Source organism: Enterococcus camelliae (genome assembly GCF_042685105.1).
Taxonomy (GTDB): Bacteria; Bacillota; Bacilli; order Lactobacillales; family Enterococcaceae; genus Enterococcus_G; species Enterococcus_G camelliae.
Window position 1 is genome coordinate 1 of sequence record NZ_JBHUMO010000027.1, and the last position, 41,250, is coordinate 41,250.

Genomic DNA, 41,250 nt, shown 5'->3' on the forward strand with positions numbered 1-41,250 from the left:
TGCACGATTTATGCCAGTAACCTGAAAAAACTCATGCACCTATTATATCAAAAGTGAGAGGAAAATGTTGTTATATCAAGGAAACATTACTGTTCAGGAGACATTATATAAAGATTAGGATGAAATAAAAAAGAATCGTTTATGGAAGGTTTTTTATGAAAGAGTTTGTTCACTTATATTTGAATACTCACCAAGACATTATTCAAAATTGTCTATTTTTGATGGATTATCGCAAGAGCGCTCATCACTTTTCACAGTGCAGGCTAGTTATGGCATTTCTTATCAGCTATGGGCAATCTATTTACTGCTAATGCTATTTATTGATGCTTTCTTCTTGAAGTTTTCTTGCCAACTAGTCATTGAGCTAATACATATGACAAATCGAAAAATAGTGCGTAAGAAGTTGACAAAGGTTCCTTCTGGTGAACTATTATTAAATCCTAAAGAGATTTTAAACCTTTCAACTAAACAGAAAAATGACACATGGAATAGGCTTAATCAACCAGGAGTCTATCTTTTGTTCAATACTCAGAATAAAACGTATTACATTGGACAAGCAACTCGTATGTTAGATAGAGTTTGTCAACATTTTTTAGGAAAAGGAAATCAAGACGTGTATGCTGATTACCGTTATGGGAAGCCTTTTGATATTCAGTTTATTCCCCTTCTAAACAGCGGCTACTTAACGTTAAATGAACTAGAAAGAGAAGCAATTAAGGCTTATCAAGGGTATTCTAGAGGGTACAACCGAAATAGGGGAATGAAAGGTTGAACGATGAAACGCTTTTTGGGTAAGTGATGTTCATCTCTTTCATTTCATGATACAATTTGGTTGGAATTGCAACCGCTTTTTTACACTTGCAACCGAAAAATTGAGAAAAAAGGTGACTAATGGATGAGTAAAATAGAATTACTAGCTTCCGTACCACTTAATGAAAGAGCTATTCCTTTTAAGGAAGCGAAACCTTGGTTTAAAGTATCTGATCAACAAATGCAACTAGAAGGATTGTGTTTTGATAACCAAAATCATTTGTTTTTTGTGGATGTGTTTGGTGGTGGAGTATATGCACTTGAGTTGACGGCAATGAAACTAGAGAAGATTGCATCGTTTGAAAATGAAAATCCTGCGACGGTCAAAAGAAATCACGATGGACGCTTATTTGTGTGTTGTCTAGGGGACATGAGAGGGACTGGTAGTGTTGTTTCAATGAATCCAGATGGAAGTGATCAACAGGTTGTTGTTGATTCATCACTAGGTTATGTGATTGATGATTTATCCTTCGATCAGGATGGCGGCTTTTATTTTACAGACTTTAAAGGGTATTCGTGCGAACCAACGGGTGGTGTTTACTATGTATCACCTGATTACAAAACAATCACCAAAGTATTAGCAAATATGGCTGTTCCAAATGGCGTTGTTTTAAATACAACCGGCAATGGTCTTTGGATTACTGAGATGAGTCAAAACCGGTTACACTATTTGAGTATGACTGAAGATCCGACCATTATCGCTAACTATGGCAGTTCCGTTCCGTATCATTTTACTGGATTGGAAGGACCGGATTCTATTTGTATTGATGCAGATGATAATCTCTACGTGGCGATGTATATGCAAGGTCGAGCAATGGTTTTTGACAAATATGGATTACCTATTGAACAAATCCTATTGCCAGAACGAAAAAAACACAAAATGTTGCGCTCGACTTCGGTAGCCATTCACCCAAATAAAAAACAACTTGTCCTTTGTTCAAATGATGGCGAGGGTGATGGAGGAGCATGGTTGTATACTTGCAAGAGTTTGAGTAAAGGAATTTTACTATAGGATGAAAAAAAGACGCTTTCCTTTAACAGGAGAGCGTCTTTTTGATTAAGCTTCAATTTCTGAGACAATACCCGAACCAACTGTTCGACCACCTTCACGTATTGAGAAAGTTGTTCCTTTTTCAACTGCGATTGGATGGATTAATTCAACTTCGATTGTGACGTTATCACCAGGCATGACCATTTCTGTTCCTTCAGGTAGGGTAACATTACCTGTAACGTCCGTTGTTCTAAAGTAGAATTGTGGGCGATAGTTATTAAAGAATGGGGTGTGACGTCCACCTTCTTCTTTGGTTAACACATAAACTTCACCTTTGAATTTTGTATGTGGTGTAATTGAACCTGGTTTTGCCAATACTTGACCACGTTCCACTTCACTACGATCAACACCGCGGAGCAATACACCTACATTATCTCCAGCTTCGCCTAAATCCAATGTTTTACGGAACATTTCAATCCCAGTTACAATAGCTTTACGTGTTTCTGGTTTTATGCCAACGATTTCAACTTCGTCACCGACTTTTACTGTACCACGATCGATACGACCAGAGGCAACAGTACCGCGACCAGTAATCGTGAAGACATCTTCAATTGGTAATAATAAAGGTTTATCCGTATCACGGTCAGGAGTAGGGATATATTCATCTACTGTATCCATTAATTCCATGATAGCAGCTTCAGCTTCTGGATCTCCTTCGAGTGCTTTTAAAGCAGAACCCTTGATAACTGGAATATCATCACCAGGGAAATCGTATTCGTTTAAAAGCTCACGGACTTCCATTTCAACCAAATCAATCAATTCTTCATCGTCAACTAAATCGGTTTTATTAAGGAAAACAATTAAATGCTTTACACCAACTTGACGTGAGAGCAAAATGTGTTCACGTGTTTGAGGCATTGGACCATCTGTTGCTGAAACAACCAAGATAGCGCCATCCATTTGAGCGGCACCGGTAATCATGTTTTTAACATAGTCCGCATGTCCAGGTGCATCGATATGCGCATAATGCCGTTTTTCAGTTTCATATTCAACGTGAGCTGTATTAATTGTAATCCCACGTTCTCTTTCTTCGGGTGCTGCATCAATACTTGCATAGTCTTGAGGGCTTGCTAGTCCTTTTTTGGCTAATACAGAAGTAATTGCTGCGGTCAAAGTTGTTTTCCCATGATCGACGTGTCCAATAGTCCCAATATTTACATGTGGTTTTGTCCGACTGTAATGTTCTTTTGCCATTTTAAAAATCCCTCCGTTTAATAAATGATATCTTACAATAAGTAAGCCTTATCGTTGATAACTTTATTATAGGTCAACTAAAGTCAAAGTCAATTATTTGCACTTATTATTGCTTTTTTGGCCTTCTTCTTTTAGGATGTAAGAATCAAAGGTACTTAATTTTTTGTTTCAAGTTGTAAAGCAAGTTAGTGTAATTTTTAGAAGCGATGGAGGAATAGATGATGAAGGCAATCATTCTTCAACATGTAGCATTTGAAACACCGGGATATATTAATAATTGGATGGCTGAAAGAGAGGTAGCCAGTCAACTTATCCGTGTTGATTTAGGAGAAGAAATTCCTTATGATGCGGATATTGATTTATTGGTCGTTTTAGGCGGACCCATGAGCGCGAATGATAATGACCCTTTTTTAAAGCAGGAACGACAGTTAATTCAGCAGCAATTGAAGAAAAATAGAGCTGTTTTTGGTATTTGTCTAGGTGCCCAACAACTGGCAGTTTGTTTAGGGGAAACCATTCAGTCCACGCCCAAAGAAGTTGGTTGGGGAAACGTGGTTGATTATCGCACGAATCAAGCGTATACCGTTTTGCACTGGCATGGTGAAGGCTTTTCATTTCCTACTGGCAGCACCCGTCTTTTTTATTCGGATGATTGGGCCAATCAAGGATTCCAATATAAGCGTGCAATTGGACTACAATTTCACTTGGAGACAACGCCTACATCAATTCGAGCGATTGTCGAGAACGATGAAGCATTTTTGAAGCAATCTATTTTGAAACAAACTGCTACAGAAGTGATGAATCATCCCATTGCGACTGAAAATAAGGAACTACTCTATCATTTATTAGATCAATTGATGGGTGATTGAGAACGAAGGGGGGGAAGGGATAGTGAAAAAAGCGCCACGGATTAACAAAGAGGATAAAGTTGCTATCATCAGCCTGTCAAGTGGGATTTTAGGAGATGAAAGTTGTCAATACAATATTGAAATTGGGACCAAACGTTTGCGGGAAATGGGATTGGAACCTGTTTTTACGAAACATGCGTTGGCTGGCAGCGAGTATATCAGAAAACATCCGGAGAAAAGGGCAGCGGATCTAAAAGCTGCCTTTTTAGACCCGGAAATAAAAGGAATTATCTGTGCCATTGGTGGCGATGACACATTTCGAACATTGCCATTCTTAATGGAAGACCCGGAATTCATAGAAGCTGTAAAAACCAATCCGAAAATTTTTACTGGCTACTCTGATACAACGGTCAATCATTTGATGTTCTATCAACTAGGATTAGAGACTTTTTATGGGCCATCATTTTTAACTGATTTTGCGGATATTGGACCAGAAATGCTTCCCTATACAATGAATGCAGTCGGACAATTTTTAGCGGATCAGCCTGAACAAGGAACTATTTTGCCAAGTGCAACTTGGTATGAGGAACGAAAAGACTTTTCGGCAAAGGCGATTGGAGAATCGCGGGTGGCTCATTTGGATAAAAAAGGCTTTGAACTGCTACAAGGAAATCCTGTTTTTTCGGGTCATCTGTTAGGCGGTTGTTTCGAAAGTTTGACAGATATTTTGTCTGGGGAACGTTACGCAGATGAAAAAAAGGTGGCTGGAACGTATCATTTATTCCCCGAGCTATCAAAATGGCAAGGTGCAATTTTATTTATCGAAACCTGTGAAGAAAAAATAGTACCGAAAGAATTTGAACGAAAACTCTTGATGTTAAAGGAAACCGGTCTTTTTTCTCAAATCGCTGGTATGATTGTAGGGAAACCACAAGATGAATGCTTCTATCATGAGTATCAATCGATTCTCATTGATACGGTAGCAGATCATACCTTACCCATCGCATACAATTTTCCATTCGGGCATGCCTATCCACGAACAGTCTTACCGTATGGTGTTCGTGTAACCGTGGACACTATCTCACAAGTTCTTCGATTTGATGAAAGAATATTTTCATAAGCGGTTGACGGAAAAAGCGGTCTTGTGCTATAGTTCATCTAACGTATTGATGTCATTGCTCAATGAAGTAGATTCAACATTCCCTCTATCAGAAAGTCGATGGTTGCTGCAAATCGATGAAAGTGTTGTATTGAATTACGTCGAGCTGGAAAAAAAGTGAATAAGTTGTCAAGTGGAAGATTGTTTCTTCAATTAAGGTGGTACCGCGGATTACTATTCGTCCTTAGCATGCATGTGCTAAGGACTTTTTGTTACGTTTTTTGGAAAAACAATTTTTCTGTTAAAGCTAAAAAGGGTGATTAGAAAGGGAGAGTCCAATGAGTTTTGAAAAATTAAGTAAAAAAATAAATTTAGAGTTGGTAAAAAATACTTCTTTGTTAACTGAGGAACAAACAAGTTATAAACAGCATCGAGATGAAGAGCTCAGAAGAATTATCACTGGTGAAGATCAACGCTTTTTGTTGGTGATTGGTCCATGCTCGGCTGATAATGAAGTAGCTGTTTTTGACTATGCACAACGGCTTGCAGAACTACAAGAAAAAGTAAAAGATAAACTCTTTATCGTGCAACGAGTGTATACAAACAAGCCTCGAACGAATGGCGATGGGTACAAAGGGATGCTGTATCAGCAATCACCAGATGAAGAGGTAAATTTAATCCGCGGAATGGTTGCGGTTCGCAAAATTCATCGTCGAGTTCTGACAGAGACTGGCTTAACGACTGCCGATGAAATGTTGTATCCAGAAAATTTTGAATTGGTCTCTGATTTAGTTAGTTACCATGCAGTTGGGGCACGTTCCGTAGAAGACCAACAACATCGCTTTGTAGCAAGCGGAATTGATGCACCAGTAGGCTTAAAGAATCCAACCAGTGGCAATTTAGCAGTGGCATTTAATGCACTGCATGCCGCCCAACGCTCGCAATCATTTATCTATAATGGGGTGGAGGTTTCGACCAGTTCAAATCCATTGGCGCATTTAATTTTGCGTGGGGGATTAAATGAATATGGAAAAATCATTCCAAATTATCATTATGAAGATTTGGTATCTGCAGCGTCATTGTATGACAAAGAGACTTTTAAGAATCCTTTTGTTTTGATCGATACCAACCATGATAATTCTGGTAAAAATTATTTGGATCAAATTCGAATTACCAAAGAAGTCCTTGCTAGCCGCGAGTGGAATCCACAGGTGAAACAGCTTGTTCGTGGTTTGATGGTTGAAAGCTACTTAGCTGATGGTCGAGGGGAAGTAGGCAAACAAGCCTATGGACAATCGATTACCGATCCTTGTTTAGGATGGGAAAAGACAGTCGAGTTAATTCAACATGTTTACCAGAATGTGTAGGTAATCAGTAAATGTGGGGAACATTGTTTAATACGATCACGATTATTGTTGGTTCAGCTTTGGGTGGATTTTTGAAAGAAAAATTTCCAGTTCGGTTTCAAACAATTCTTCTTCAGGCAATGGGGTTAGTTGCTGTGATGATTGGGATAAACACAGTTATTGTCAATTTGGGGGAAAGTCAGTATCCAATCGTGTTTATTATCAGCTTAGCCATTGGCGCTGTAATTGGTGAAGGACTTCAATTACAGCAGAAAGTTAATCGTAAATTATCGCAACAAGGAGATTCAAATTTAGCGAATGGGTTAACAACAGCCATCTTACTTTTTTGCATTGGGAGTTTGTCAATATTGGGTCCAGTCCAAGCGGCAATCAATCAGGATTATACTTTCATGATAACGAATGGGGTTCTAGACGGAATTACATCGCTCGTTTTGTCAGCAACGTTTGGCTACGGTATTATGTGGGCGGCACCTGTCTTATTTATCTGGCAAGGAAGTATCTATGCGTTCGCTTATTTGTTTCAGCAGTCCCTTCAAACAGAATTGCTTGTAGAGCCGATGATTATAGGTGGCATCCTTATTTTTGCATCAGGCCTATCCATTTTGAAATTAAAAGAAATTGCAATCTTAAACCTTTTGCCTGCCATATTTGTTCCACTCATCGGTTATGCTTTCTATCATCTAGTTTTTTGACTAGGTGATTTTTTTGCATTTTAATAATTGTTAATCATTAATATTCTATAGGTGAAATCGATTTATTTTTACTTTTTTAAGTAGAAAAGCGAAATTTTATTAATATAAGCATTTTACACTGAATAGATATAGGAAAAGCCGGAACAATGATGTATGATTTGAAAAATCAGAAAATTCAGATTTTTAAGTTTGAAGGAGGAAAGGCCATGAAAAGTTTTTTTAATTGGGAACTAGTGTATCAATACTTTCCTAAAATACTCAGTGCTTTGCCGGTTACATTAATGATCGTAACCATCGCTACACTAGTAGGTCTTGTATTGGGGAGTCTCATTGCCTTTGTACGTGTTGAGAAAATACCAATTTTATCACAGATTAGTGCAGTCTTTGTTTCATTTATTCGTGGGACACCGATTCTTGTGCAATTGTATGTGGTTTATTATGGTATACCAACATTATTAGAAGGGGTAAATATTGATGTCTCTTCTTGGAACAAAATTTTCTTTATTTATATCACGTATGGGTTAAATACCGCGGCCTTTCAATCTGAAACAATTCGTGCAGCTATTTTAAGTGTACCAGCCACCCAAAAGGAAGCTGCTATCGCCTGTGGGTTGACGCGATTTCAAATGTATCGCAGTGTCATCTTGCCACAGATGGTACGAGTTGCTTTACCATCTTTTGGTACCACAACCGTGGCATTGCTACAAGATACCTCTCTTGCATTTACGATTGGGGTCATCGATGTTGTAGGGAAAGCCAAAGCCATTGGTGCTGTAACCTTCCATACATTGGAAGGTTACGTTGGAGCAGCAATTATATTCATTGTTTTAAGTTTTGTACTTGAACGAATATTTGCTTGGTTAGAAGAGCAAATGAAATTTGAGCAAGTATCAACTAAAAAAATGCGGTTGCCTTCTCTCCTTTTTTTCCAAAAAAAAGAGAAGGTGAAGACAACTTCATTATAAAAAAATAGGTCTTAGGGGGAAAATGTATGAAAAAATCAAGAATTGTTACGGGATTAAGTGTTGCTGCCTTTTCATTGTTATTAGCTGCTTGTGGGAGTAGCGGTGGTTCTGACTCCGATTCATCAGAAGACAGCGGAAAAGTTACAAAAATCACGGTTGCGACTGGGAATGATGCATTGCCCTATGCCTATTTAGACGAAAATGGGAAGTATGATGGCTATGATGTTGCCGTTGTAAAAGCAATTGATAAGAAATTAAAGGACTATAGCTTCACATTTGAAGGATCGGATTTTCCAACGACCCTCTCCAATCTTGAAAGTAACAAAGCACAAATGGCTGCTTATGAATATGAAGTCAATGATGAACGAAAAGAAAAATTTGTTTATGGTGATGTAGGTTATGTTGTTTGGGATACGTACATCTCTTATGATCCTGATAAAGGGGAAACCTACAACACTTTTGATGATTTAAAAGGAAAGAAAGTATATGTTACGACTTCGACCAACCAGGCAGCTATGGCTGAAAATTATTTAAAGGATCATCCCGATGCATTTACGCTAGTTTACGGTGAATACAGTAATGAACAAATTGTTCAAGCATTAACTTCTGGTGCCGTTGATGCAACATTAGCACCTAAGTACCAAATTGATAATTATAATAAAACCTTTGACGTTCATTTGAAAATAGGCGATAAACCTGTTCATAATTCTGATGCATACCTCCTATTTAATAAGAAGACGGATACAAAATTAATTGAAGAAGTTAATAAAGCGTTAAAAGAATTGAAGGAAGACGGAACAATCAAAAAACTATCTGAAAAATATTTGGATGGAGATTATGTTCCCAAAGATTAAGAGAGGTGAGCCAATATGAGTTTTGATTTTTCGACAATGATAAATTCTTTAAAGATTGCTAGCCACTATATAGGAACCACGCTTTTCATGGCGGGTTCCTCCTTGGTAATCGGTATTTTCTTTGGATTACTGATTGCCTTGGCAAGGCAGTATAAAATAAGAATAATTGCCCCTTTTTTCCAAATTCTTATCACATTACTGAAGGGCGTTCCAATTGTTTTGATTATATTGGCAAGTTACCTCATTGCTTCAAAAAAATTTGACACCATCGCGGAAGGAATGCATTGGTCCATTCGTTTTAAAGATTTTAATATGATCTGGATTGCTATCTTTGCTTTAAGTATTTTATCAATCATTAATAGTAGTGAAATTTTCCGGGGAGCATTTTCATCCATTAAAAAAGGACAGTTTGATGCAGCCAAGTCGCTAGGAATGACCAATTTTCAAACGATTCACAGAGTTCTTTTGCCACAGGCGTTTCCAGTGTCAGTTCCGATGTTCAGTAATTTGTTAATCACGTTGGTTAAAGCTTCAGCACTTGCATCAATGGTCAGTGTGGTAGATGTTTTCGCAGCAGCTAAAATTTCTGCTCAACAAAATTATCGCTTTTTAGAAGCCTATATTGCTGTAGCGATTATTTACTGGATCATTAGTTTAATTATTGAAAAAGGTGCACAATTATTTGAACAACGGATGAATCGAAAGTTAAGGAGGGCTTCTTTATGACCATGTTGGAAGTAAGAAATTTACACAAAAAATTTGGTAAAAAAGAGGTGCTGAAAGGTATTGATATAGATGTAAACCAAGGCGAAGTAGTCGTATTATTGGGGCCAAGTGGCTCTGGTAAAACGACTTTCCTTCGTTGTTTGAATTTTTTGGAACGTGCAGATCAAGGACAAATGACGTTGGATGAACAAGTGATTCATGTTGAAAAAGCCAAAGAAAAAGAAATTTTGGCGCATCAACGAAAAACGGCGATGGTCTTTCAGAATTATGCCTTGTTTCAAAATAAGACAGCAATAGAAAACATCGCGATGCCAGTGATGATGGCTCAAAAAAAATCAAAAGAAGAAGCGTTCAGTCTAGCTACTCAACTTTTGGAGCAAGTGGGGTTGTCTGATCGGGCCAATTTTTATCCGAGTCAGATGTCAGGAGGTCAACAACAGCGGATTGGTATTGCACGAGCCTTAGCCTTAAATCCAAAGGTGATTTTGTTTGATGAACCAACATCTGCACTGGATCCAGAATTAGTCGGACAGGTCTTAGCATTGCTTCGTGATATAGCTGAGACAGGTGCTACGATGGTCTTAGTGACACATGAGATGAAATTTGCTTATGAAGTTGCTGATAAGGTTGTCTTTATGGAAAATGGCTATGTTGTTGAACAAGGAGCGCCTCAAGAAGTATTTGAACAGACTAAAGAAGAACGAACCAAAGCATTTCTGGCTCGTTTTACCAATCAATTTGCCGTATAGGAGGAAGATAGATGCACTATCAATTTGCCAATCGCATGAATCATTTAGAAGGTTCAGCTTTAAGAGAAAATGCAAAGAAAAATATGGAAGCCAAAGATGTCATTTCATTTGCTTATGGTTATCCTTCCATCGATGCTTTTCCAATGGACACACTTAGAACCATTTCTGAACGAATGTACACCGAGTTTGATCCAGAAACTTTTCTTCAATATGGACCAAGTGAAGGCTTGCCCGAATTAAGAAAACTAGTTAAAAAACGAATTGAAGAACAAGCAGCAATTGATAGTGATGATGAAGTGATGATTGTATCAGGATCAACGCAAGCCATGGATTTGGTTATTAAAGTCCTGTGTAATGAAGGGGATATCGTTCTTTGTGAAGAACAGACCTTTTCTGGTGCAGTCAATGCTATCAAAAGCTATGGCGCAATACCAGTTGCTGTCCCTATGAATGTTTCCGAGGAATGCCTTGATTTGGGAGCGCTAGAGGAAATTCTCGCTAATGATAGCCAACATCGAATTAAATTACTCTATCTAATCCCAACGTTTCAAAATCCGTTGGGTACTTCTATTCCCTTAGAAAAGCGAAAAGAAATTTATGCCCTTGCCAAAAAATATGGCATTCTTATCTTTGAAGATGATCCATATGGGGACTTGCTTTATTTTGGTGATCCGATACCAAAAATGAAGTCTTTTGATACCGATGAGCTGGTTATCTATGCAGGATCTTTTTCAAAGATATTGGCTCCGAGCACTCGTTTAGGGTTTGTTATGGCGCCACAACCTATTTTTGAAAAATTGGTTTTAGCAAAGCAAGTTTCCGATTCTCATACGAACTTTTATTGGCAAGTTCTTTTGACAGAGTTTATGGAAAACTATCATTTTGAAACACATGTCAATTACTTGAAAGAACTGTATCGCGAAAAATTAACAGTTATGTTAGCGGAATTGGCGAAGCTGCCAAGTGAGGCCATTCGCTATATCGAACCAACTGGTGGATATTTTATTTGTTGTGAATTGTCTGATGAGGTCGATGAAGAGGCTTTTTTGGATTACTTATTTGATCACAAAGTCATCGTGATTCCTGGAAATGTGATGAGTGTTGCTGGAAAAGGGTACGAGAAGTTTTTCCGCATGAATTTTACAAAACCATCCGTTGAAGAAATTCAATTAGGCATTCAACAAATGAACGAAGCCATAGAATATGCTCGTAAAGCACAAATATCGAAGGCAATTTGAGGGGAGACATGCATGAAACTTATTTATTTTGGTGTAAGTGACGAAGAAGAACCGTATATTCAAAGATGGTCTTTTCTCAATAAAGTGCCAGTTACGATTCGAAAAGAACAAATCAGCAAAGAAACCATTGCATTTGCGAAAGGGCATGATGGCATTTGTTTATATCCGAGTGCCGAGATGAGTCAAAATGAATCCTTCTATCGTACGTTACGGAGTTATGGGATGAAACAATTATCCATTAAGTCAACAGGAATTGATGGTGTGAATCTTGAATGGGCGAAAAAATATCATTTGCAAGTCACAAATGTGCCTTCCTATAGCCCGACATCCGTTGGTCATTTTGCCGTTATGGCTATATTGATGTTAGCCAGAAATCTTCCATTACGGATAAATGAACGCGATCATCTATCTAGAAAAATAGCGATTGGGGATGAAATTCAAAGTATTACAGTCGGCATTATTGGTACTGGAAGAATTGGCATGGTTGTTGCACAAACTATCGCAGCAATGGGAGGTAAGGTTGTTGCATACAGTCATTCACACAATCCGCAATTAGAGCCATTTGTTTCTTACCTTTCATTGGAAGAAGTTGTACAGAAATCGGATATCATTTCCATCCATATTCCGTTAACCAAGGAATCGTATCATCTTTTTGATGATGCGTTGTTTGCTAAGATGAAACCCAATGCCAAAATTGTGAATACAGCACGCGGGAAAATTATCAATACAGATGCACTGCTTCGTTGGCTAGCACAAGGAAATGCTGGTGGCTGTATGTTGGATACCTTGGAAAATGAAGAAGCGTATTTTCATTTAGGACAAGAAAAAAATCCACTCTATCAACAATTGATGGCCTATCCAAATGTTTTTATCACGCCTCATATTGCTTATTACACGCAATTGGCGGTGAAAGAAATTGCGGAAACGGCATTAAATAATGCTTACGATATTTTGGAACATGGGGAATCGAGAAATACTATATCTGTGTAAGAGGTGAGCAATATGATTGAAGCACAAGTTTTCGGACTGAAAAAGCAATTTGGGAAGAATGAGATATTAAAAGGCATTGACTTGACCGTTCAACGAGGTGAAGTTGTTTGTATTATTGGTCCAAGTGGTTCTGGGAAAACAACATTTTTACGATGCTTGAATTTACTTGAAGAACCAAATGAAGGAAGCTATCAATTGGATGACACAATGTATAATTTAGCAGGGATAGGCGCAAAACAAGCACGAGAGATTGCATTGAAAACGGCCATGGTTTTTCAATCATATGAACTATTTAGTCATATGACTATTTTAAAAAACGTTATGGAAGGTCTTGTGACGCCTAGAAAGGTCAAAAAGAAAGAGGCCGAACAGATTGCTTTGGATGCTCTTCGTCGTGTTGGACTGGAAGATAAAAAAGACATGTACCCTATTCAGCTTTCAGGGGGGCAACAACAGCGGGTTGGCATTGCTAGGGCAATGGCTCTCACGCCAGAAATTTTGCTATTTGATGAACCAACTTCTGCATTGGATCCTGAACTTGTTGGAGAGGTTTTAGCTGTTATGAGAAAACTTGCAGATAGTGGGCAAACGATGATTGTTGTGACGCACGAAATGCAATTTGCGCAAGAAGTCGCAGATAAAGTGATTTTTATGGCGGATGGCTACATAGTGGAAGAAGGGTCACCCGATGACGTTTTCAATCACCCAAAAGAAGATCGAACGAAACAATTCTTAGCCCAAGTTCGTTTCAAGGAAGTCATGTCTGCATAAGGAGGAGAAATGGAAGAAGTTCAGCGTTCAGAAAAGATTTGGTCAAAAAATTTTATCGTAACGATGCTAATCAGCACCTTTGCAACAACTGCAATCACAATGCAAATGGGTTCACTGCCCATCTATGTGACACAGCTAGGGGGCTCGAAAGCATTGTCAGGATTTATTGTTGGTATCTTAGGGCTGTCCGCATTGGTTACTCGTTTTCCTGTGGGTGTGTGGCTTGATAAATACGGACGAAAACGGCTTTTATTGGTCGGAATCTTTCTTCTGTTACTTGATTTTGGTTTATTAACACTTTACAAAACACTTCTCATACTTTTTCTTTTAAGAATGGTCCAAGGGATTGCTAATAGCATCCAAAGTACAACAACTAGTACGATTGCAGCAGATTGTATTCCTAGTGAACATTTAGCTGAAGGTCTAGGTTACTATAGCATTGCACAGGCTTTACCTAGTGCAATTGGTCCTCTAATTGGGTTGACCATAGCTGAGAAACTAGGCTTTCAACGCTTGTTTCAATTTGCATTTGTTCTTGTGTTGATTGCTTTTTTCCTTAGTTTCTTGGTACAGGATCAGTACGTAGCTGAACAAAAAAAAACTCAGACGAATATTCCCAATCAAGAGGGTGACGAAACGCTACAAGCCATTTTTAAACGCAAAAGCATTCTCATTCCTAGTGCAATTTTATTCTTTATTTGCTTTGCAAATTCTGGTGTTGTTTCTTTTTTGGCCCAATATGCTGCTGAGAAACACATTGGTGGAGCAGGGTATTATTTTACAGTGATGTCATTGGTTATGGTTTGTGTACGTTTTGTTTTGCCAAATATTTTTGTTTATATGAAATCGTTTGTATTGGTAGTAGCCAGTATTTTTTTAGTTGGTCTTGCCTTTTTTTTGATTGCTTGGACAACAAATTTTTGGGGCTTAATCGTTGCAGCTGTTCTTTATGGAGTGGGGTATGCAAGTTTACTGCCGATCATGAATACCATTGTTTTAGAAAATGCTGCATCGTCTGAAAGAGGAAAGGCAACAGCTATTTTTTCTGCCTCACTAGATGTTGCTTACGGTGGTGGCGTTCTTTTATGGGGTGTCGTTGCTTCGTTAACAAACTTTACAACAATGTATTTATTATGTGCAATATTTGTGATTATTAGTCTGATATTAGTAGTTATCTACAAAAAAGCATTGTCAATGTAAGAAAATATGACATAAACAACAAAAATAACTTGCATCTTTTTGGATAACTCGCTAAAATAAAAAAAAGTGAGGTGTAATGAATGGATGCAATTGATCAAAATATATTAAATATTCTTCAAAAAAATGCACGTGAGACTGTGAAACAAATGGCAGAAGAATGTTTCATTTCTTCCCCTTCCGTTTCCGTTCGGTTACAAAATTTGGAAAATCGTGGATTTATCGATTCTTACCAAGCAATGTTAAATTATCAAAAAATTGGATTTTCTATAAAGGCGTATATCCATTGTGCGGTAAATGCAAAGGATAAACAAAACTTTTACACCTTTATCGAAGATGTGCCAAATGTGACCGAATGTGATTGCATAACTGGCGAGTATTCGATGATGTTAAGAGTATTTTTTCCCAATACAGTGGAATTAGATGAGTTCATAAATCAATTACAAAAATTTGGAGATACCAAAACGAATATCGTCTTTTCAACACATGTCGGTCCTCGAGGGTTACAACTTTCGGAAGAAAATGTGAGTTTAAATAAAAAGCACCATAAAGAATGATCGAAATTTCGAAAAAAAGCGTCCATAGCGGAGGCTTTTTTTGTTTTAAGCAACTAAGTTAATCAATAATTGAAAGCGAATACATGCAAAACATTTGTTAAATGTGCTTTTTTCACCCATACTAAAAAGTGTAAGAATTAGTAAAATTTAAAGAAGAGGTGAAACATTTTGATTGAATTCCAACACGTTACAAAAGTGTACAAGGGTGGAAAAATGGCTGTAGAAGATGTGAATTTATCTTTCAATAAAGGTGAATTTATTTGTTTCATCGGGACAAGTGGAAGTGGCAAGACAACGTGCATGCGTATGATAAACCGGATGAATGAGCCGACAAAAGGGAAAATTATTATTGATGGACAGGATATTCAGTCGCTTAATCCTGTAGAACTAAGAAGGAAAATTGGCTATGTCATTCAAAATATTGGCTTAATGCCTCATATGACCATTCGAGAAAATATTACATTGGTGCAAAAATTGTTAAAAGTCAGCGAGAAAGAACGGAATCAAACTGCTGAAAAAATGATTGACTTAGTGGAACTTCCCAGAGAAATGTTGGATCGGTATCCCAGTGAGTTGTCGGGTGGGCAGCAACAACGTATAGGCGTTGTTCGAGCTTTGGCTGCGGATCAGGACATTATTTTGATGGATGAACCGTTTGGCGCATTAGATCCAATCACTAGAGATGCCTTACAAGACTTAGTGAAGGATCTACAAGAACGTCTTGGCAAAACAATTGTTTTTGTGACCCATGACATGGATGAAGCGCTCAAGCTTGCGAATCGTATCGTTATCATGAGCGAGGGAAAAGTGATTCAATTTGGAACACCGGATGAAATATTACGAAACCCGGCAAATGAATTTGTCGAAGAATTACTCGGTGAGGATCGGTTACTACAGGCGAAACCAGACGCAACCACTGTGGGTGAAGTTTCCTTAGCACAAGCAATCACGATTACGCGCGAACATTCCTTGCAAGAAGCCATTCGTTTGATGCGCCAAAAGCGTGTGGATACCTTATTGGTTGTTGATGAAGAGAACCATCTCGAAGGATATATCGATGTAGAAGTCATTGACAGAGAACGTGGTACTGGCAAACTGGTTGGTGAAGTAATGAATAAAAATGTCTTTTTCGTCAAACAATCCGCCTTGTTACGTGATTCTTTAAGAAGAATTCTGACACGAGGGATTAAATATGTTCCCGTTGTTGATGACCAGAAGAGATTAACAGGAATACTAACTAGGGCTTCACTTGTTGATATTGTTTATGATGTTATTTGGGGCGAAGAGGACACCATTAGCGGAGCAGTCGAGTCAGCAAAAGAGGAGGTCTAGTGATGGAAAACTTTTTTGCCGAGTACGGGAACGATATCGTTCAAAAGAGTCTACAACATCTCTATATTTCTGCTGTGGCTTTGGTTTTGGGTGTACTTGTGGCCGTTCCGTTGGGAGTATTGCTGACAAGATTTAAACGAGTAGCTACTATTGTTATCAGCGTGACGAGTGCCTTGCAGACCGTTCCTTCATTGGCTTTATTAGCACTGATGATTCCTATTTTTGGTGTAGGAAAAATACCAGCAATTATTGCGTTGTTTATTTATTCACTACTTCCAATTTTAAGAAATACGTATATTGGAATGAAAAATGTGAGTCATGATTATGTGGATGTTGCCAAAGGAATGGGGATGACGAATTTACAATCCATTTTTTCTGTTGAATTACCTTTGGCCATGCCAACAATCATGGCAGGGATTCGTTTAGCCGCGGTCTATGTTATTGCTTGGGCCACATTGGCATCTTATATTGGTGCTGGCGGTTTGGGGGATTTAATTTTTAGTGGATTGAATAATTACCAACCAGCACTTATTTTTGCAGGTACGATACCCGTGACTATTTTAGCGCTTTTAGCAGATTATTTACTTGGCTTGTTAGAAAAAATTCTGACACCCAGTGCAATAAGGGGGGAAGAAGAATGAAAAAAAGATACTTCCTATCATTTATTTTTCTAAGTTTATTTGTTCTTTTAACCGGTTGTTCATTACCAGGTCTTTCAAGCAGTGATTCTGATGATACGATTACGATTACTGGGGGCATAACCTCCGAATCTCAGATTTTGGCGAGTTTAGTTGCAGGGATGATTGAACACTATACGGATAATAAAGTGACTATTATTAATAATTTGGCGACGACAACCATCAATCATCAAGCGATGATGAATGGCGATGCTCAAATTTCAGCAGCTAGGTATACTGGGACGGATTTAACGACAACGTTAGGTTTGGCTCCTGTAAAGGATCCTACTGAGGCGTATAACATAGTTAGTCGAGAATTTGAAAAAAAATACAACCAAACTTGGTTGAAACCCTATGGCTTTGATAATACGTATGTTTACTTGGTGACGAAAGCAACCGCCGAAAAATATCATCTTTCAAAGATTAGTGATTTAAAAAAGGTCGCTGGTCAATTATCTGCAGGAGTAGATCCAGCATGGATTACACGGGAAGGTGATGGCTATGATGGCTTCAAAAAAGCATATGGGTTTGAATTTAAAACGATTCTTCCTATGCAAATTGGGTTGGTTTATGATGCAGTTGCAGCTGGAAAAATGGATATTGTTTTAGGATACTCCACAGATGGACGGATTGGCAGTTACGATCTCGTGATGTTAGAGGATGATAAAAAATTCTTTCCACCTTATGATGCTGTACCAATCATCGATAATAAGTTATTGAAAAAACAACCAAAACTTCAAGAAGTTATCGACAAATTAGCCGATAAAATTTCAACGGATGAAATGCAAAAATTAAATTTTGAAGCGGACAATAACTTGATTGAACCAAGCGTTGTTGCAAAACAATTTCTAGAAAAAAATAATTACTTTAAAGGAGAGTGATGAGATGGATTTGCAAAGTATGAATGTCGTGGAGCAATTTGTTTACTATTTTCGAGAAAATGGCGCCTATGTATTTAGTCAATTTGTCCGTCACTTTCTAATCTCCATTTATGGTGTTTTATTCGCAGCAATTCTGGCAATACCAATTGGGATTTTTATCTCAAAAAAACGAGGACTTGCAGATTGGGTCATTCGTTTAGCAAATATCATTCAAACGGTTCCTTCTTTAGCAATGGTCTCTATTTTAATGATTGGGCTTGGCTTAGGAGTCAATGTGGTTATTGTAACGGTCACGTTGTATTCTCTTTTGCCCATCATTAAAAACACCTATACAGGGATGATTCAAGTAGACCGTGATATGATTGATGTTGGAAAAGGAATGGGTATGACCTCTGCTCAGCGATTGTACATGATTGAGTTGCCTCTTTCTGTTTCGGTTATTATGGCAGGTATCCGGAATGCACTGGTTGTGGCGATTGGTATCACCGCGATTGGGGCATTTGTCGGTGCCGGTGGGTTAGGTGATATTATTATTCGTGGAACCAATGCTACTGATGGAACGGCCATCATTTTGGCAGGAGCATTGCCAACCGCATTGATGGCTATTTTAACGGATTGGGTTCTAGGAATCATCGAGCGAAAATTAGATCCAACCACCAAAACGTCTGTTAAATAAAAAAACGAATCATTCGGTAGCAGCTTGTACAAAGCAAACCTACCGAATGATTCGTTTTAATTTTTTGGGGCAAGAAGTGCAAGGACATCATTGGGAATATCCTTTTGATTGATTTTGTTTGGTCCCTCAATGACTCTTTTTTTGCTGATTTTGGCAACTATATAGCTTTTTGGTTCAATCGGTGTCACGCTTTCCCCAGATAATTCATAGTGCATGGTTTGAAACGTGCCATCTTCCAGAACAAAATTGAACTGATATTGATAAGTGTATGAATCGGGAATGATTTTTCCGCTCATATCCGTCGTTTTCGTCCGCTGAGGCACATCTTTTGGTACAATAGCATAAGCAGTATACCCTCTATAAGTATCGGTATAATAACTATAGAGAGGGCTTTTATAAGCTATCCATCCAATGAGTAATAACGTAAGCAGAAGTAAAACTATTTTTTTCATTCTTTTACTCACTTTCTTTTAGATAAGCTTACTATAAAAGACTCCACGATTTTTTTCCATTGGTTCAGCTAACAATATTGTCATAAATACTAAAAGGAGATGAGTGTGTTGCGCTTATGGCATCAAGAACTAATTAAAAAGCTGCCCCGACAACAATTACTTGGTCAGCATCGCGAATGCTGTGCCTTGAGAGGAAAAGGGTGGGGAAAGCCACATGCAACAGTTAATTATGTTTTTCGTTACCCACCAGAATATTTATTTTTCTATCATCAATTGGTAATGAACGAGATGACCTGTAGAGGCTACAAGGTTAGTAACGAATGGTTAAATCCTTTGTATAGAGGAAAAAATAGTCCGCCATTACCCATCTTTCACCCTTACAAAGTACACACACCCATTTATCCAGAACATAATGCCTCTTATTTGTTAGAATGCAAAGAAAACTTAGCTTTAAAGAAAATTTTTCTATAAAAAAATCCCAACTATAGGGGGACAATAGTGGGATAAAGAGAATGCTATTTAACTGAGATAAGTGTACTACAGACGTTTCAATTTCTTGTAAATAGAATGTAAAGTTTGGGTTTCTATTTTGCAATAAAACAGCGGAACTGTGATACGTGTTGAATCAGGGTTCGTTGGTTGTTCGCGTACTCAACCTTTAGTAATGATTCTCCTAGGGCCGTCACTCCTTCGATTTTGTTTCCGTATCGATCACATAGATAGCTACTAGCGCGCATCGTATCTAGCAAATGTTGCACACTAATTTCAATTTCTTTTGCTTCATTCATTTTTATAGCCTCCTATAATAAAATTATGTAAACTAACTAATGCTTTTTGAACAAATGGCCATTGGTTCGGGAAAAACGTACCTTACAAGTTTCTCTAATGCTTTTTTGTTTTCGTGTTTGCATTGGTTGTCTCATTCCTTTCACTGAAACTATACCACGAAATGCAAAAATTGACTTTTTTAGGAGATTTTCTTGCAAAAGCTAGTTTATTTAGAAATTAAATGATAAAATGATGAAAATTATGCGAAAAAAAAGTAAGAAGGAGAGACTATGGCACAATTACTATACAAGAGCACACGCAATGATAAGAATGTTGTAACAGCTTCTCAAGCGATACTACAAGGACTGGCCGATGATGGGGGCCTGTATGTTCCTATCGAGCAACCAACTATTTCACTTGATTTTTCAGAACTGCAACATTTCACCTATCAAGAAGTTGCCTATAAAATTTTAGCAGCTTATTATACGGATTTTACGGAGCAGGAACTAAAAACATGTATTGCAAATGCGTATAATGAAAAATTTGAATCAGCAGAAATTGTTCCATTAAAAGAGGTAGGGGAAGATCATTACCTTGAATTATTTCATGGCCCAACCATTGCTTTTAAGGACTTGGCCTTGTCAATTTTGCCTCATTTGATGACGACTGCAGCGAAAAAAAATAAGGTTGCAAACGAATTGGTGATTCTCACAGCAACTTCAGGGGACACTGGGAAAGCTGCTATGGCAGGTTTTGCAGATGTTCCCGGTACTAGCATCATTGTTTTTTATCCCAAAGACGGTGTAAGCAAAATTCAAGAAAGACAGATGCGAACACAACGCGGTGAGAATACTTATGTCGTAGCTGTGGATGGAAACTTCGACGATGCTCAAACAAAGGTCAAAGAATTGTTCAATGATCAAGCGCTCCGCCAAGAATTAGCGAACCAAAACAAGCAATTTTCTTCTGCTAATTCAATTAATATTGGACGGTTGATTCCTCAAGTAGTTTATTACGTCTACACCTACGCACAACTAGTAAAAAAAGCAGCTATCAAAGAAGGAGAAAAAATTAATATAGCCGTACCAACCGGTAATTTCGGTAATATTTTAGCCGCCCACTATGCAAAACTATTAGGTGTGCCCATCAATCAGTTGATTTGTGCATCAAATACCAATAATGTATTGACAGATTTCTTTGCAACAGGTGTGTATGATCGTAATCGCCCATTTTTCGTTACGTCCTCGCCTTCAATGGACATATTAATCTCAAGCAATTTGGAGCGACTAATCTTCGAAGCTAGTGGAAAACAAGTTGAGGTGACCAAGCAGTTAATGAATGAATTGGCTACCAAGGGGACCTACCAAGTTTATCCCGATATGAAAGAACAGTTCGCTGATTTTTACGCAGGTTTTGCGACCTTGGAGCAGACCAATATGGCTATTCATCAAGAGTTTGATCGCTATCGATATGTTCTTGATCCACATACCGCTGTGGCTAAAGCAGTTGCAGATCGCTATAAAAAAGAAACGAAGGATCAACAAACAAAGATGGTGATTGTCTCAACTGCAAGTCCCTATAAATTTCCAGAGGTTGTTGTTCATGCGCTAGATGACTCAATTACGGCAAAAAACGAATTTGATTGGATTACGCAGCTATATGAGCAAACGTCCTTGCCAATCCCAACGGCAGTCAGTGAATTGTACCAATTACCTATTAGACATACGCGTGAAATTGCTGTCGGTCATATGCGTAATTGTGTGAAAGAAATTTTAAGTATAGAGTAACAAATTTCTTTATAAAAAATAAAACTATCCGAATCGCATCGCGAGTAGAATGGACGAATGAAAATTCAATCGTCCATTGCTGAAATCCAGCAGTCCTCGCGATGCGATTCGGATAGTTTTGTAATAAAAAATTGATTAAGTGACGGTACGTACTGACAAAACGAGCAACCATCAGCTGCCAATGAAAAGTGGTCAAGCTTACTCATAATCGCTACGATAAAATTTTAATACGAGAATCGTTTGACTAATTGCTAAATAGAAAAATAGGAGGGATACGAGAATAATAGCTTTTTCATGGAAAAAACGATAGGAAAAGGCAGAGCAAATCGCACCAATAATAAAAGCCAAAACGACAAGTAAATAATGAATAAAGCCATCAAAAGCCGCTTGTTCCTTAGTTACTAGGTAATCATGAAGGCTTGAAGCAAGGCCCTTCATATTTCCGGTAGTAAAAAGACTTGTATAGACACGTCCGTTAATTTTATCAAATGAAATCCATTGCGCTGATGTGACGAAGGCAATAGCCATGGTTACGAAAGTTGTCTGAGAATTGACACTCTTAAAACTAATTAACAAAAAAAGAACTGCTTCAACGTATAGAATGATCAAGCGCCAAAACGTCCATCCCTTTTGGCGGAAATAGCGAATCATAAACTTGCCAGTAACCACGCCAATAAAGAAGAAGAGAACGGATAATAATTTTTTCCCCATACCTTCCCATTCCCCGTTGACACCTTGCGTGATTGCTAAAATTAAGTTCCCTGTTTGAGCTGAAGCGAATGCGCCATAATGAGTGTAGGTGTATAAATCAACGGCACCACCGATAAATGTTAACAAAAGCCCAACGGACCGAAACTCATGGAAATTCTTTCTCATTCTGTCACCTTCAAATTAAATATGTTTTTCTATTACCGTCTGAAAAAGCTAATGCCTTCCTCAATTCCCATCAAGATAATAACCGCACCTGCAATTTGGGCTACAAGCAGAACCGTTTTAAACGGATTAAAAATCAGCAATATACCAGCCAAGAGAATCAGCAAATAAAACAATTTTCTTGGAAGCGAAGGTTTGTTAACAATACGACGGTCTGGTTTTTGAATCAGTTTGATTAAACCATAGATGATGAAGAGAATGCCGAAGAAAATCGGAATAATGGATACAATGGGCTTCGCCAGTACCACTATAGCTAATGATGCGAGTAAAAATAATACCCCACTTACGATACCAAAATGACTAAATTCTGGTAAATCCCTGTTACGAAAAGCAACAAATAAATTTAAAATTCCTAGAAAAGCTGTGTAGCCGGCAATGATGTAGACGACTCCATGAAAAATTTCATTTGGTTTAAAAAGCATCAATCCCCCAATGACTAACAAAAAGATCATACGAAGCCAAGAATATTTTTGCATTTTTTCAATAAATAATGACATATAAATCCCTCCATTGTTTTTTTATTCTAACGTATTTTTTCATAGAATGAAAAGAATAGCAAGAATTCACTTCGTATTTTTTTGCAATTACTCACAAAATGATGACGTATGTTAAAATAAGAACAGGATTTTAAACCAAGCAAGGAGGAGAATTATGTCGTTACAATTTCTTTTGGGCACGGGCAGTGTTGATCATCAAAGGGAATACATTACTTTTGCAAGAGAATGGCTCGCGCAAGGACCTGACTACCAAGTCTTTTTTTTGGTACCAAACTACAATAAGTTTGAACGAGAAATGACGTTATTACACGAATTAAAAGAAGACAAATCAAGTCAAAGTTTTTCCAGTATTCGAGCTCAGGTTTTCAGTTTTCAGCGACTAGCTTGGTATTATTTGCAAAAAAATGAAATGTATCAGACGAGCAACAGAGTGACTGAAGCTGGCGCCAATATGATCATGCAAAAAGTGTTAATTGACCATGAAGCAGAGTTACAGTTGTTTCGCGGTGAAAAAGAAAAATTTGGCTTTGTGCAACAACTTGTCGCGCTCTATCTTGAATTCCAACAAGGTGGGGTATCACTCGATAAATTCGCAGAACTCGTTCAAAGAGACGAAAAAGAGGATAGTGTTCTTGAAATGGACGAAAAAATGGAGGAATTGTATCGTTTATTTTCTTGGTATGAGCAGGCATTACTTCACCAAGAGGTATCCATTGCACAACCTTTGCTTGACCTTACGAGTTCTTTGGCTACGTTGAAAGAACAACAAACAGTGCCATTGTCAAAAACACTATATCTGGTAACTGGATTTTCAACATTTAAACCGGATGAACGAGAACTATTGTGCCTATTAATGAAGCTGGGACAAGTAAAAATCGATTTACTAATGGAGAATCCAAAAGACAATGAGTCACCCTTGGATTTATTTTACGATGCACAACGAACCTATCAATTTTTTCTTACTTATGCAAAAGATCAAGCGATTTCGATTTACTTTGATCACAAAATAGCAACTTCTCCAGAAAAGCTAACAAGTCGGTCTACTGTTGAGCAATTTTTTCGTGAAACGCAAAATGGTAAACCATTTAATGGTCAAGCAAAAGTGGATGATTATCTAAAAATTTGGCAAACAGATTCTATTCAAGAAGAGATTCAACAGACGGCTTTAGAAATTCGGCGTTTAGTCGCAGGGGAGACGGCGCTTGGAAACGCAATCACCTATAAAGATATTCAAATTTTTTTGGCGGAAGAAGAAAAGTACAATCCTTTTTTACCGACTATTTTTTCTGAGTATGGGGTTCCATTCTATTTAAATGAAAAACGCAAAATGGTTCAACATCCTCTTGTTCAGTTTTTAGAAATATTGATCGATTTAGACCGTTACTATTACCGTTTAACCGACATCATTCGGTTATTTCGAACAGAATTGTATATTCCTCATTATTTAAGAGAAGCGTATTCTGACTACGATACCCAACAAACGGTGTTTCAACAATTAATTGATATCACAGAAAATATCGCATTAGCGCAAAATTTTCATGGAAAAAGATGGATTGCGGCGAAGGATTGGCAAGTGTATGCCTTCGATGCTGAACAGGAAACTCCTGTTGAGACCATTCGTTTATCCAAAATGACCAATCAATTAAGAAATGCTTTTAGAAAAGAGATTCATACCTTTTTAATAAAAATCAAGCAATCTGAGAACTATGTTGAGGCAACAAAAACTCTCTATACGTTTTTACAAAAAATTGGTGTGGATAAGCAAATACTTGCTTGGCGAAATCAAGCCATTCTCATGGGAGAGCTAGATCAGGCAAAAAACCATGAACAGACATGGACAACCTTGATGGCGACACTTGATGAATTTGTCCAACTTTTTGGGGAGGCGCCATTTGACTGGTCCCTTTATACAAATCTACTCATACAAAGTTTGACAAATGTGACGTTTGGAAAAATTCCCACTTCGATTGACCAAGTTCAGGTGAATCGGACAGACTTGGCTCGTCCAGGTCAGGCGAAAGTGGTCTTTGTTTTGGGTGCAACGGAAACGGCACTGCCAAGAAAGCACGAAAACCAAACATTGTTGGATTCCAGTGAGCGCGAATGGTTAAATGCGCAATTTGCCAACGAACGCTTACTTGATCCAGTCAAGGAAAATCTTCGCAAAGAGCCGCATATTGGGTATAGTTTGTTATTGTCAGGTTTAAAGCGAACCTACATTAGTTACCCTGGGAGTTCTGAGACAGAACAATCTGTAAAACCTTCCCCTTATGTGACACGGTTTATTGATCGTCAATTGGTGTCATTAACAAAAAAACAACCCTTAAGAAAAAGCAGTCTACCAAGCGAAGTCGTAGGAACGTATCGTGGGGTTATTCGGCAAATTAGTCAAATAGAACGGCAATGCAAGCAAGAAAAAGAACCACTGCCCATCGTATGGAGACAATTAAAAAAGAAAATTTTCGGCTCTCCATTGCATGATTTGGCAGAAAAAGTTTTTTCTAGTAGTGATTATCAAAATATACCTACATCCCTTTCAATTGAGCAAGCTACAAAATTATATGGAAGTTCACTTTATAGCTCTGTATCAAGATTGGAAACTTTTTATCAATGCGAATATCGTTACTTTGTACAATATGGGCTTCGGTTAAAGGAAAGAGAAATCTATGGACTAACACCAGCCATCACAGGGGAATTCTTTCACGATGCGCTTGATCGATTCTTAAGCATAATTATTCGTGAAAAGCTTTCGCTAAGCCAATTGACAGAAGAGGCGAGACAAGCCTTTGTGGAAGAGGTTTTAAAAAGTATTTTTGGGGATGCACGCTACCAAATCTTGGCTAGTTCATCACGAATGATGTTTCTTTATCACCAACTTTCTCAGACAATTCAACGTGTTTCTTGGGCAATCCAAGAACAAGCAAAACGGACGCAGTTTACTCCGGCGCAAACAGAAGTTTTATTTGGCCAAATTGCAGCCAAAAAAGGGATTAGTGGATTGGACCTTCCTTTGAGTAATGGCGGACAACTGCATGTTCGTGGGAAAATTGACCGAATTGATCATGTGCAGGTTAACAAACAGTCGTACATAGGTGTGGTAGATTACAAATCGAGTAAACACGATTTTTCAATTACGGATGCCTATTATGGCTTAGCGATGCAACTCTTAACCTATTTAGATGTGGCACTAATGGATGCGGCAGAGTTAATTGGAGAAAAAACGGCCAAACCTGCAGGCGCATTTTATTTGCAAGTTCAAGATCCAATTCTTAAGGAGGAAGAGAATCTTGAACAACAACGGTTAAAAGAATACAAGTATACTGGTATTTTTATGAATGATGCGTCACTTTACAAGGCTTATGATCAAACTTTGGAAAAAAGTGAGTCTTCCGATGTTTTCCCTGTTCGAATGGACAAAGATGAACACTATCAAATGCTCTCTCAGCGAAAGGAAAAGTTCTATACTGAAGAAGAGTTGACCATTTTGCTGCAGCACAATCGCCAAAAAATGAAAAATAGTGCGGAAAAACTATTACATGGTTCAATTTCATTGAATCCTACTTTAAAAGTTAGTAAACAAGAACGTGCCTGTCAACATTGTCCATTTCGTTCAATTTGTTCATTTGATGCGATGTTGCCTGAAAATAATTACCACAAAATTGAAAGTTTATCAAAATCAACCGCTATTCAAAAAATGGAGGAGAGTCAAAGTGAGCATTCCTAAAAAGCCAAGAGATGTCATGTATACCGATGAGCAGTGGCAAGCAATTTTCGAATCTGGTCATCATGTATTGGTTTCTGCTTCAGCCGGTTCTGGTAAAACCAGAATTCTGGTGCAACGCGTCATTGAAAAATTGAAGGCTGGACTGAATATTGATGAGTTGTTAGTAGTAACGTTTACGGAAGCCGCAGCGAGAGAAATGAAACAGCGGATTGAAACGGAATTAAAGAAGACTATCCAAGAATCTACTCAATCTGAGTTGATTATTCAGCATTTTCGCAAACAACTAACCCTTTTACCCATGGCGCAGATATCCACGCTCCATTCGTTTTGTTTAAAAGTAGTTCGGCGCTATTACTATTTGGTTCAGCTGGATCCGGGCTTCCGTTTGCTAACAGATGAAACAGAAGTGCTTCTTTTACAAGAGGACGTATGGAATGAATTGCTTGAAGAAGAATACGAAGAAGGTTCATCTGCTTTTTTCCAACTTCTACAAAATTTTTCCAGTGATCGTTCGGATGAACCGGTTACTGAAATGCTCATGCGTGTGTTCCAGTTTTCCAGAGCCAATCCACAGCCTATTTCCTGGATAAGAAGTCTAAGCCAAGCGTATGACGATGCCAGTCCATTGGAGAAACTACCCATTTATCAGCAGATTATGAAGCCTGCTTTGTTAGAAAAAGTAACAACCATTGTGGCTCGTCTACAACTAGCCAAACAACAAAGTGAACACGAACCGCTATTGGAAAAAGCGTACCAAATTGTTTCCTCAGAATATGAACAAATGAACTTTCTAAAGCTGGCAATCGCTGAAGATCGTCTTACAGATGTATATCAACAAATCGTGACGCCCGTCTTTGCGAGTAGATATCCTAGTTATCGCAAAGAGGAGGTAAAATTTCTATCTGAGCCGATTAAAAGAATACGTGATGAAGTGAAGTCCCAATTTGAAACTCTGAAAGATTTTTTTCCATATTCACCGCAAAAAATGGCTGATTTGATGCAGCAATCAAGACCAATTGTTGCAGAAATTGCTCGTTTAACTGAATTATTTTCGTATCGATTCCAAAAACGAAAATTGGATAAGAGTTTGCTTGATTTTAATGATTTGGAACACTGGACGTTAGCTATTTTAAATAATCAACAAACGGAAATATCTCCACAAGTCTTTTATCGCCAACGCTTCTCTGAAATCTTAGTTGATGAGTATCAAGATATTAACCGCCTGCAACAAGCTATTTTAGAAAAAGTGTCGGTCGAATTACCAGGTAACCTTTTTATGGTAGGGGATGTGAAACAATCCATATATGCTTTTCGTTTGGCTGATCCCACACTTTTTATTGAAAAGTATGATCAGTATAAACAACATCAAGAAGGGGAGAAGATTGATTTAAGGGAAAATTTCCGATCGCGGGCGGAAGTTCTGTCATTTACTAATTTCATTTTTGAACAGTTAATGGATCGTAAAGTCGGTCAAATTGATTATCAAGACGAAGCCAAATTAGTGGCAGGAGCGACGTATTACAAAAATCAGGATGAGTATTTTGTACCCGAAATTTTGTTGTACGAGAAAGAAAGCACAGAAGAGGCAACCGATTCACTTGATACGAAAGCGGATGGCGAAATACATCTTGTGGCTCAGGAAATACGTAAAATTATTGCAAGGAAACAAACGATTTTGGATCGTCACTCAATGCAAATGCGACCGGTCCAATATTCAGATATTGTGTTGTTAACACCCACAAGAGGCAATCATCTAAAAATAATCGATTTATTTAAAGAGTATGACCTACCTGTGGAGTTAAATGATGCTCAAAATTATTTTCAAACAACCGAAATTCAAGTCATGTTAAGTTTATTGCAAATTATTGACAATCCGTTGCAAGATATTCCTTTTGTAAGTGTCTTACGCTCACCAATCGTTGGTTTAACAGAGGACCAATTGGTTACAATCCGTTTAGCTAAGCGAGATGTTCCTTTTTACCAAGCGTTTACCACATTTCTGTCTAGCATTGAGGAGACCGATTCGAATGAATTGACGAAAAAATTAGCTTATTTTTCTAATCAGTTGCAACGCTGGCGAAAAATTGCACGCAAGGTACCAGTCTCAGATTTGTTATGGATGATTTATGACGAGACGGCGTATCCAGATTTTATGGTAGGATTGCCTTCTGGAAAACAACGTTATGCGAACTTAATGGCATTAGTATCAAGAGCGGAAGACTATGAACAGACTAGTTTTAGAGGATTGTATCAGTTTATTCGTTTTGTTGAAAAAATGCGCGAAAAAGACAAAGATTTAGCTGAGCCAGTTGCAGAAATGACAGGTGATGCAGTGAGGGTTATGACCATTCACGCTAGTAAAGGTTTGGAATTTCCAATTGTCTTTTTAATGGATACAACCAAAGAATTTAACATGCAGGATTTTCGAAATAATTATTTATTAGATGAATCCCAAGGAATCGGGATTAATTATCTTTCTTCTGAACGGGTCAAATATGCGACACTTCCTTATTTGGCCTTAAAGCAAATCAAACTGAGAAAGATTCTATCTGAAGAAATGCGAAAACTCTACGTTGCATTGACACGAGCGGAACAAAAATTGTATTTGGTAGGGTCATACAAGAATAAAAGTGAGGCAGATAAAAAGTGGTTAACCGTTCAACATCAACAGGAACAATTTTTGGACGAAGCGAGTCGCTTGCTGACAAAAACATCCATGATGGACTGGATTGGCAAAACATTGGTTCGTCATCCTCTTATGCAGCAATATTTTGAACAACCAGAGACAATTAGCACAACGATTTCTCACCCAGCCAAATTTAGCATTCATTGGCATACAGCTCAGGAAATTTTGAATAGTCGCAGCGATTGGTTGGATCAACTGCAAACGACCCAGCCAGAATTGGTAACTGCAAAAGAGTTTGAAGCCATTCCGTCCGTTTTACAAAAACGTTTGGAGTTTGTCTATCCCCATCAAAAAGCAACCACCACTGCTAGCTATCAATCTGTGTCAGAAATAAAGCGTCTTTATCAAGATCCAGATGATAGTGAAGAAAGTCGTTTTGATTGGTTTGCAGCCCAAGAAGATAAAAAAGGATACCGATTCGTCAATCAATCATTGGTTGTTCCTGAATTTATGAAGACCAAACAGCTTGAGCCAACATTCATTGGGCAAGCAACACATCTGATTTTACAACATTTGCCGTTAGAAAAAACCCTAAGCAAGGAACAATTTCTGACTTGGTTGGCGGACTTTTCTACTATACAAGGCTTTTCAGAAGAATTGATTCACGCAATTGATGTCGAATCATTATATTGGTTTTATGAATCAGACTTGCGTTATCTAATGACCCAAAATTTTGAACACGTGCATCGTGAGCAACCTTTTTCAATGCTTCGCCAAGCAAGTTCGATTTATACGAATTTTGGTGATGACGAAGCGGAAGTATTGGTCCATGGAATTATTGATGGATACATTGAATATGAGGATGAAATTCTTTTGTATGATTTCAAAACAGATCATGTGTCTAAGCATAAATCAGAGAAAGAAATAATTGACGGCTATCGTGGACAATTGCTTTTATATAAAGAAGCATTGCAAGAAGCCTTGAAAAAACCAGTTAAAACAGTCTATCTTGTCTTTCTTTCTCAAAAAAAACTAGTGCTTCTCTAAAAGATCAGTTGAACGCAAGCACAACTGCTAACATTTGGTAAGAAATATGGTAAAATACCTTCAAAGAGGTGATTAAAATGATAGAAGCTGAAAAATGTGATTATACTCTTTGTCCTAAATTTGAGAAAGCTTTTTCAATTTTAGGGAAGAAATGGAATGGCCTAATCATTCAGGTTTTGCTCGAACAACAAGAGCAACGGTTTGTAGAATTATCCAAAAAAATTCCCATGCTAAGTGATCGGGTACTGTCTGAACGATTGAGAGATTTAGAAGCCGAAGAGATTATCGAAAAAATGGACAATTATTATCGATTAACAGAAAAGGGATTGGCGTTGCAAGAAAGCTTTGAATCGGTAAAAAGTTGGAGCAATGAATGGTGTCGTTCTGAAAATTAGTTGATTTTTCACCATTTCTTTAGTAGAATTTATCCATAGTGAAAATTGAAAAAATAAAAAATGGTGATGGAAAAGAGTAGTCTTTTTGTGGTTGATCAGGGAAGCTTATCACAGACTGAGAGTAAGCACAGTTCACGAAAGATGAAGTTCACTTCCGGAGTTTGCTTGATGGTTCATCAAGCCGGCAATTCTGTCGTTAAGTAATGAAGTGCGTGAGTGATTCACGAATTAGGATGGTAACGCGAGCCCTCGTTCCTTTACGGAATGAGTGGCTTTTTTTATTTGGAAAAAGGGAGGAACGAATCGATGTCTTTACAAGATAAATTGGAAAAATTAAAAGAAGAAACACTCGAAAAAATTGATTCAGTGAAGAGCTTGGTTGATTTGAATCAAATTCGGGTCGAAACATTAGGAAAAAAGGGACCTATTACAGAAGTTTTAAGAGGCATGAAAGACTTATCCGCTGAAGAACGACCAAAAGTGGGCAGCTTTGCCAATGAAATCCGCGATATCTTGACTTTACAGATTGAAGAACGTAAATCGCAGTTAGAACAAATTGCTTTAAACAAAGCGTTAGCTGAGGAAACAATTGATGTGACACTACCAGGAAAACAAATTTCAAAGGGGTCGCGTCATGTTTTAACACAGATTATGGAAGAGATTGAAGATATTTTTGTAGGAATGGGTTACCAAGTGATTGAGGGAAATGAAGTTGAGCAAGATCATTACAATTTTGAACGAATGAATTTACCTAAGGATCATCCTGCTCGTGATATGCAAGATACGTTTTATATTTCTGAGGAGTTATTAATTCGTACTCATACCTCTCCAGTTCAAGCTCGAACGATGGAAACGCATGATTTTTCAAAAGGACCACTACGAATGGTATCACCTGGAAAAGTCTTCCGTCGGGATACAGATGATGCAACGCACAGTCATCAATTCCATCAAATTGAAGGATTGGTGGTAGATAAGAATGTAACGATGGGTGATCTAAAAGGAACATTGGAAGTTTTAATGAAAAAAATGTTTGGCGAAGACCGAAAAATTCGCCTACGTCCAAGTTATTTTCCTTTTACTGAACCATCGGTAGAAGTCGATGTTAGTTGCTTTAAATGTGGTGGGAAGGGCTGTAATGTCTGCAAACACACCGGTTGGATTGAAATACTGGGAGCAGGTATGGTTCACCCGAATGTCTTGAGAATGTCAGGAATTGATCCAGAAGTCTACAGTGGATTTGCTTTTGGCTTAGGACCAGACCGAATTGCTATGTTGCGTTATGGCGTCAACGATATTCGCAACTTTTATTTAAATGATAGTCGTTTCTTGACTCAATTCAAGGGGGAGTAAAGGTATGTTAGTTTCATATAAATGGTTAAATGAGTTCGTTGATTTGGATGGTGTGACACCCAACGAATTGGCGGATAAAATGTCGGTTACAGGCATTGAAGTTGAAGGAGTAACCGTTCCAGAGACGGGATTAAAAAATTTGGTTGTTGGAGAAGTTGTGGAATGTGTTGACCATCCTGACTCTGACCATCTACACATTTGTCAAGTAAATGTTGGCGCTGAAGAACTGTCACAAATCATTTGTGGGGCACCCAATATTAAAGCTGGTGTAAAAGTCATTGTTGCTTTGCCAGGTGCACGCATTAAAGATAATGTAAAAATTAAAAAAGGAAAAATGCGGGGACAAGTCTCAAACGGGATGATTTGTTCTTTACAAGAAATTGGATTTAATGAAAGTGTAGTTCCGAAAGAATATGCGGATGGTATTTACTATTTGCCAGCAGAGGCAATTCCGGGAGAAAGTATTTTTCCTTATTTAGACATGGATGATAGCATTATTGAATTATCAATTACTCCTAACCGGGCTGATGCCTTGAGTATGCGCGGGGTGGCTTATGAAGTTGGTGCAATTTATAACCAAACACCAACGTTTCATGATGAGGAATTAATTGAAGGAGACACGCTTGCCAGTGAAAAAATTACGGTTACTGTAGAAGAGAAAGAATTGGTTCCTGCCTACCAAATACGCATTATTGAAGATGTAAAAATTGCTCCAAGTCCAACTTGGTTACAAAAACGATTGATGAATGAAGGAATTCGTCCAATCAACAATGTCGTCGATGTCACAAATTACATTTTGTTACTCTTTGGTCAACCTTTGCATGCGTTTGATTATCATCGAATTGGTTCGAAAGAAATCGTGGTACGGCGAGCACACGAAGCAGAAGAACTTGTGACGTTAGATGGGGAAACACGTGGGCTACGTTCAGAGGAACTAGTCATCACAAATGGTGCCCAACCGATTGCTTTAGCGGGCGTGATGGGGGGATTAGACTCAGAGATTGTTTCAGACACAACCACCGTAGCATTGGAAGCAGCGATGTTTCACCCTATTTCCATTCGTCGAACAGCGAACTACTTTAATTTAAGAAGTGAATCTTCTGCCCGATTTGAAAAAGGAATCAATCAAGCAACAATCGGACAATCTTGTGATGTAGCAGCGGCAATGATCGCCAAGTTAGCAGGTGGAACGGTATTGAAAGAAGCAGTTGTTGCAACGCAAACGAATCCGAAAGATGTGAAAGTACCTATTACTTTGAGCCGCATTAATCAGTATTTGGGTACAGCCCTATCATTAGCAGGTGTGGGTGGAATATTTGATGCGTTAGGATTTGCCTATGAATTAACAGACGAAGAATTTACAGTTATCGTTCCACCACGTCGTTGGGATATTCAAATAGAAGCGGATATTATTGAAGAAGTGGCCCGAATTTACGGGTATGATCGTTTGCCATCTACTTTGCCAAGTGGGGAGACTGTGGCAGGTACGCTCACTCGCTCGCAAAGATTGACAAGAAGAATCCGTGAAGTTGTTGAAGGTACCGGTTTTTCAGAAGCAATCAGCTATGCATTGACTACTGAAAAAAAATCAACTCAATTTGTGATGAAAGAGAGTCAGTTAACAAGACTTGATTGGCCAATGACCGAAGATCGGGCAGTGTTACGAATGAATTTAATCAGTGGGTTGTTGGATGATTTAGCATATAATATTGCTAGAAAAAATCAATCATTGGCATTTTATGAAATTGGTCGCGTATTTTATCAAGATGGAGATGCTAAAAAAGACTTGCCAACTGAACAAAATCACATTGCCTTTGCGTTAACTGGAGAAGTAAAGAGCAAAGATTGGCAAACAAAGTCGACACCAGCTGATTTTTATTTATTGAAAGGTGTACTTGAAACAGTATTTGATCGCTTATCTATCCTTGATCGTATTCAATATATTGCTACGAGTGCGATTTCTGAACTACATCCGGGTAGAACCGCTGATATTTATATTGATCATGAACGAATTGGCTTCATTGGACAAGTTCATCCAGCCATAGCCAAGGAATATGATATTACTGAAACTTATGTAGCTGAACTAAATTTAGAAGCACTAACTTCAACGGCAGTCGCAGAGGTACGTTACCAACCAGTGTCGAAGTTTCCAAATGTAAATCGGGATATTGCGATGTTGGTAAAAGAAGAGGTCTCCAATCAAGAAGTCATTGATACGATTAAAGAAGTATCCGGTCGCTTCCTGATACAAGTGAAGTTATTTGATGTGTATCAAGGAGCTTCAATTGACAAAGGAATGAAATCATTGGCGTATTCGCTGACATTTAGCAATCCAGAAATGACTTTAACGGACGAGGAAATTACCAATTCGATGAATAAAATAGAAAAAAATCTAATAGAAAAACTTGGGGCGGTTATTCGTTAATTTTTTTGATGCGACTATTCCTTATCCATATTCACTGGGTTCACTGGATTTTTGCGAAAAAAAGTGAATGAGAATCAGTTTTTTTAAAGTTATTAAAAGAGACAGCTCTTCGTCGCTAGGATAGTAGCGTGAAGAACTGTCTCTTTTGTCATTGTCATTGGCTAATTAAGAAAAATATTGGATGCCCATTGCTTCTTTCACTTCAGAAAGTGTCTGTGCTGAAACCTTTCGAGCTTTTTCACTGCCTTTTTGTAAAATGGATAGAACATAGTCAGGATCTTTTGCTAATTCCTCGCGTCTGGTTCGGATTGGTTGAAAAGTCGCTTCTAAAACATCAATTAAGTAGCGTTTAATCTTTACATCTCCTAAACCGCCATGGCGATACTGGTTTTTCAATTCTTCAATATAGACCTTATCTTCCCCAAATACATCCAAATAGGTAAATACCATGTTTCCTTCCACTTTTCCAGGTTCTTCAACATGGATGTGATTTGGATCAGTGTACATACTCATAACTTTTTTCTTTAGAATATCTGCCGAGTCTGCTAAATAGATACCATTTCCCAGTGATTTGCTCATTTTGCCGTTGCCGTCAATGCCAGGTAATCGTCCCATTCCTTTTGGAGGAAGAACAGCTTTGGGTTGAACCAAGACTTCGCCATACGTGGAATTAAAGGAATGAACAATTTCTTGTGTTTGTTCAAGCATTGGCTTTTGGTCTTCGCCCACGGGGACTAAATTCGCTTTAAAGGCAGTAATATCGGCAGCTTGAGAAATAGGATAGATAAAGAAGCCTGTCGGAACGCCTTCCCCAAATTGTTTTTGTTCGATTTCAGCCTTTACGGTTGGATTTCGCTTTAACCGGTTGACACTCACTAAATTCGCGTAATACATAGTTAATTCTGCTAATTCAGGAATTTGGGATTGAATAAAAAGTGTCGACTTTTCCGGATCCAGGCCAACTGCTAAGTAGTCTAATGCCACTTGTAAAACATTTTTGGCTACTTTTTCTGGATTTTTGGCATTATCTGTTAACGCTTGGACGTCGGCAACCATGATAAAGAGTTGATTTGCTGGATCCTCTTGCATGGCAACGCGTGTTTTTAAAGAACCAACGAAATGTCCTAAATGTAATTGACCTGTCGGACGATCTCCCGTAAGTATTGTATTCAAATTCTTCACCTTTTCTTTCAAACTTTTCTTTCAATCTTCTCTTTCATAGTACCTTTTTTTTTCATTAATGACAACAAAGCTTTGACGATTGTCGGAAAGATATTTCAACTGGATTCGATGAATACGTTTTTCATTTCTTTCAATAATGGGTATAATGGAGAAGATTATACTGTATAGAATTTAATGACTAGAGGGATAAGAGATGTGTAACGAACAACCAATTGGTTTTATTGATTCCGGTGTTGGAGGGTTGACGGTTGTAAAAGAGGCGTTAAAACAACTTCCAAATGAAAATATTCTTTATCTTGGAGACACAGCACGCTGCCCATACGGACCAAGGCCAGCACAGCAGGTCATCCAATTCACTTGGGAAATGACTCAATTTTTGCAAAAAAAAAATATTAAAATGCTTGTGATTGCTTGCAATACGGCAACCGCAGTAGCATTAGAAAAAATCAAAACTACCCTTGATATACCAGTTGTTGGTGTCATTTTGCCAGGTTCAAGAGCTGCTATCAAAGCAACTAAAACCAAGCAAATTGGTGTCATTGGAACAGAAGGGACGATTAAAAGTGCCAGCTATAAACGCGTCATTGTTCAAAAGATGCCTAATGCGAAGATAACTAGTTTGGCCTGCCCAAAGTTTGTACCCATTGTCGAAAGCAATCAGTTTCAAACATCCGTCGCCAAAAAAATTGTCGCAGAAAGTTTGCGACCTTTTACTAAGCAAAAGGTTGATACGTTGATTCTTGGGTGCACGCATTACCCGTTGTTACGGCCCATTATTCAAAATGTGATGGGTACCGAAGTAAAACTAATTGATTCTGGAGCGGAAACGGTAGGGGAAGTAAGCATGTTATTAGATTATTTTCAATTGGCAAATGACCGGCCGACTAAGGATCGCGAAGTGGCCTTTTATACAACTGGCTCGACGACAATGTTTGATCGCATTGCTTCTGAGTGGTTGGATGAAGGAAGTGTTAACTCAAAACATATAGTATTAGGAGAGAAAAATTTATGAGATACAATGGCCGATATGAGAAAAGCAAACGTGTGACCAAAATTAAGACCAACGATCGTAAATATGCCTCGGGATCGGCAACAATCGCTCAGGGGGATACAATCGTTCATTGTGCCATTCATTGCACGGACACAACAAACCAGTTTAATCAAAAGCCTTACGAACTAAGATTTTTGATATCGTCAGCTGGTCGGGAGCAAGAGGTTTTGGAACAACAAGCAAAAAACAAAATTTTTCTAGAACAAGTTTTGTCTGCTACGCTTCTTGCAACGGAAGCTAGCACGAGTGGAAAGAAAATATTTGTTGAAGTGGTTGTGGAGCAAGATGATGGAAGTTGTTTGGCTGTAGCAACAAATGCGCTATATTTGGCACTACAACAAACCGTTGATTGCTTGGCGATGGAGATGCAAGATCATCAAGTAATCAGACTGGATCAAGCATTTGGATCGGCAAAAATTGCTTTTTTATCCAGAGAAATTCCACTAGTTGATCCCGATCGCCAAGAGGAAAAAATGGCAATTTTTGAAGCTACGCTTGCTTTAAATGAAGCGGGGGATTATTTGGCATTTCAATTTGATAATAAAAACCAAGCATTTGGCATTGATGAAATCAATGGGGTGCTTATTACTGGGACAACCTGTGTACAAGAAGAAATCCAAGAATTGAAGGCCAATCTATATACCCCTTATACGCAGAAGGACGGAGAAAAAGCAATTGTTATCGCAACAAACAATGAAGGAAAAGCCAGAGAATTTTCGGCTTTATTTGGGAAGAATGGTTACCAAATTAAAACATTAAAGGATTTTCCAGCGTTACCTGAAGTGGAGGAAACCGGCACGACTTTTGCACAAAATGCTTGTTTGAAGGCGGAAACAATTGCCAACATTCTTCAAGTACCTGTATTAGCAGATGACTCTGGACTGAAAGTTGATGCATTAGGTGGGTTACCTGGTGTTTATTCAGCCAGATTTGCGGGTGTCGATAAAAATGATGCAGCCAATAATGCCAAGTTATTGTATGAATTAACCGATGTACCAGATGAAAAAAGAACCGCGCAATTCCATTGTACGCTCGCCTTAGCAGCCCCTAAAAAAGAAACACTGCTAGTTGAAGCCGAATGGGAAGGAAGAATTGGTCGTATTCCAAGAGGTGAAAATGGCTTTGGTTATGATCCTCTGTTTGTGGTCGATTTAGATGGAACAACAGCAGCTGAGCTAACAGCTAAAGAAAAAAATGAAAGAAGTCATCGAGCAAAAGCAATTGTAAAATTGGAAAAGAATTGGCTTGATTGGTTGGAAGGAGCAAAAGAATGAACTATTTAGTGTTAAGTGATAGTCACGGTGATCGAGAAATTATACAGAACGTGTACAATCAATTCAAAGAAAAAGTTGATTTATTCATTCATTGTGGAGATTCTGAATTACCGGCAAGTGATCCATTATGGAAAGATATTTTTGTTGTCCAAGGGAATTGCGATTATGATGAAAAGTACAAAAAAGAACAACTTATCGAGACAAGTGAAGACCGAATATTGGTGGTTCATGGACACCTTTATCAAGTGAATTTCACGATGACTCCTTTAGAACTTCGAGCAAAAGAGTTGCAAGCATCCATTGTCCTGTTTGGTCATACACATAAATTAGGCTGTGAATACATTGATTCAACACTCTATTTGAATCCAGGAAGTATTTCCCAGCCAAGAGGATTACCTTATAAAAGTTTTGCAATCATTGAGAGTACTGAAGCATTTTTCCGTGTCGATTATTACGACCGTACAGGGAAAAAACTACCTGAGCTGACATTTTCTTTTAAAAAAAAGTAAATAAATGATGGTTTTAAAAATTATGAATCATTAGTTGGTATAATAGAGAAAAGACAACCATAGGAGGATTAGTTATTGATAGGTGAAAAAACAAAGGAATTGCTGTTAGCTAATGAAGCTGATCTAATCATTCCGGCTGAGAATGTAGCAACCGTTTTATATAACCACCCACTGGAACATGCGTTACTTGTTTTATCCAAAGTAGGCTATAATCAAATCCCTGTATTAGATTCGGACGATCGTTTAGTTGGTTTGATAAGCCTCTCAAATATCGTGAATCGGATGATGGGACTAACTGGTTTTGATGTGAAATTACTTGAAAACTTAACAGTAGCCGATGTTATGGAAGTGAATGTCCCTTGTGTTGCTGAAAATGATTTAGAAGAAATTTTACATTTACTTGTAAATCGTCCTTTTTTACCAAAAATTGATCAAAATGGTGTTTTTTGTGGCATCATAACTAGGAAAGAAGTATTAAAATCAGTGAATCATCTTGTCCATCAGTTAGAAAAAGAATATGTGTTATTAGCAAAAGCCCCTTTAAAAAATCATGCATAATGGTGTTGTTAGGTACTTTGCTGCTTAACTAGTAAAAGAACCATCAGATGAACAGAAAATAAGGTCCCACTCATCACGCCGGATGAATGGGGCCTTATTTCGATGATTAATTGATTTTTTTGGGATGTCTACTCACTTTTTAAGAATAGGTTCATTTGGAATGGAAAAGCCTGCTGCTAACAATGAACGAATGGAATCAGAAAGCAAATCCTCTTTTATTTTGTATTGGAATCCATTTTTAGTATAGAAATTGGTTCGAATGGCATAGTTTCCATTCCCAATATCAACTAAACCAAAGATTACTGGTGGTGTGGTGATACTGTCTTTGTAAGCAACTTCAATTCGTTTGTTTGCTTCCTCAATGACTGAACGAATGGCTGAAATTCCTTCACTAGGATCGATTCGGACATCAACAACAACTTGCATATTGGCTCTTGAGGTATTACTAATTGTTGTAATATTACGATTAGGAATAAAATGAATGGTTCCATCAACTGCCTTTAGCTGTAGTGTTCTCAAACCAACACTCGTTACAGTTCCCTCGACATCGAGATTCATCAATTTGACATAATCGCCAACGTCAATTTGTTGTTCCATAATGATAAAAAAGCCTGTGATAATATCATTCATAAAACCTTGCGCACCTAAACCAATCGCAACCCCCGCAATCCCTGCACCAGCTAGTAAAGAGCCCACGGGTATACCTAAAACGGAAAGTAGAGAATATAGGAAAAAAAATCCGATGGTATATTGAACGATATTTCGAATCAATGTATGGATGGTATTCATTCGTCCGATATTCATATTCATTCGCTTACCATATGATTGATAGGTTCGATCAATGACAGCTAATGTAATTCGCCAAATAACGAGGAATAGTATTAGAAGAAAAATAATCATTAATGTTTTTTGAATAAACAAAGCTGTAATGGATTCCCAATTAATTTGTTGCCACCATTTTTGAAAGGCGTTCATTTGTTTTTCGGCCGGTTCAATGATGGAGTTGTCTGAACTAGAAGTTGTCCCAACAGCTAAAAAAAATGATAGCATATAAGCAATAAATCCTTTCTTTTTTTTCATTTTACCATAGGAATGAAAAAAAGGAAGAATGGACAAATAATTATGAAAGATGAACACCTTTATCAACAAAAATGACTTCACCAATAATGCCACTTGCTAGTGGACTAACCAAGAAGGCGCAAGTATTTCCAACTTCTTCAATTGTCACTCCAACATGATCAGGGGTCCGATCTTCAGATAGTTGAATTAGTTTTTGATAATCTTTTACACCAGTTACGGCTAGTGTTTTAATGGCGCCTGCTGAAATAGCATTGACCCGAATTTTCTTAGGTGATAGGTCTGCTGCTAAATAGCGAACGGAAGCTTCAAGAGCAGCTTTGGCAATTCCCATCATGTTGTAATTCGGCACTGCACGCTCAGATCCTAAATAAGTTAAGGTTACAATCCCACTATTTTCAGCTAAAATTGGTTTCGCATAACGAGTAACAGCGATAAATGAATAGCTACTAACGTCTTGGGCCAAAGCGTAGCCTTCACGGGAAATTTCCGTTACATCTCCCTGCAAGTCATCTTTATTCGCATAGGCAATGGCATGAACCAAGCCATGAATTTCACCAGCATATTCATTAATGGTTTGAAAAGCCTGTTCAATGCTGCGATCACTTGAGACATCACATTCGACTAAAAATTCTGATCCATCAAGTAATTTTTCTAGCGATTTTTTCATTCGTTCATTTTGGTATGTATAGATGACTTCGGCACCTTGTTGTTGCAATGCTTGTGCACAACCCCAAGCGATACTTTTTTTATTGGCTACACCCATCACAACGACTTTTTTACCTTTTAAAAAACTCATATTGTCACTCCTTAATAATTAATGTCTCCTGAACAGTAATTTTTCCTTGATATAACAACATTTCCCTCTAATTTTTGATATAATAGGTGCATGATTTTTTTCAGATTACTGGCATAAATCGT

The 41,250-nt window shown here is 38.0% G+C and carries 38 protein-coding genes; 30 read left to right on the top strand and 8 right to left on the bottom strand.

Going from position 1 to position 41,250, the window contains the following annotated elements; genetic code table 11:
* Positions 1 to 373 precede the first annotated feature (373 nt).
* Together ACFSR0_RS04060 and ACFSR0_RS04065 are read left to right on the top strand one after the other, a co-directional pair.
* Positions 374 to 772, top strand: a complete 399-nt coding sequence (locus tag ACFSR0_RS04060) for a GIY-YIG nuclease family protein (RefSeq protein ID WP_379980163.1) — start codon at positions 374 to 376, stop codon at positions 770 to 772.
* 123 nt (positions 773 to 895) lie between these two features.
* Positions 896 to 1,822: an SMP-30/gluconolactonase/LRE family protein gene (locus ACFSR0_RS04065; protein WP_379980165.1), complete on the top strand. Its 927-nt coding sequence runs from the start codon at positions 896 to 898 to the stop codon at positions 1,820 to 1,822.
* A 45-nt stretch (positions 1,823 to 1,867) separates the two neighbouring features.
* On the opposite strand, the gene tuf is transcribed toward ACFSR0_RS04065, so the two are convergent.
* Positions 1,868 to 3,055 (bottom strand): elongation factor Tu, encoded by a 1,188-nt coding sequence (tuf, locus tag ACFSR0_RS04070; protein ID WP_379980167.1) that lies wholly within the window; start codon positions 3,053 to 3,055, stop codon positions 1,868 to 1,870.
* Positions 3,056 to 3,276: 221 nt separating this feature from the next.
* Between tuf and ACFSR0_RS04075 the strand changes: the two genes are divergently transcribed.
* From ACFSR0_RS04075 to ACFSR0_RS04155, 17 genes are all read left to right on the top strand, one after another.
* A complete protein-coding gene (locus ACFSR0_RS04075; RefSeq protein WP_379980169.1) occupies positions 3,277 to 3,924 on the top strand; it encodes a type 1 glutamine amidotransferase in 648 nt (215 codons plus the stop codon).
* A gap of 22 nt (positions 3,925 to 3,946) precedes the next feature.
* Positions 3,947 to 5,023, top strand: coding sequence for a S66 family peptidase (locus ACFSR0_RS04080; RefSeq protein WP_379980171.1), 1,077 nt, complete (start codon positions 3,947 to 3,949; stop codon positions 5,021 to 5,023).
* A 317-nt stretch (positions 5,024 to 5,340) separates the two neighbouring features.
* Entirely contained in the window at positions 5,341 to 6,369 is a 1,029-nt protein-coding gene (locus ACFSR0_RS04085; RefSeq protein WP_379980173.1) for a 3-deoxy-7-phosphoheptulonate synthase, read from the top strand.
* Between the two features lie 11 nt (positions 6,370 to 6,380).
* Positions 6,381 to 7,061 (top strand): DUF554 domain-containing protein, encoded by a 681-nt coding sequence (locus tag ACFSR0_RS04090; RefSeq protein ID WP_379980175.1) that lies wholly within the window; start codon positions 6,381 to 6,383, stop codon positions 7,059 to 7,061.
* Between the two features lie 206 nt (positions 7,062 to 7,267).
* Positions 7,268 to 8,026, top strand: coding sequence for an amino acid ABC transporter permease (locus tag ACFSR0_RS04095; protein ID WP_379980177.1), 759 nt, complete (start codon positions 7,268 to 7,270; stop codon positions 8,024 to 8,026).
* Positions 8,027 to 8,052: 26 nt separating this feature from the next.
* Positions 8,053 to 8,880 (top strand): transporter substrate-binding domain-containing protein, encoded by an 828-nt coding sequence (locus tag ACFSR0_RS04100; protein WP_379980179.1) that lies wholly within the window; start codon positions 8,053 to 8,055, stop codon positions 8,878 to 8,880.
* A 15-nt stretch (positions 8,881 to 8,895) separates the two neighbouring features.
* Positions 8,896 to 9,606: an amino acid ABC transporter permease gene (locus ACFSR0_RS04105; RefSeq protein WP_379980181.1), complete on the top strand. Its 711-nt coding sequence runs from the start codon at positions 8,896 to 8,898 to the stop codon at positions 9,604 to 9,606.
* 2 nt (positions 9,607 to 9,608) lie between these two features.
* Positions 9,609 to 10,355 (top strand): amino acid ABC transporter ATP-binding protein, encoded by a 747-nt coding sequence (locus ACFSR0_RS04110; RefSeq protein WP_379980231.1) that lies wholly within the window; start codon positions 9,609 to 9,611, stop codon positions 10,353 to 10,355.
* Between the two features lie 11 nt (positions 10,356 to 10,366).
* On the top strand, positions 10,367 to 11,593 hold the full coding sequence (locus ACFSR0_RS04115; RefSeq protein ID WP_379980183.1) for an aminotransferase-like domain-containing protein: 1,227 nt from the start codon (positions 10,367 to 10,369) through the stop codon (positions 11,591 to 11,593).
* Positions 11,594 to 11,605: 12 nt separating this feature from the next.
* On the top strand, positions 11,606 to 12,583 hold the full coding sequence (locus ACFSR0_RS04120; RefSeq protein ID WP_379980185.1) for a D-2-hydroxyacid dehydrogenase: 978 nt from the start codon (positions 11,606 to 11,608) through the stop codon (positions 12,581 to 12,583).
* 12 nt (positions 12,584 to 12,595) lie between these two features.
* Entirely contained in the window at positions 12,596 to 13,354 is a 759-nt protein-coding gene (locus ACFSR0_RS04125) for an amino acid ABC transporter ATP-binding protein (RefSeq protein ID WP_379980187.1), read from the top strand.
* A 9-nt stretch (positions 13,355 to 13,363) separates the two neighbouring features.
* On the top strand, positions 13,364 to 14,554 hold the full coding sequence (locus ACFSR0_RS04130; RefSeq protein WP_379980189.1) for an MFS transporter: 1,191 nt from the start codon (positions 13,364 to 13,366) through the stop codon (positions 14,552 to 14,554).
* A gap of 80 nt (positions 14,555 to 14,634) precedes the next feature.
* Positions 14,635 to 15,108, top strand: a complete 474-nt coding sequence (locus ACFSR0_RS04135) for an Lrp/AsnC family transcriptional regulator (protein ID WP_379980191.1) — start codon at positions 14,635 to 14,637, stop codon at positions 15,106 to 15,108.
* Positions 15,109 to 15,321: 213 nt separating this feature from the next.
* Positions 15,322 to 16,440 (top strand): betaine/proline/choline family ABC transporter ATP-binding protein, encoded by a 1,119-nt coding sequence (locus ACFSR0_RS04140; RefSeq protein WP_379980233.1) that lies wholly within the window; start codon positions 15,322 to 15,324, stop codon positions 16,438 to 16,440.
* Between the two features lie 2 nt (positions 16,441 to 16,442).
* Positions 16,443 to 17,081 (top strand): ABC transporter permease, encoded by a 639-nt coding sequence (locus tag ACFSR0_RS04145; RefSeq protein WP_379980193.1) that lies wholly within the window; start codon positions 16,443 to 16,445, stop codon positions 17,079 to 17,081.
* Entirely contained in the window at positions 17,078 to 17,998 is a 921-nt protein-coding gene (locus tag ACFSR0_RS04150; RefSeq protein ID WP_379980195.1) for an osmoprotectant ABC transporter substrate-binding protein, read from the top strand. The genes ACFSR0_RS04145 and ACFSR0_RS04150 overlap by 4 nt, the downstream gene beginning before the upstream one ends.
* 4 nt (positions 17,999 to 18,002) lie before the next feature.
* The gene (locus ACFSR0_RS04155; RefSeq protein ID WP_379980197.1) at positions 18,003 to 18,674 is read left to right on the top strand and encodes an ABC transporter permease; all 672 of its coding nucleotides are present in this window, start codon (positions 18,003 to 18,005) and stop codon (positions 18,672 to 18,674) included.
* Between the two features lie 56 nt (positions 18,675 to 18,730).
* On the opposite strand, the gene ACFSR0_RS04160 is transcribed toward ACFSR0_RS04155, so the two are convergent.
* On the bottom strand, positions 18,731 to 19,126 hold the full coding sequence (locus tag ACFSR0_RS04160) for a DUF1093 domain-containing protein (protein WP_379980199.1): 396 nt from the start codon (positions 19,124 to 19,126) through the stop codon (positions 18,731 to 18,733).
* Between the two features lie 108 nt (positions 19,127 to 19,234).
* On the opposite strand from ACFSR0_RS04160, the gene ACFSR0_RS04165 reads away from it, so the two are divergent.
* Entirely contained in the window at positions 19,235 to 19,597 is a 363-nt protein-coding gene (locus ACFSR0_RS04165; protein ID WP_379980235.1) for a TIGR02328 family protein, read from the top strand.
* A 113-nt stretch (positions 19,598 to 19,710) separates the two neighbouring features.
* On the opposite strand, the gene ACFSR0_RS04170 is transcribed toward ACFSR0_RS04165, so the two are convergent.
* Positions 19,711 to 19,914: a hypothetical protein gene (locus ACFSR0_RS04170; RefSeq protein ID WP_379980201.1), complete on the bottom strand. Its 204-nt coding sequence runs from the start codon at positions 19,912 to 19,914 to the stop codon at positions 19,711 to 19,713.
* 270 nt (positions 19,915 to 20,184) lie between these two features.
* On the opposite strand from ACFSR0_RS04170, the gene thrC reads away from it, so the two are divergent.
* Complete coding sequence (gene thrC, locus ACFSR0_RS04175; protein WP_379980203.1) at positions 20,185 to 21,681, top strand: threonine synthase; 1,497 nt, start codon at positions 20,185 to 20,187, stop codon at positions 21,679 to 21,681.
* A gap of 198 nt (positions 21,682 to 21,879) precedes the next feature.
* Here thrC and ACFSR0_RS04180 read toward each other — a convergent pair whose 3' ends face one another.
* Positions 21,880 to 22,557, bottom strand: a complete 678-nt coding sequence (locus ACFSR0_RS04180) for a YoaK family protein (RefSeq protein ID WP_379980205.1) — start codon at positions 22,555 to 22,557, stop codon at positions 21,880 to 21,882.
* 32 nt (positions 22,558 to 22,589) lie between these two features.
* On the bottom strand, positions 22,590 to 23,111 hold the full coding sequence (locus tag ACFSR0_RS04185) for a DUF308 domain-containing protein (protein WP_379980207.1): 522 nt from the start codon (positions 23,109 to 23,111) through the stop codon (positions 22,590 to 22,592).
* Positions 23,112 to 23,265: 154 nt separating this feature from the next.
* Between ACFSR0_RS04185 and ACFSR0_RS04190 the strand changes: the two genes are divergently transcribed.
* The 5 genes from ACFSR0_RS04190 to pheT all read left to right on the top strand — a co-directional run bounded on the left by ACFSR0_RS04190 (position 23,266) and on the right by pheT (position 34,678).
* Positions 23,266 to 26,835, top strand: a complete 3,570-nt coding sequence (locus ACFSR0_RS04190; RefSeq protein WP_379980209.1) for a PD-(D/E)XK nuclease family protein — start codon at positions 23,266 to 23,268, stop codon at positions 26,833 to 26,835.
* Between the two features lie 16 nt (positions 26,836 to 26,851).
* Positions 26,852 to 30,508: a helicase-exonuclease AddAB subunit AddA gene (gene addA, locus ACFSR0_RS04195; protein WP_379980237.1), complete on the top strand. Its 3,657-nt coding sequence runs from the start codon at positions 26,852 to 26,854 to the stop codon at positions 30,506 to 30,508.
* A gap of 77 nt (positions 30,509 to 30,585) precedes the next feature.
* On the top strand, positions 30,586 to 30,903 hold the full coding sequence (locus ACFSR0_RS04200) for a winged helix-turn-helix transcriptional regulator (protein ID WP_379980211.1): 318 nt from the start codon (positions 30,586 to 30,588) through the stop codon (positions 30,901 to 30,903).
* A gap of 306 nt (positions 30,904 to 31,209) precedes the next feature.
* Positions 31,210 to 32,253 carry a phenylalanine--tRNA ligase subunit alpha gene (gene pheS, locus ACFSR0_RS04205; protein WP_379980213.1) on the top strand — a complete coding sequence of 348 codons (1,044 nt, stop codon included), beginning with the start codon at positions 31,210 to 31,212 and terminating at the stop codon, positions 32,251 to 32,253.
* Between the two features lie 4 nt (positions 32,254 to 32,257).
* Positions 32,258 to 34,678: a phenylalanine--tRNA ligase subunit beta gene (gene pheT, locus ACFSR0_RS04210; RefSeq protein WP_379980215.1), complete on the top strand. Its 2,421-nt coding sequence runs from the start codon at positions 32,258 to 32,260 to the stop codon at positions 34,676 to 34,678.
* A 165-nt stretch (positions 34,679 to 34,843) separates the two neighbouring features.
* Here pheT and trpS read toward each other — a convergent pair whose 3' ends face one another.
* On the bottom strand, positions 34,844 to 35,851 hold the full coding sequence (trpS, locus tag ACFSR0_RS04215) for a tryptophan--tRNA ligase (protein ID WP_379980217.1): 1,008 nt from the start codon (positions 35,849 to 35,851) through the stop codon (positions 34,844 to 34,846).
* A gap of 202 nt (positions 35,852 to 36,053) precedes the next feature.
* Between trpS and racE the strand changes: the two genes are divergently transcribed.
* The 4 genes from racE (at position 36,054) to cbpB (ending at position 39,252) form a co-directional block, all read left to right on the top strand.
* Positions 36,054 to 36,872 carry a glutamate racemase gene (gene racE, locus ACFSR0_RS04220; RefSeq protein WP_379980219.1) on the top strand — a complete coding sequence of 273 codons (819 nt, stop codon included), beginning with the start codon at positions 36,054 to 36,056 and terminating at the stop codon, positions 36,870 to 36,872.
* The gene (locus ACFSR0_RS04225; protein WP_379980221.1) at positions 36,869 to 38,185 is read left to right on the top strand and encodes an XTP/dITP diphosphatase; all 1,317 of its coding nucleotides are present in this window, start codon (positions 36,869 to 36,871) and stop codon (positions 38,183 to 38,185) included. The genes racE and ACFSR0_RS04225 overlap by 4 nt, the downstream gene beginning before the upstream one ends.
* The gene (locus tag ACFSR0_RS04230) at positions 38,182 to 38,694 is read left to right on the top strand and encodes a metallophosphoesterase (protein ID WP_379980223.1); all 513 of its coding nucleotides are present in this window, start codon (positions 38,182 to 38,184) and stop codon (positions 38,692 to 38,694) included. Before ACFSR0_RS04225 ends, ACFSR0_RS04230 begins: the two co-directional genes overlap by 4 nt.
* A 75-nt stretch (positions 38,695 to 38,769) precedes the next feature.
* Positions 38,770 to 39,252 carry a cyclic-di-AMP-binding protein CbpB gene (gene cbpB, locus ACFSR0_RS04235; RefSeq protein ID WP_379980225.1) on the top strand — a complete coding sequence of 161 codons (483 nt, stop codon included), beginning with the start codon at positions 38,770 to 38,772 and terminating at the stop codon, positions 39,250 to 39,252.
* 132 nt (positions 39,253 to 39,384) lie between these two features.
* Here cbpB and ACFSR0_RS04240 read toward each other — a convergent pair whose 3' ends face one another.
* Together ACFSR0_RS04240 and fabI are read right to left on the bottom strand one after the other, a co-directional pair.
* On the bottom strand, positions 39,385 to 40,302 hold the full coding sequence (locus tag ACFSR0_RS04240; RefSeq protein ID WP_379980227.1) for a mechanosensitive ion channel family protein: 918 nt from the start codon (positions 40,300 to 40,302) through the stop codon (positions 39,385 to 39,387).
* Between the two features lie 70 nt (positions 40,303 to 40,372).
* Positions 40,373 to 41,128: an enoyl-ACP reductase FabI gene (fabI, locus tag ACFSR0_RS04245; protein ID WP_379980229.1), complete on the bottom strand. Its 756-nt coding sequence runs from the start codon at positions 41,126 to 41,128 to the stop codon at positions 40,373 to 40,375.
* Positions 41,129 to 41,250 lie beyond the last annotated feature (122 nt).

Bases quoted from the DNA above. Each gene is read 5' to 3' on its own strand.
- ACFSR0_RS04120 (WP_379980185.1), top strand. From the start codon at position 11,606: ATGAAACTTATTTATTTTGGTGTAAGTGACGAAGAAGAACCGTATATT.
- addA (WP_379980237.1), top strand. From the start codon at position 26,852: ATGTATACCGATGAGCAGTGGCAAGCAATTTTCGAATCTGGTCATCAT.
- ACFSR0_RS04130 (WP_379980189.1), top strand. From the start codon at position 13,364: ATGGAAGAAGTTCAGCGTTCAGAAAAGATTTGGTCAAAAAATTTTATC.
- ACFSR0_RS04135 (WP_379980191.1), top strand. From the start codon at position 14,635: ATGGATGCAATTGATCAAAATATATTAAATATTCTTCAAAAAAATGCA.
- ACFSR0_RS04100 (WP_379980179.1), top strand. From the start codon at position 8,053: ATGAAAAAATCAAGAATTGTTACGGGATTAAGTGTTGCTGCCTTTTCA.
- ACFSR0_RS04155 (WP_379980197.1), top strand. From the start codon at position 18,003: ATGGATTTGCAAAGTATGAATGTCGTGGAGCAATTTGTTTACTATTTT.
- racE (WP_379980219.1), top strand. From the start codon at position 36,054: ATGTGTAACGAACAACCAATTGGTTTTATTGATTCCGGTGTTGGAGGG.
- ACFSR0_RS04110 (WP_379980231.1), top strand. From the start codon at position 9,609: ATGTTGGAAGTAAGAAATTTACACAAAAAATTTGGTAAAAAAGAGGTG.
- ACFSR0_RS04095 (WP_379980177.1), top strand. From the start codon at position 7,268: ATGAAAAGTTTTTTTAATTGGGAACTAGTGTATCAATACTTTCCTAAA.
- ACFSR0_RS04180 (WP_379980205.1), bottom strand. From the start codon at position 22,557: ATGAGAAAGAATTTCCATGAGTTTCGGTCCGTTGGGCTTTTGTTAACA.
- ACFSR0_RS04140 (WP_379980233.1), top strand. From the start codon at position 15,322: ATGGCTGTAGAAGATGTGAATTTATCTTTCAATAAAGGTGAATTTATT.
- ACFSR0_RS04075 (WP_379980169.1), top strand. From the start codon at position 3,277: ATGAAGGCAATCATTCTTCAACATGTAGCATTTGAAACACCGGGATAT.
- ACFSR0_RS04105 (WP_379980181.1), top strand. From the start codon at position 8,896: ATGAGTTTTGATTTTTCGACAATGATAAATTCTTTAAAGATTGCTAGC.
- pheT (WP_379980215.1), top strand. From the start codon at position 32,258: ATGTTAGTTTCATATAAATGGTTAAATGAGTTCGTTGATTTGGATGGT.
- pheS (WP_379980213.1), top strand. From the start codon at position 31,210: ATGTCTTTACAAGATAAATTGGAAAAATTAAAAGAAGAAACACTCGAA.
- fabI (WP_379980229.1), bottom strand. From the start codon at position 41,128: ATGAGTTTTTTAAAAGGTAAAAAAGTCGTTGTGATGGGTGTAGCCAAT.
- ACFSR0_RS04115 (WP_379980183.1), top strand. From the start codon at position 10,367: ATGCACTATCAATTTGCCAATCGCATGAATCATTTAGAAGGTTCAGCT.
- ACFSR0_RS04150 (WP_379980195.1), top strand. From the start codon at position 17,078: ATGAAAAAAAGATACTTCCTATCATTTATTTTTCTAAGTTTATTTGTT.
- ACFSR0_RS04240 (WP_379980227.1), bottom strand. From the start codon at position 40,302: ATGCTATCATTTTTTTTAGCTGTTGGGACAACTTCTAGTTCAGACAAC.
- ACFSR0_RS04125 (WP_379980187.1), top strand. From the start codon at position 12,596: ATGATTGAAGCACAAGTTTTCGGACTGAAAAAGCAATTTGGGAAGAAT.
- ACFSR0_RS04145 (WP_379980193.1), top strand. From the start codon at position 16,443: ATGGAAAACTTTTTTGCCGAGTACGGGAACGATATCGTTCAAAAGAGT.
- thrC (WP_379980203.1), top strand. From the start codon at position 20,185: ATGGCACAATTACTATACAAGAGCACACGCAATGATAAGAATGTTGTA.
- ACFSR0_RS04060 (WP_379980163.1), top strand. From the start codon at position 374: ATGACAAATCGAAAAATAGTGCGTAAGAAGTTGACAAAGGTTCCTTCT.
- tuf (WP_379980167.1), bottom strand. From the start codon at position 3,055: ATGGCAAAAGAACATTACAGTCGGACAAAACCACATGTAAATATTGGG.
- ACFSR0_RS04160 (WP_379980199.1), bottom strand. From the start codon at position 19,126: ATGAAAAAAATAGTTTTACTTCTGCTTACGTTATTACTCATTGGATGG.
- ACFSR0_RS04200 (WP_379980211.1), top strand. From the start codon at position 30,586: ATGATAGAAGCTGAAAAATGTGATTATACTCTTTGTCCTAAATTTGAG.
- ACFSR0_RS04085 (WP_379980173.1), top strand. From the start codon at position 5,341: ATGAGTTTTGAAAAATTAAGTAAAAAAATAAATTTAGAGTTGGTAAAA.
- ACFSR0_RS04065 (WP_379980165.1), top strand. From the start codon at position 896: ATGAGTAAAATAGAATTACTAGCTTCCGTACCACTTAATGAAAGAGCT.
- ACFSR0_RS04190 (WP_379980209.1), top strand. From the start codon at position 23,266: ATGTCGTTACAATTTCTTTTGGGCACGGGCAGTGTTGATCATCAAAGG.
- ACFSR0_RS04230 (WP_379980223.1), top strand. From the start codon at position 38,182: ATGAACTATTTAGTGTTAAGTGATAGTCACGGTGATCGAGAAATTATA.
- ACFSR0_RS04170 (WP_379980201.1), bottom strand. From the start codon at position 19,914: ATGAATGAAGCAAAAGAAATTGAAATTAGTGTGCAACATTTGCTAGAT.
- ACFSR0_RS04090 (WP_379980175.1), top strand. From the start codon at position 6,381: ATGTGGGGAACATTGTTTAATACGATCACGATTATTGTTGGTTCAGCT.
- ACFSR0_RS04225 (WP_379980221.1), top strand. From the start codon at position 36,869: ATGAGATACAATGGCCGATATGAGAAAAGCAAACGTGTGACCAAAATT.
- ACFSR0_RS04185 (WP_379980207.1), bottom strand. From the start codon at position 23,111: ATGTCATTATTTATTGAAAAAATGCAAAAATATTCTTGGCTTCGTATG.